Source organism: Rathayibacter sp. PhB1, assembly GCF_004362935.1.
In the GTDB taxonomy this organism is placed as follows: domain Bacteria; phylum Actinomycetota; class Actinomycetes; order Actinomycetales; family Microbacteriaceae; genus Rathayibacter; species Rathayibacter festucae.
Genome location: NZ_SNYD01000006.1, coordinates 57,230 through 114,393, shown reverse-complemented (window position 1 = coordinate 114,393; position 57,164 = coordinate 57,230). Strand labels below are relative to the sequence as shown.

Here is a 57,164-nt window from a genome sequence, read left to right as displayed (position 1 = left end):
GTGCTCAGCGGACGGCAGGAGGATCCTTCGCCGGTGGGCTCCGACGACCCGCGCCGCGCGACACGCCCGGGTTGCACGGCTCCAGCGGCACTGCTAGCTTCGGCGGGCGCGCCACCGGAGTGCGCACCCCCGACGCCAGGAAGGAGCAGCCCGTGACCGCGTCTCGATGGACCCGCGACGAGCTGCTCGTCGCCGATCGCCCCCGCGCCCTCGTCGGCGCGGTCGAGCTCGAACGCTCGAAGCGCGATCTCGCGAACCTCCAGCCCGGCGTCGTCCGGCACCCCTAGGCATCCGCCGCGGGCTCCCGGACGACGTCGTCTCGGGGCCCTCGTGCGTCGGCACTCCTCTGCAGGGGAGGGGCCTCGCGGTCGGCTCGCGGCATCCCGCCGCCCCGAGCGCGTCCCACCCCGATCCCGGCGACCGCCGGGCCTTCACGAGAGGAAGGACCATGCAGAGAATCACGGAGCGGCTCGTCTCCTGGGCGAGCATCCTGGACGACAACGCGCGGCAGCAGGCGCTCACCGCGTCCGAGATGCCGTTCATCCACCCCCACCTGGCGCTGATGCCCGACGCCCACCTCGGACTCGGCGCGACGGTCGGCTCGGTCATCCCGACCCTCGGCGCGCTCATCCCGGCGGCCGTGGGCGTCGACATCGGCTGCGGCATGATCGCCGTCCGCACGCAGTTCTCCCGGAGCGACCTCGCCGGCCGCGACCTGGGCGAGCTGCGGCGGCAGATCGAGCGGGCGGTGCCGCTGTCGGCGGGCGCGGCGAACCGCAAGGTCGTCGCGACCGCCGAGCCGCGGGTGGTCGAGCTGGAGGCGCTCGCCGTCGAGGCGGGCTTCGACCCGGCGCGCTCGGCGAAGCACTGGCGGCTGCAGGTCGGCTCGCTCGGCAGCGGCAACCACTTCATCGAGGTGAGCGTCGACGAGACGGACGCGGTCTGGCTGTTCCTGCACTCCGGCTCGCGGGGCGTGGGCAACCGGATCGCGACGGCGCACATCCGGGTCGCCCGCGAGTACTGCGAGCGGCACTGGATCTCGCTGCCGCACCCCGACCTCGCCTACCTGGTCGAGGGGACGGAGCAGTTCGACCGCTACGTCGCCGAGCTGCGCTGGGCGCAGCGGTTCGCGCTGCTCAACCGCGAGGAGATGATGGACCGGGTGATCCGCCGGCTCGCCGAGTGGAGCGGCGTCGCGGTCCAGGAGCGGGAGCGGATCAACTGCCACCACAACTTCACCGAGAAGGAGCGCCACTTCGGCCGCGACGTCTGGGTGAGCCGGAAGGGCGCGATCCAGGCCGACGCCGGACGGCCGGGGCTCATCCCCGGCTCGATGGGGACCGCCTCGTACGTGGTGGTCGGGCGCGGTGACGCGATGTCGTTGAACTCGTCGCCGCACGGCGCCGGTCGCGAGTACTCGCGGTCGGCGGCGCGGAAGGCCTTCAGCCGCGAGCAGCTGCGGGAGGCGATGGCCGGCATCGAGTACCGCGACACCGACGCCTTCCTCGACGAGATCCCGGCGGCCTACAAGCCGATCGACCGGGTGATGGCCGACGCGGCCGACCTCGTCGAGATCCGGCACACCCTCCGCCAGCTCGTCAACGTGAAGGGCGACTGACCCCCTCCGCGAGATGCCACTTGTGCACGCGACACGCCGTGGAAGGCGCGCACAAGTGGCATCTCGCTGCGGAGGAGGGCGGTGTCAGCGCAGGGTCTTGCGGGAGGTGATCTGGCCGGTGTCGAAGCCGAGGAGGTGCAGGCCGCCGTGGAAGCGGGCGTGCTCGACCTTGAGGCAGCGGTCCATCACCACGGTGAGGCCCTTCGACTCGCCGTACTCGGCGGCCTCCTGATTCCAGATGCCGAGCTGCACCCAGACCGTCGGCGCGCCGATGGCGACGACGTCGTCGATGACCGAGGGGATGTCGCTCGCCTTGCGGAAGACGTCGACGATGTCCGGCACGACGGGCAGGTCGGCGAGGCTCTTGTAGACCGGCTGCCCCAGGATCTCCTTCGCGTTGGGGTTCACGAAGTACAGCTCGTAGTCGCTCGACTGCTGCAGGTAGGTCGACACGAAGTAGGAGGAGCGCGCCGGGTTCGGCGAGGCGCCGACGATCGCGACGGTCTTCGCGCGGCGGAGGATGTCCAGTCGCTTCTTCGCGTCCGGCCCGACCCAGGTGCGCTGCGACTTCAGCAGCTTCGCCAGTGGCGAGTTCGTCGGCACGGAGCAGCTGAGCCCGTTGGACAGGTGCGCGACGACGGTGTCGTCGGCCTCGGTGGTCGCGGCGGTGTCGGCAGCGGTGGCGGTGTCGGTGGCGGTGTCGCTCATGGTCAGACCTCCACGGTCGGGGAGTCGATGGTCACCGAGACGTCGTCGGGGAGCTCGGTCGGTGCGTCCGGCGTGCCGTGCTCCTCGACCGCGCGGGTGAGCGCCTGGTCGAGGTCGTAGATGATGTCGTCCGCGTCCTCGATGCCGACCGAGAGCCGGACGAGGCCCGGCAGCACCCCGGCGTGCAGCAGCTGCTGCTCGGTGAGCTGCGCGTGCGTCGTCGAGGCGGGGTGGATCACCAGGGTCTTCGCGTCGCCGATGTTGGCGAGGTGGCTGGCGAGGTCGACCGACTCGATGAACGTCTGGCCGACGGCGCGGCCGCCCTTGACGACGAAGCTGAACACCGAGCCCGGGCCCTTGGGCAGGTACTTCTGCGCGCGCTCGTGGTGCGGGTGCGCGGGAAGGCCGGCCCAGTAGACCTCCTCGATCCGCGGGTCGGCGTCGAGCCACTCCGCGACGCGGCGGGCGTTGTCGACGTGCGCCTGGATCCGGTAGGGCAGCGTCTCGACGCCCTGCGCGAGCAGGAAGGCCGAGTGCGGGGCGAGGACCGGGCCGATGTCGCGCAGCTGCTCGGCGCGCAGGCGGGTGAGGAAGCCGTACTCGCCGAAGTTGCCGTCCCAGGAGAGACCGCCGTAGGACGCGACCGCGTCGTGCAGCAGCGGGAACTTCTCCTGCGAGTAGTGGAAGCGGCCCGACTCGACGACGACGCCGCCGAGCGTGGTGCCGTGCCCGCCGAGGAACTTGGTGGCCGAGTGGATGACGATGTCGGCGCCCCACTCGATCGGGCGGACGAGGTACGGCGTGGCGACGGTCGAGTCGATGATCAGCGGGATGCCGGCGGCGTGCGCGACGGCGGCCAGGCCCTCGATGTCGGCGATCTCGCCGGAGGGGTTCGCGATCGTCTCGGCGTAGAGCACCTTGGTCTTGTCGGTGATCGCGGCGGCGTAGTCCGCCGGGTCGCTCGACTGCACGAAGGTGGTCTCGACGCCGAAGCGCCGCAGCGTGACGTCGAGCTGGGTGATCGAGCCGCCGTAGAGGTTGGCGGAGGAGACGACGTGGTCGCCCGCGCCGACCAGCGCCGCGAAGGTGATGAACTGCGCCGACAGGCCGGAGGCGGTCGCGACGGCGCCGAGGCCGCCCTCGAGGCTCGCGACCCGCTCCTCGAACGAGGCGACGGTGGGGTTGGAGAGCCGGGAGTAGATGTTCCCGTACTTCTGCAGCGCGAACCGGGCCGCCGCATCGGAGGTGTCGTCGAAGACGAACGCGCTCGTCTGGTAGATCGGCAGCGCTCGCGCGCCCGTCACCGGGTCGGGGATGTTGCCGGCGTGGATTGCCCGCGTCTTGAAGCCGTACTCGCGATCTGCCATGCGATCGACGCTAGCGGGCGCCGCCGACACCGGGCCGCCGGAGCGACGCATCCCGTAACAGTCCCAGGCTCTGAGCACTCGAAGCGTCGCGCCTCGACGAGCGTCAGAGCGTCGCGTGCACCGCCGCCAGCGACATCACGGCGATCGCGAACCACGAGGCGAGCGCGACGACCAGCGCCCGCCAACCCGTGGTGAGCAGCGACCGCAGCCGCACCCCGCTCCCGAGCGCGAAGAGCGCCGCCGCCAGCAGCCAGGTCTGCGCCGTGTCCGCCGCGACCAGCACGCCCTCCGGCAGCGGCAGCAGCGTCCGCAGCAGCACCGCCGCGAGGAAGCCGACCACGAACAGCGGCACGATCGCGGGTCGCGGCCCGCCCTCGTCTCCGCCGCGCCGCGTCACGGCAGCGGCCACCGCCACCATCGGCGCGAGCATCACCACGCGGGTCAGCTTCACCACAACCGCGATCGCGAGGGCCGACGCCCCCGCGACCTGCGCCGTCGCCACCACCTGTCCGACGTCGTGCACCGACGCGCCGACCCAGTGCCCGAACTGCACGTCCGTGAGGCCGAGCGGATAGCGCAGTGCCGGCAGCACCGCGATCGCGAGGGTGCCGCAGAGGGTGACCAGCGCGACCGGCACCGCCTGCTCCTCCTCCTTCGCCCGGGTGGCTCCCGCCATCGCACCGATCGCCGAGGCCCCGCAGATCGAGAAGCCGGCGGCGAGCAGCAGCGGCTCGCGGCCGGGCAGGCGCAGGGCGCGCCCGAGGCCGTAGGTCAGCCCGAAGGTCGCGAGCACGATCGCGACGACGATCAGGATCGCGCCCCAGCCGAGCGCGGCGATGTCGACGAGCGAGAGCTTGAGCCCGAGCAGGACGATGCCGGTGCGCATCAGCGTGCGCGAGGAGAACTTGAGTCCCGGTGCCAGCCGGCCGCTCAGCAAGGGACGGGCGGCCGGCAGCTGGGCGACCAGGATCCCGAGCGCCACGGCGGCCGTCAGCATCGGCACGGCGGGGATCGCCAGGTGCACCGCGAAGGCCAGGACCGCGGCGGCCGCGCAGGCCGCGAGTCCGGGCCCGATCCGGGCGATCAGACCCATGAGGGCAGCCACATGTGCGCCTGCCAGAACGAGAAGGACGTCTGCTGCCCGGTCCAGAGCGGGTAGAAGTAGGCGGTCAGGGCCGCCGCGAGCACCACGAAGATCAGCACGATCACGATGCCGCGCGTGCGTCTGCCGCGCTCGTCACCGCGCTTCCCGATCACCACCCCGGCCGTCAGGGCCAGCGCCAGCATCATGTAGGGCTCGAAGACCACGCAGTAGAACTGGAAGACGGTGCGATCCAGGTACAGCATCCAGGGCAGGTACCCGGCGACGATGCCCATCAGCACGAAGCCGGCGCGCCACTCCCGGTAGCGGGCGAGCCGGTAGAGCAGGTAGACCAGCCCGAGCACGCCGGCGTACCAGATCAGCGGGTTCGCGACCGAGGTGATCGCCTCGTCGCAGCGCACCGCCGCGCAGCCGTCGACCCCGGTCGCCTGGTCGACGAAGTACATGCTCGTCGGCCGCAGCATCAGCAGCCAGGTCAGCGGGTTCGCCTCGTAGGGGTGCGTGGCGCGCAGATTGATCGAGTAGTCGTACATCTGCACGTGGTAGTGCCAGAGGCTCTGCGCCCAGTCCGGCACCCAGGCGAGCGCGCCGGTCCAGGCGTTGCCCGGGGCCTCCGTCGCCCACTGCCGCGCCCAGCCGCCCGAGGTGCGCAGCCAGCCGAGCCAGGTGCCGAGGTAGGCGATCAGCGCGATCGGCACGACCAGGAGGAAGGTGACCGGCCCCTGCTTGAGGATCGCGCCGCTGACCCAGAACGGCACGCCCGCGCGCCGGCGCAGCAGCGCGTCGACGACGACCGCGTAGACGCCGTAGGCGGCGAGGAAGTAGATGCCCGTCCACTTCACGCCCGCCGCGAGGCCGAAGATCAGACCGGCGGCCAGCAGCCAGGGCCGCCACCAGAGCACCGGTCCCCAGCTCGGCAGATCGCCCGCGGCGACCTTCACGGCCATCCGCTCCTCGGCCCAGCGCCGGTCGAGCAGGATCGCGGCGACACCGCAGAGGGCGACGAACATCAGGATGCCGTCGAGCAGCGACACCCGCGACATCACGATCGCGTGGCCGTCGATCGCGAGCAGCAGGCCGGCGAGCGAGGCGAGGAAGGTGGAGCGGAAGAGCAGCTTCCCGATCACGATCACGAGGGCGACCGCGAGGATGCCGACGATCGCGGTGGCGAGACGCCAGCCGACGCTGTCGTCCGCGCCGAGCAGGCCCATCCCGAGCCCGATGATCCACTTGCCCAGCGGCGGGTGCACCACGAAGGACGGCGCTCCGGTGAAGACGTCGACGGCGCCGGTGGCGAAGCCCGGGTCGGGGTTCTCGGGCCAGGCGCCCTCGAAGCCGAGGTTCCAGAGGGTCCAGGCGTCCTTGACGTAGAAGGTCTCGTCGAAGACCAGCGAGCGCGGGTGCCCGAGGTTCCAGAGGCGGAGCACGGCGGCGACAACGACGACGAGGATCGGCAGCCCGAGCTCCCAGAGCCGGCGGCGCGCGGTGGTCGCGACGAGGCGGTCGTGCACGTCGTCGAACCAGGAGCCGCGGGGCAGGTCCGGCGCGCTCTCGCGCACGCGCGCCGGCGGGGCGCTCTCGGCGGTGCTCGCGGCAGTGCCGCGGGCGGTGCTCTCGGCGGTGCTCCCGTCCGCGGGCCCGACCGGCACGGCGCGCGAGGCCCCCGCGGAGTCGAGGAGCAGGTCGTCGAAGTCGCGCTGCGGTCGGTCCGTCACCCGGCCATGCTAACGGCGTGCGGATCGGCCGCCGGGCCGGGTTCGGCCGTCGTCGCGCGCCGACTGGGAGGATGGTCGGATGATCATCCTGGCCGGCACGCCCATCGGCAATCTCGGCGACGCGACGCGGAGGCTCGTCGAGGCTCTCGAGAGCACCCGGCACATCGCCGCCGAGGACACCCGCGTCACCATCCAGCTGCTCCGCGCCCTCGGGATCGAGAACCGCCCGCAGCTCTACGCCCTGCACGACCACAACGAGCGCGAGCGCTCCGCCGAGCTGGTCGAGCTCGCCCGCGAGGAGGACCTCCTCGTCCTCAGCGACGCCGGCATGCCGACCGTCTCGGACCCGGGCTACCACCTCGTCGAGACCGCCGTCGCCGCCGGCGTCCGCGTGACCGCTCTGCCCGGCCCGTCGGCCGTGCTGATGGCGCTCGCCGTCTCCGGCCTGCCGACCGACCGCTTCAGCTTCGAGGGCTTCCTGCCGCGCAAGCACGGCGAGCGGGTCACGCTGTTCCGCTCGCTCGTCGACGAGCGCCGGACGATGGTCTTCTTCGAGTCGCCGCACCGCATCGGCGACTCCCTCGCCGATCTCGTCGAGGCGATGGGCCCCGAGCGGCGGGTCGTGGTCTGCCGCGAACTGACCAAGATGTTCGAGGAGGTTCGCCGCGGCACCGCGGCCGAGCTCGCCGAGTGGGCGGCCGACGGCCTCCGCGGCGAGATCTGCCTGGTCGTCGAGGGCGCCCCCGAACGCGAGGCGTCCCTCGAGGACGGGCTCGCCGACGTGCTCGAGCGGGTCGCGGCGGGCGCGCGGCTCAAGGAGGCGTCGGCCGAGGTCGCGGAGATCACCGGCCTGTCCAAGCGCGCGCTCTACGAGGCGGCCCTCGCCTCCCGCCGGGGCTGAGCGCCGAGCGCGAGCCGGCGTCGGCACCGCTCCGTCACACAGCGGGAGGCCCCGGCGGCGAACCATAGGATGGTCGCCATGTCCGACGGCGCCTCCTTCTATCTCACGACCCCGATCTTCTACGTGAACGACGTCCCCCACATCGGGCACGCGTACACCGAGGTCGCCGCCGACGTCCTCACCCGCTGGCACCGCCAGGCGGGCGACGACACCTGGCTGCTGACCGGGACCGACGAGCACGGCCAGAAGATCCTGCGCACCGCCACCGCGAACGGGACGACCCCGCAGGAGTGGGCCGACCGGCTCGTGCAGAACTCGTGGAAGCCGCTGCTGTCGACGATCGACATCGCCAACGACGACTTCATCCGGACCACGGAGCAGCGCCACGAGGTCAACGTGCAGAAGTTCCTGCAGAAGCTCTACGACGAGGACGCGATCTACACCGGCGAGTACGAGGGCTACTACTGCGTGGGCTGCGAGGAGTACAAGCAGCTCTCCGACCTCGACGAGGGCACCGGCGAGTACGAGGGCCAGTACGTCTGCAAGATCCACTCGAAGCCGGTCGAGCTGCTCAAGGAGAAGAACTACTTCTTCAAGATGAGCGAGTACACCGACCGCCTGCTCGCGCTCTACGAGGAGCGCCCCGACTTCGTGCAGCCCGAGTCGGCGCGCAACGAGGTCGTCAGCTTCGTGCGCCAGGGCCTCGCCGACCTCTCGATCTCGCGCTCGAGCTTCGACTGGGGCGTCAAGGTGCCCTGGGACGACTCGCACGTCGTCTACGTCTGGTTCGACGCGCTGCTCAACTACATCACCGCCGTGGGCTACGGCCAGGACGAGGCGGAGTTCGAGCGTCGCTGGCCGGCGACCCACATCGTCGGCAAGGACATCCTCCGGTTCCACGCGGTGATCTGGCCCGCGATGCTGATGGCCGCCGGGCTCGACGGGCCGAAGCAGGTCTTCGGCCACGGCTGGCTGCTGGTCGGCGGCGAGAAGATGTCGAAGTCGAAGCTGACCGGCATCGCACCGGAGCAGATCACGGACACCTTCGGCTCGGACGCGTTCCGCTACTACTTCATGAGGGCGATCACCTTCGGCCAGGACGGCTCCTTCTCCTGGGAGGACCTCGCGGCGCGGTACCAGGCGGAGCTCGCGAACGGCTTCGGCAACCTCGCCTCGCGGGTCATCGCGATGCTGCACCGCTACTACGACGGCGTCGTGCCCGAGCCCTCGGCGCTGACCGAGGCGGAGGAGCGCGTGCAGGCGACGGTCGCGGAGGCGGCGGCCGCGGCCGACCGCTCGATCGAGACCCTCGCGATCCACGATGCGATCACCGCCGTCTGGACGATCGTCGACGAGCTGAACGGCTACATCACCGAGCAGGAGCCGTGGGCCCTGGCCAAGAGGGACGAGCGCGAGCGCCTCGGCACCGTGCTCTACACGGCGTCGGAGGGGCTGCGCGCCCTGGCGGTGCTGCTCTCGCCGGTCGTGCCCCGCGCGACCACGGCGCTCTGGGAGGCGCTCGGCGTGCAGGACGCGCTCGGCGCCCTCACCGCCCAGCCGCTGCGCGCGGCGGGGGAGTGGGGGCAGCTGCCCGTCGGCACCACCGTCGGCACCCTCGCCCCGCTCTTCCCCCGCATCGAGGTCCCGGAGTCCTGATCCGTCCGCGCCGCTGATCGCGGAGCCCGCTCCGCGGGCGCGCACTTGCCGATCACGGAGCCCGCTTCGCGGGCGCCCTCCAAGATGATCGAGCCCGCTTTGCGGGCGCCGTCATGTTGATCGAGTAGCCCGCTGCGCGGGCGTATCGAGATCCACCGTCTGCAAGCGCGGGGTCTCGATACGCCGCCTGCGGCGGCTACTCGACCAGCATGGTGCTGCGGCTGCGGCTGCGGCCGCCGTCGCCTGCGGCCGCCGTCGCCTGCGGCTGCGTCGCCCCCTCATGCTGATCGAGTAGCCCGCGCCGCGGGCGTATCGAGATCCACCGTCTGCAGGCGCGGGTTCTCCGGATCCACCCTCCGGGGCCCCGCCGCCCCGCCCCGGTAGCCTGGACGCATGACCGACAGCCAGCACGTCCGCGCCCGCGAGAACACGTCCGGCCGCGACCTGACGTACCCGCCGCTGCCCGAGGCGCTCGTCGTCCCCGTCTACGACAACCACACGCACCTCGAGATCAGCGACGGCCTCGAGCCCCTCGACTACCGCGAGCAGCTCGACCGCGCCTCCACGGTCGGCGTCCGCGGCGTCGTGCAGGTCGGCACCGACGTCGAGACCAGCCGCTGGTCGGCCGAGCGCGCCGCCTCCGAGCCGCGCATGCTCGCCGCCGTCGCCATCCACCCCAACGAGGCGCCGGCGCTCGAGGAGCGCGGCGAGCTCGACGACGCCCTCGCCGTCATCGCCGAGCTGGCCACCCAGCCGCGCGTCCGTGCCGTGGGCGAGACCGGTCTCGACTTCTTCCGCACCGGCGAGAGCGGCCGCGCCGCCCAGCTCCGCTCGTTCGAGGAGCACATCCGCATCGCGAAGGAGACCGGCTCCGCGCTGCAGATCCACGACCGCGACGCGCACCGCGAGGTGATGGAGACCCTCCGCCGGGTCGGCGCCCCCGAGCGCACCGTCTTCCACTGCTTCTCCGGCGACGCCGACATGGCGCGGATGTGCGCTGAGGAGGGCTGGTACCTCTCCTTCGCCGGCACCGTCTCGTTCAAGAACGCCGAGTCGCTGCGCGAGGCGCTGGTCGCCACTCCGCGGCACCTGATCCTCGTCGAGACCGACGCGCCCTACCTCACTCCGGAGCCGTTCCGGGGCCGCCCGAACGCGCCCTACCTGATCCCGCACACCCTCCGCTCGATGGCCGCGACGCTGGAGACCGACGTCGGCCACCTGGCCGCCACGATCGCCTCGAACACCGAGCAGGTCTACGGCGAGTGGGGCGGCGAGGTCGGCTCGGAGCCGTCGGAGCCGGTCGGGCAGCTGGCATGACCGGCCGGCACGCGGCGGAGGCGGCGGCCGAGGAGGTCGCCGTCCCGAAGCTGCTCGGACCCGCCGAGATCCGCGATCTCGCCCAGCTGCTCGACGTCACGCCGACCAAGAAGCTCGGCCAGAACTTCGTGCACGACGCCAACACCGTCCGCCGCATCGTCAAGCTCGCCCGCGTGGAGCGGGGCGAGAGCGTCGTCGAGATCGGCCCGGGCCTCGGCTCGCTCACCCTCGGCCTGCTCGAGGCGGGCGCCGGGGTCGTCGCCGTCGAGATCGACGGCCGGCTCGCGGAGCAGCTGCCCCGCACCGTCCAGCTGATGGCGCCCGCCGCCGACCTCACCGTGATCCGCGCCGACGCGATGAAGGTGCTCGAGCTGCCGGGGGAGCCCGTCCGGCTCGTCGCGAACCTCCCGTACAACATCTCGGTGCCGGTGCTGCTGCACTTCCTCGAGCACTTCCCGAGCATCCGCTCCGGCGTGGTGATGGTGCAGTCCGAGGTCGGCCTCCGCCTCGCGGCCGGCCCGGGCTCCAAGATCTACGGCGGCCCGAGCGTCAAGGCGTCCTGGTTCGGCTCGTTCACGACCGGCGGCACCGTGTCCCGGCAGATCTTCTGGCCGGTGCCCAACGTCGACAGCGTCCTCGTCTCGTTCGAGCGCGGCGAGGAGCCGGGCGACGAGACCCTGCGCCGCGCCGTCTTCGCGGTGGTCGACGGGGCGTTCGCGCAGCGGCGGAAGATGCTCCGCCAGTCGCTCGCCGCGCTCTTCGGCGACAGCACGGCCGCGATCGCCGCGCTCGAATCGGCCGGCGTGCCGCAGACGGCCCGCGGCGAGGAGCTCGACGTCGCGGCGTTCACCGCCCTCGGCCGGGCGCTCGACCCGGCGCGGGTGCCGGTCCGCGGGGGTGCGGTGCCGACCGCGACGGGGCCCGAGGACGACGGCGAGAGCGCCGACGAGGATGCCGGCGAGGCCGTCGACGAGAGCGCTCCCGCCGCGGACGAGCGCGGCTCCGCCACCCTGTAGCGTGGTCGCATGGCCCATCGCGCGACGACGTCGAACCGGGTCCACGCGCGAGCGCCAGGCAAGATCAACGTCTACCTGAAGGTCGGTGCCGTCCGCGAGGACGGCTACCACGAGCTCGCGACGGCGTTCCAGTCGCTGTCGCTCTACGAGGACGTCCGCGCGAGCGACGCCCCCGACTTCTCGGTCGAGTTCTCCGGCTCGATCGACACCCGCGGCCTCGCCGTCGACGGGTCGAACCTCGCGATCAAGGCGGCGCGGGCCCTCGCCCGGGCGACCGGCTACCGCGGCGGCGTGCACCTCGAGATCGAGAAGAACGTGCCGATCGCGGGCGGGATGGGCGGCGGCTCGGCCGACGCCGCCGCGACGCTGCTGGCCTGCGACGCGCTCTGGGGCACCGCGTGCACCCGCGAGCAGCTGCTCGGGATCGCCGCCGGGCTCGGCGCCGACGTCCCGTTCTCCTTCACCGGCGGCACCGCGATCGGCGTCGGCCGCGGCGACGAGCTGAGCCCCGCGCTCGCCAAGGGCCGCTTCGAGTGGGTGCTCGTGCTCTCGGAGCAGGGGCTGTCGACCCCCGAGGTCTACCGCGAGCTGGACCGCCACCGCGAGCGGCACCTGCACGACTTCCGGCCGATCTCCGCGACGCCGAGCATCGAGCCGAACGTGCTGCAGGCTCTCCGGGCGGGCGATGCCGCGATGCTCGCCGATGCGATGCACAACGACCTGCAGGCGCCCGCCCTGCACCTGCAGCCCGGCCTCGCGCGGATCCTCGAGCGCGGCGAGGAGAGGGGCGCCCTCGGCGGCCTCGTCTCCGGCTCCGGCCCGACGGTCGCCTTCCTCCTGCCCGACGCCGACGCCGCGCTCGACCTGCAGCTCGAGCTGACGTCCGCCCGCCTGCGCGCCGTCCGCGTCTCCGGCCCGGTCCACGGCGCCCGCCTCCTCTCCACCTGAGGCGTGCCGTCGGGGCATGCTGGTCGAGTAGCCGCGCAGCGGCGTATCGAGACCCACCCTGCTGGACACGGTGGATCTCGATACGCCCTCTGCGAGGGCTACTCGATCAGCATGGGCCGGCGGGCTCGTCTCCACGCGGACGGCGGCCTCAACATGCTGGTCGAGTAGCCGCGCAGCGGCGTATCGAGACCCGCCCTGCTGGACACGGTGGATCTCGAGACGCCCTCTGCGAGGGCTACTCGATCGGCAGGGGTGGGCCGCCGCGCCGTCCGCAGAGAACGCTCGATCTCGTGGCCTAGAGTGCCGATCATGGCCCCCAGACGAGTAGCACTGTTCGCGATCCTCACCGGACTCGTCTCGGCCGCCGTCACCCTCGCCACCGCCGAGCTCGTCGCCGTCTTCACGGGCGCCGGCGGCAGCCCGCTCGTCGCGGTCGGCGGCTTCGTGATCGACATCGTCCCGCCGGGCGTCAAGGACACGGTCATCGCCCTGTTCGGCACCGGCGACAAGCTCGTGCTCCTCGTCTCGCTCGGCATCGCGGTCGCCCTGCTCGCGATCGCCGCCGGGCTGCTCGAGTACCGCAAGACACCGCTCGGCGTCCTGGTCCTCGCCGCCGTCGCGGGCCTCGGCGCGCTCGCGGCCGTCAGCCGGGAGGGCGCCTCCGGCATCGACGCCGCGCCGAGCGTGGTCGGCATGGTCGCCGGCGCGATGGTGCTGCGCGCCTCCTCCGCCCGCTTGCGCGCCTGGGACGAGGAGCCCGCCCAGGGCTCGACCGACCGCCGCTCCTTCCTCCGCCTGGTCGGCATCGCCGGTGCCGCGGCCGTCGTCGCGGGCGTGGGCGCGCGGGTCGTCACCGCCGCCGCCTCCGCCGTCACCGCGGTCCGCGAGGCCGTCGTGCTGCCGACCCCCGCCGCCACCGCCGCGCCGATCCCCGCGACCGGCGTCCTCGACAGCATCGAGGGCATCAGCTCCTACGTCACCTCCAACGACGACTTCTACCGGATCGACACCGCGCTCTCCGTGCCCAGCGTCGACCCGGCCGACTGGTCGCTGAGGATCACCGGGATGGTCGAGGAGGAGATCACCCTCACCTGGGACGAGCTCCTCGCCCTCCCGCTCGAGGAGCATCTCGTCACCCTGTCCTGCGTCTCGAACGAGGTCGGCGGGGACCTGATCGGCACCGCGCTCTGGCTCGGCTACCCGATCCGCGAGCTGCTCGCCCGCGCCCGCCCGACCGCCGGCGCCGACATGGTGCTCTCCCGCAGCATCGACGGCTTCACCGCGTCCAGCCCGCTCGAGGTGCTGACCGACGAGGGCCGCGCCAGCCTGCTCGCCGTCGGCATGAACGGCCAGCCGCTCCCGGTCGAGCACGGCTTCCCGGTGCGGATGGTCGTCCCGGGCCTCTACGGCTACGTCTCGGCGACCAAGTGGGTCACCGAGCTCAAGGTCACCACCTTCGAGGACGACGTCGCCTACTGGTCGACCCGCGGCTGGACCGAGCGGGGCCCGATCAAGGTCGAGTCCCGGATCGACGTCCCCCGCCAGGGCCAGGCCGTTCCGGCCGGCACGGTCGCGGTCGCGGGCGTCGCCTGGGCGCCGCACACCGGCATCTCGAAGGTCGAGGTCCAGATCGACGGCGGCGCCTGGCAGTCCGCGCGCCTGGCCGAGGCCGTCACCGCCGACACCTGGATCCAGTGGGTCTACGAGTGGGACGCGATCACCGGCGACCACGTCGTCCTGGTCCGCGCCACCGACTCCGAGGGCCTGGTGCAGACGCAGGACGAGGCGCCGCCCGCCCCCGACGGCGCGACCGGCTGGCACATGCGCACCGTGACGGTCGCCTGAGCGCACCGCGTCCGCCCGTGGGGATCCGCGGAGGCGGCCCCCGGTAAACTCGGCCCCTATGGCACATCTCCTGGGCGCTGAGTCGCTCCGCCTCGAGTACCCCACGCGGGTCATCTTCGACGACGTCTCCCTCGGCATTGAGGAGGGCGACCGGATCGGCATCGTCGGCCGGAACGGCGACGGCAAGTCCACCCTCCTCCGCCTGCTCGCCCAGCGCATCGAGCCGGACGGCGGCCGGGTCACCCACCGCCGCGGCGTCACGCTCGGCATGCTCGACCAGGCCGACACCGTCGACGAGGAGCTCACCGTCGCCCAGGCCGTGGTCGGCGGGCTCGAGGAGCACGAGTGGGCCGGGGACGCGCGGACTCGCGACGTCATCGCCGGGCTGCTGCGCGACGTCCCCTGGGACGGCGTCGTCGGCGCGCTCTCGGGCGGCCAGCGCCGCCGCGTCGCCCTGGCCAAGCTGCTCGTCGGCGACTGGGACGTCGTCTTCCTCGACGAGCCCACCAACCACCTCGACGTCGAGGGCATCGCCTGGCTCGCCGAGCACCTCAAGCGCCGCTGGGCCGCGACCTCGGGCGGCCTCGCGGTCGTCACCCACGACCGGTGGTTCCTCGACGAGATCTGCACCGCGACCTGGGAGGTGCACGACCGCCTGGTCGAGCCCTTCGAGGGCGGCTACGCGGCGTACATCCTGCAGCGCGTCGAGCGCGACCGGATGGCCTCGACCATGGAGTCGAAGCGGCAGAACCTGATGAAGAAGGAGCTGGCCTGGCTCCGCCGCGGCGCTCCGGCCCGCACCGCCAAGCCAAAGTTCCGCATCGACGCGGCGAACCAGCTGATCGAGAACGAGCCGCCCGTCCGCGACTCCGTCTCGCTGTCGCAGCTCGCCGTCTCGCGGCTCGGCAAGGACGTCGTCGACCTGCTCGACGTCACCGTCCGCTACGGCGAGCGGACCGTGCTCAACCGGATCGAGTGGCGGATCGCTCCGGGCGAGCGCACCGGCGTCCTCGGCGTGAACGGCGCCGGCAAGTCGACCCTGCTCGGCCTCGTGGCCGGCAGCGTGCAGCCGACCAGCGGCAAGGTCAAGCGCGGCACGACCGTCCGAGTCGCGATCCTCGACCAGCAGCTGCGCGAGCTGACCGAGGTGCAGCACCAGCCGGTGCGCGAGATCATCGCCGAGCAGCGCACCAGCTACTCGATCGGCGGCAAGGAGATGACGCCCGGGCAGCTGCTCGAGCGCCTCGGCTTCTCCAGCGCGCAGCTCTCGACGCCGGTGAAGGACCTCTCCGGTGGCCAGCGCCGTCGGCTGCAGCTGCTGCTGATCCTGCTCAGCGAGCCGAACGTGCTGATCCTCGACGAGCCCACCAACGACCTCGACACCGACATGCTCGCCGCGATCGAGGACCTCCTCGACTCCTGGCCCGGCACGCTGCTCGTCGTCTCGCACGACCGCTACCTGCTCGAGCGGGTCACCGACCAGCAGTACGCCGTGATGGACGGCGCGTTCCGCCACCTGCCCGGTGGTGTGGAGCAGTACCTCGACCTGCGCCGCGCGCTGGAGAAGGGCGCGCCCGCGGGCGGCTCGACCGGCGCGTCCGCTCCGGCCCCGTCCGGCCTCGGCGGCGCCGAGCGGCGCACCGCCGAGAAGGAGGTGTCGGCGATCGACCGGCGCCTGCACAAGCTCACGCAGCTCTCCGCCGCGGTGCACGAGAAGATGGCGACCCACGACCCGGACGACTACGACGGCATCCTGGGCCTGAACGCGAAGCTGCGCGAGCACCAGGACGAGGCGGCCGGGCTCGAGCTGCGCTGGCTGGAGCTGTCGGAGCTGCTCGAGGGCTGAGCGGCGCAGAACATCAGCTGAGAAGGGGGTGCCTCCGCTGTCGGGGGAGGGACCCCCGTCTCAGCTGATGTTCTGCAGTGGAGTCAGCCGAAGTCGAGCGAGAGCTTGCGGAGCAGCTGCGCGAGCCGCTCCTGCTGCGCGTGCGTGAGGGCTCCGAGCAGCTCCTGCTCGGCGTCGACGAGCCGGGTGATCGCCGCATCCACCCGGGACAGGCCCGACGGCGTCATCTGCACCAGCACGCCGCGGCCGTCGTTCGGATCGTCGAGGCGCTCGACGAGGTCGCGCTCGACCAGCCGGTCGATCCGATTCGTCATCGTGCCGCTGGTGACCATCGTCGCCTGGAGCAGCTGCTTCGGGCTCATCCGGTAGGGCGCCCCCGCGCGGCGGAGGGCGGAGAGGACGTCGAACTCCCAGGTCTCGAGCTCCGAGCGGCCGAAGGCGCTGCCGCGCGCCCGCTCCAGCTGCTTGGCGAGCCGGCGCATCCGGGAGAAGACCTGCAGGGGAGTGAAGTCGAGGTCGGGCCGCTCGCGCACCCAGGCGTCGACGATGCCGTCCACCTCGTCATTCGCGCTCACCCGTCCATTCTGGCGGGTGCGCGCCCCGGGAGTCGCCCGGAGCCGCCCGGCGGGGACGCCACGGCGACGGCGGGTGCGGGCGGATGGCAGGATGGACGGCGCGCGAGAGCGCGGTCCGCCATGGTGTAACGGCAGCACGGCAGCCTTTGGAGCTGTCCGGTCCAGGTTCGAATCCTGGTGGCGGAGCTCGAGCACCGAGCACCGGTGCCGGACGGAGGAGCACGCGCACCATGGTCGACAGCACGCTCGCGGTGGTGATCCTGGCCGCCGGTCAGGGCACCCGGATGAAGTCCCGCACCCCCAAGGTCCTGCACCGCCTCGCCGGGCGCCCGCTGCTGGGGCACGTCCTCGACACGGCCGCCTCGCTCGACGCCGGTCACGTCGTCACGGTCGTGCGGCACGAGCGCGAGCGGGTCGCCGCCGCGGTCCTGGACCACTCGCCGGCGGCCCTCGTCGTCGATCAGGACGAGGTGCCCGGCACCGGCCGCGCCGTGGAGCTCGGCCTCGCCGCGCTGCCGGACGACTTCGACGGGACCGTCGTGGTGCTCAGCGCCGACGTCCCGCTGCTGGACGCCCCGACGCTGCGCCGCCTGGTCGACGAGCACCTCGCCGCGGCGAACGCCTTGACGATGCTGTCCTGCGTGCTCGAGGACCCGACCGGCTTCGGCCGGATCGTGCGCGGCGTCGACGGCGGCTTCGCCTCGATCGTGGAGCAGAAGGACGCGAGCGACGTCGAGCTCGCGCTCACCGAGACCAACGCCGGCGTGTACGCCTTCGAGGCCGCCGCCCTGCGCGCGGTGATCGGCGCCATCGGCACCGACAACGCCCAGCAGGAGAAGTACCTCACCGACGCCGCCGCCGCGCTGAAGGCCGCCGGCCGCGCCATCGAGGCCGTCCCCGTGCAGGACCGCTGGCTCGTCGCCGGCATCAACGACCGCGCCCAGCTCGCCGACGCCGCGCTCGAGCTGAACGCCCGCATCGTCCGCCGCTGGCAGCTCGAGGGCGTCACGATCCAGGACCCGGCGACCACCTGGATCGACGTCGACGCGGTGCTCTCGCCCGACGTCGAGATCCTCCCCGGCACGCAGATCAAGGGGCCGACGGTCATCGCCTCCGGGGCGATCATCGGACCGGACACGACGCTCGACTCCTGCGAGGTCGGCGAGGACGCGGTGATCAAGCGGTCGGACGCGACGCTCGCCGTGATCGGCGCGCAGGCGCAGGTCGGCCCGTTCTCGTTCCTCCGCCCGGGCACCGTGCTCGGCGAGCGCGGCAAGATCGGCGCCTACGTCGAGACCAAGAACGCGACGATCGGCGCCGGCTCGAAGGTGCCGCACCTCTCCTACGTCGGCGACGCGACGATCGGCGAGGAGTCGAACATCGGCGCCGGCTCGATCTTCGCCAACTACGACGGGGTGAACAAGGCGTCCTCCGTCGTGGGGTCGCACGTGCGCGCCGGGTCGCACAACGTCTTCGTCGCCCCCGTTAGAATCGGTGACGGAGCGTACACGGGCGCCGGCACGGTCATCCGCAAGGACATCCCCGCCGGAGCCCTCGGCATCACCGTCGCTCCGCAGCGCAACATGGCCGGATGGGTGCAGACCCATCGTCTGGGAACCGCGTCGGCCACCGCCGCCGAGGCCGCCCAGGCGTCGGAGCCCGAGGGCACCGACCGCGCGACCGGAGGAAGCGGAGCACAGTGACGGGCATCACCGCCAGCAACAAGAAGAGCCTGGTCCTGGTCTCGGGGAGGGCGCATCCGGCACTGGCGGAAGCGGTCGCCGACGAGCTGGGCACCGAGCTGGTCACCACCGAGGGGCGCACCTTCGCGAACGGCGAGCTCTACGTCCGCTACGGCGAGTCGGTCCGCGGCGGGGACGTCTTCGTCCTGCAGTCGCACACCTCGCCGATCAACGAGTGGCTCATGGAGCAGCTGATCATGGTCGACGCGCTCAAGCGCGCCTCGGCCAAGCGGATCACCGTGGTCGCGCCGTTCTACCCCTACGCGCGCCAGGACAAGAAGGGCCGCGGTCGCGAGCCGATCTCGGCCCGCCTCGTCGCCGACCTGTTCAAGGCCGCCGGCGCCGACCGCATCATGTCGGTCGACCTGCACGCCGCGCAGATCCAGGGCTTCTTCGACGGTCCCGTCGACCACCTCTTCGCGATGCCGGTGCTGCTCGAGCACTTCCGCGAGAAGCTCGACCCCTCGACCCTCACCGTCGTCTCGCCGGACATGGGCCGTGTCCGCGTCGCCGACATCTGGAGCGACAAGCTCGGCGTCCCGCTCGCGATCATCCACAAGCGCCGCGACCCCAAGGTCGCCAACCAGGTCTCCGTGCATGAGATCGTCGGAGAGGTCAGCGGCCGCGTCTGCCTCCTCGTCGACGACCTGATCGACACCGGCCGCACCATCGCCAAGGCCGCCGAGGCGCTCAAGGCCGCCGGCGCGATCGGCGTCGTCGTCGCCGCGACCCACGCCGTCTTCTCCGACCCGGCCCGCGAGCTGCTCAGCTCCGAGTTCATCGACTCGGTCGTCGTCACCGACACCCTGCCGCTGCCCGAGGAGAAGAAGTGGGACCGCCTGACGATCCTGCCGATCGCCCCGCTGCTCGCCCGCGCGATCCACGAGGTCTTCGACGACGGCTCCGTCACCTCCATGTTCGACGGCGACGCGTAGGCCGCAACCGGAGACGTCCGCGCTCCGCGCGCCACATGCTGGTCGAGTAGCCGCGGAGCGGCGTATCGAGACCCGGCGTCGTCCGCGGGGTGGTCTGCAGACCCGCGTCTGACGGTGGTGGATCTCGATACGCCCGCTGTGCGGGCTACTCGATCAGCATGAGGCGGCGCCCTCTCCAGAGAGCGGCTCGACGCGGTCTGCATGCTGGTCGAGCAGCCGCGGAGCGGCGATTCATGCTGGTCGAGTAGCCGCGGAGCGGCGGCGTCATGCTGGTCGAGTAGCCGCGGAGCGGCGTATCGAGACCCGCCGTCCTCAGCAGGGCGGTCTGCAGACCTCGACGGCTGACGGTGGTGGATCTCGATACGCCCGCTGCGCGGGCTACTCGATCAGCATGGGCGTCCGCAGTCGGCGGCCTTCGGCTCGCTCGGGGGAGCGTCCGACGCCCTAGCATGAGTGAATGCGCATGCATGGTGATCAGACCCGGACGGGGGGTCTGCTGCGCGCCTCCGAGCTGTCGCGGGCGTCGATCGCCGTGGCCGCGCTCTTCCTGGTCTGGTCGCCCGCGGCCCTCGAGGCCGGCTGGTGGCTGCTGCTCGGCCTCGGGCTCGCGGCGGCGATGGCCGTCGTCGGCGCAGTCGCCGACTCCGGCCGCGAGGTGCACGACGGACCGACGGGGGAGTGGCTCGGGCTCGCCGGCCGCGCGCTCGCGGCGTCCGCGCTCGCACTGACCGCCGCCGACTCGATCGTCGGCGCGAGTGCGCGCCCGGTCGCCGTGCTCCTGACCGTCGGCACCACCCTCTTCGTGCTCCGCGGCGGTGCCGTCCCGCCCGGGCTCGCGCGCCTGCTCCTGGGCCTCGTGCTGCTCCTCCTGCTGGCCTCCGCCGTGATCGTCGCCCTCGCGGACCCCGTCGCGACCCCGTCCGAGACGGTGATCGGCGGTGCGGAGGGTGCCGGAACGGCGGCCGCCCTGCTGCTCGTCCTCTTCGCGCCCGCCTCGCCCGGCGAGACGCCGACGCTCGGCCGCTCGCTGCTCGGGATCGGCGTCATCACCCTCGTCGCGGCCCTGATCGGCGTCGGGCTGCTCCTGCTCGTCGGTCCGCAGGAGCTCGCCGACGTCCCGGCCTCGCTCTCCGCGGTCGCCGCTGGGACCCCCGCCGCCGCCCTCGTCGGCATCGCGGCCGTGCTCGCCGCCCTCCTCGCGCTCGTCGCCCTGACCCGGCTGGACGCCTCGGCGCTGGTCCGGCTCGCGGACGCGGGCGAGATCCCCGGCCCCTTCGCCCACCGCAACCGCCGCACGGGCGTGCCCGCGGCCGGTCAGCTCGCCGTCTGCCTCGTGTCGGTGCTCGCCGTGGTCGTCCTCGACGCCGACGCCCTGCTGGCGTTCGCGGTCGCGGCCTCGCTGATCGCGCTGATCCTGCGCCGGCTGGACCGCGGAGTCGCCGGTGCGCGCTGGCCCGCGATCGTCTCCGCGGCGGGCGCGCTCGTCCTCCTGCTCGCGCTGCCCTCGGCGACGGCCGCCGCGGTCGCCGTCCTGCTCGCGCTGCTGCTCATCGTCCGCGCGTTCCGGCGCTAGCGGCCCCTACCCGAGCGCGGCGGCCTCGACCGGCCGGCTCGGCAGCTGCAGCGCGAGGGGATCCGCCCGCACCCGCCCGAGTCCCGAGCGGACCGCGCCGAGCGCGACCGCCTGATCGCCGAGCGTCGACGGCAGGATCCGCGGTGCGGGAGCGTGCACCTCGCCGACCAGGCGCTCGGAGACCGCTGCGAGCAGCGGGCCGGCCGAGGCGGCCAGCGCCCCGCCCACGACGATCAGCGAGACGTCGAGCAGGTTGGCGACGGTCGCGGTGATGGCGGTGAGGCGGTCGATCAGCCGCGCGACGACGGCGGAGGCCAGGGGATCGCCCGCGTCGGCCGCGGCCAGCACCTCGGCGGCCCCGGGCTGCGCCACGGCGTCGAGGAGCGACGCCGGCCGGCCCGCGACGGCCAGCGCCTCGCGGGCCCAGGTCCGCGCGAGGGCCGCGATGCCCTCCGCCGAGCCGACGCCCTCGACCAGGTCGAGGTAGCGCATCTCGCCGGTGAGCCCGCGGGCGCCGCGCAGCAGCGAGCCGCCGAGCACGATCCCGCCGCCGAGCCGCTCGCCGGAGAGCAGCGCCAGGTAGTCGTCGCAGCCGATCGCCGCGCCGCGCCAGCCCTCGGCCAGCGCGGCGAGGTTCGCGTCGTTGTCGACCACCGGCGACCAGCCGCGGCCGGAGTAGTGGTCCACGAGCCCGGGGTTCATCGCACCCCAGAAGCCGTTGTCGCCCGCGGGGGAGTGGCCGAGCGCGTCGACGGGGGCCGGGACGCCGAGGGTCAGCGCGAGGACCTCGTCGTCGGTCACGTCGGCGAGGAGGAGGGCGCGGTCGAGGACCCGGTCGATGTCGGCGACGCGGCGCTCGTGCGGAAGATCCTCGACTCGCTCGTGATCGACGGGCTCGACGTGCCGCACGAGGGTCTCGCCGAGCAGGTCGGCGACGAAGACACCGACGCTGTGCTGTCCGGCGTCGACGCCCACGACGACGCCGGCGCGGCGGCGGAGGGCGTACCGGCGCGCAGGCCGGCCCTTCACGTAGTCGCCGGCGGCGCGCTGGTTCTCCAGCTCCTCCAGCCAGCCGAGCTCGATCAGGTCGTCGCAGACGGCGATGACGGTCGAGCGGGTGAGGCCGGTGCGCTCGATCAGAGCGGAGGCGGTCACCGCCTCGCCGGTCCAGGCGCGCTCGAGCACGTCGAGCGCGCTGCGCCGGCGCTGGAACGAGCCGGTGCTCACGGAGAGCCTGCTCTCGGACATCGCGTCACCCTTCCCCTTGACCTCGGCCGGATCGGCTGCAACAGTACATCGCGTACTAGATTTACTACCTAGATTTAGTCACCGAAGCAACTTATCCGCAACCTCGGGAGACGACGACGTGCCCCTCACCACCACCGCCCTCAGCCGGCGCACCCTGCTCACCGCGGCGGGTGCCGGCGCCGCCGCGCTCGGCCTCGCCGCCTGCGCCTCCCCCTCCGGATCGGGCGGGGTCACCGAGATCACCTTCTTCCAGTCCAAGCCCGAGGTGATCGGCTACTTCGACGAGGTCATCGAGCGCTTCCACGCCGCGCAGTCGCGGGTGCGGGTCGTGCACGACTTCTCCTCGAACCTCTCGGCCGGCTTCGTCCGCACCAATCCGCCGGACCTCGGCTGCCTGAACTACAACTTCGAGGTCGCGCGGTTCGTCGAGCGGGGCGCCCTGAGCGACCTGTCCGACATGGCCGAGGCGAAGCGGATCAACCCCGACCTGCAGCCGCTGATCGAGCAGACCGCGTCCTACCCGGGCCGCACCAGCGTGCTGCCCTACTCGCTGATGATGTCGGCGGTGCTCTACAACCGCGAGATCTTCGCCGCGCAGAACCTCGAGGTGCCGACCACCTGGACCGAGTTCCTCGCGGTCTGCGACGCGCTGACCGCGGCGGGCATCACTCCGATCTACGGGACGTACAAGGACCCGTGGACCGTCGCGCAGGGGCTGTTCGACTACTCCGTCGGCGGGACCGTCGACCTCGAGTCCTTCTTCTCGCAGCTGAAGGAGCAGGGCGCCGACGTCGGCCCCTCCTCGCCGGTCTCGTTCGAGAAGGACTTCGCCGCTCCCGTCGAGCAGATGGTGCAGCTCGCCGGCTACGCGCAGCCGAACGCCGCCAGCCGCGCCTACGGCGACGGCAACCTCGCCTTCTCGAACGGGGAGGCGGCGATGTACTTCCAGGGCCCGTGGGCGCTGAGCGAGATCGCGAAGACCGCCCCGGACCTCTCGATCGGCGCCTTCCCGCTGCCGATGACGGACGACCCGGACGAGCGCCGCGTGCGGGTGAACGTCGACCTCGCGCTGTGGATCCCGGAGGCCTCGACCAAGAAGGCGGCGGCGCGCGAGTTCCTCTCCTTCCTGATGCAGCCCGAGATCATCGACGCCTACAACGCCGACAACAACGCCTTCGGCGTCACCACCGACGCCCCCGCCGTCACCCAGCCCACCCTCGTCGAGCTCCAGGAGTTCTACGACCGGGCGGCGTTCAGCCTCGGCGCCTCGCAGCTCGTGCCGCAGAACATCCCGCTGCAGAACTACGTCCAGGGCGTCGCCCTCGGCTCCGACCCCGCCGCGACGCTCCGCACGATCGACGCCGACTGGGCGCGCATCGCGTTCCGCTCCTAGACCTCCCCGACCACCTCTCAGAGACGAGACACCATGGCCCTCTCCGCCCCCGCCCGCCCGGAGGAGCGCACCGTCGCGACTCCCCGCGCGGCCGTCGCCCCGCGCCGGAAGCCGCGCACCGACCGCACCTTCCTGCTGTACCTGCTCCCCGCGCTCGTGCTCTTCACGCTCGCGATCACCCTGCCCGCGCTGATGGGGATCTTCTTCAGCTTCACCGACTCGATCGGCTTCGGCGAGTGGAGCTTCATCGGCCTCACGAACTACGTCGCGCTGTTCTCCGACCCGGCGATCCTCGCCTCCTACGGCTTCACCGTGGGGCTCGCGCTGGTCACGGTGCTCGCGGTGAACGTGATCGCGTTCCTCCTGGCGATCGCGCTCACCTCGCAGATCCGCGGCAAGGTCGCGCTGCGGGCCGTGTTCGTGCTGCCGATGGTCGTCTCGGGCATCATCATCGCGTTCGTCTTCAACTTCCTCTTCTCCAACTCGCTGCCCGCCTTCGCGCAGTCGGTCGGAGCGACGCCGCTGGCGAGCAGCATCCTCGCGGATCCGAACCTGGCCTGGCTCGCGATCGTGATCGTGACGGCCTGGCAGGCCGTGCCCTCCGCGCTGCTGATCTACATCGCCGGCGTGCTCTCGATCCCCGGCGACGTCTATGAGGCCGCGTCGCTCGACGGCGCGTCCAGCTGGGGGCAGCTGCGCTCGATCACGCTGCCGCTCGTCGCGGGCTACGTCGTGATCAACCTCGTGATCGGCTTCAAGAACTTCCTCAACTCCTACGACATCATCGTCGGCCTGACGGACGGCGGCCCCGGGACCTCGACCCGCAGCGTCGCGATGACGATCTTCTCCGGCTTCACCAGCGGCGACTACGCCTACCAGATGGCCAACGCCACGATCTTCTTCCTCATCGCGCTCGTGATCGCGCTCGTACAGCTGCGCGTCTCGCGCGGAAAGGCGGCCTTCTGATGACCAGCCAGGTCCCCCTCGCCCCGTCCCTCCCCGGCACCCGCGCCGCCGTCGACGCCGACGCCCGTCGCGGCGGGAAGCGGCGGCGCTCGAGCCTCCTGCTCACCCTCGTCCTCGTGGTCTGCGCCCTCTCGGTGATCGGCCCGCTGTGGGTGACGCTGACCATGGCCTTCAAGACCGGCGCCCAGGCGGTGGACGGCAACGCCTTCTCGATCCCGCTGCCGTTCTCGGTCGACGGCTTCGTCCAGGCCTGGAACCTCACCGACTTCCCCCGCGGCTTCGCCGTCTCGGTCTTCGTCTCGGCGATCACGGTCGGCGGCACCATCGTCCTCTCGGCCCTCGCCGCGTTCGCGATCTCGCGGAACTGGAGCAGGCGCTTCTACCGCTGGTCGTTCTTCTACCTGCTCGCGGCGATGTTCCTGCCGTTCCCGGTGCTCGCGCTGTCGCAGGTCTCGCTCACCGGACTCGTCGGGCTCGACAACCCGCTCGGCGTGGCGATCCTGCACGTGATGTTCCAGCTGAGCTTCAGCGTGATGCTCTTCACCGCGTTCCTCCGCTCGCTGCCCGAGGAGCTCGAGGAGAGCGCCCGGCTCGACGGCGCGACCACCAACCAGGTCTTCTGGCGGCTCGTCTTCCCGCTGCTCGCCCCGATGAGCGCGACGGTCGGCATCTTCGCCTTCCTCGCCTCCTGGAACGACTTCATGATGCCGTCGCTGATCACCTCGGACCCGTCGCTCCAGACGCTCCCGGTGCTGCAGAAGATCTTCCAGACCCAGTTCAGCAACGACTACAACGTCGCCTTCGCCTCCTACCTGATGGCGATGGCCCCGGCGATCATCGTCTACCTGTTCACCCAGCGCTGGGTCATGTCCGGCGTGACGCAGGGCGCCATCAAATGACGCGCTGACGCGCTGCCGCCCCTTTTGCATGCTGGTCGAGTAGCCCCGGAGGGGCGTATCGAGACCCACGTTCACCGAGAGGCCGGCATGGGGGGCGGATCTCGATATGCCCGCTGCGCGGGCTACTCGATCAGCATGGTGAACCCGCTGCGCGGGCTACTCGATCAGCATGAACGCGCCGACTGCCCCATCAGCAAGAACCACACCACACACCACGACGAACGGAAGGACACCCGTGACGGACACGGTACTCAGCAGGAGCGGCACGACCGAGGACGCCCAGTGGTGGCGGCAGGCGGCCGTCTACCAGATCTACCCGCGCAGCTTCGCGGACGCGAACGGCGACGGGATCGGCGACCTCGCCGGCATCCTCGAGCGCATCCCGTACCTGCGGGAGCTCGGGATCGACGCCGTCTGGCTCAGCCCGTTCTACCCGTCGGCGCTGGCCGACGGCGGCTACGACGTGGCCGACTACCGCGACGTCGACCCGCGGATCGGCACTCTCGCCGAGTTCGACGAGCTGACCGCCCGCCTGCACGAGAGCGGCGTCCGCGTGATCGTCGACATCGTGCCCAACCACTCCTCCGACCTGCACCCGTGGTTCCAGGAGGCGCTCGCCGCCCCGAAGGGCTCGCCCGCCCGGGAGCGCTACGTCTTCCGCGACGGCCGCGGCGAGGGCGGCGCCCTGCCGCCGAGCGACTGGGAGTCCGTCTTCGGCGGCCCCGCCTGGGAGCCGGTCGGCGACGGCCAGTGGTATCTGCACCTCTTCGCGAAGGAGCAGCCCGACTGGAACTGGGCGAACCGCGAGGTCCGCGACGACTTCCTCGAGACCCTCCGCTTCTGGTCCGACCGCGGCGTCGACGGCTTCCGGATCGACGTGGCGCACTCTCTGGTCAAGGACCTCGCCGAGCCGCTCCCCGCGGCCGCCGAGATCGACGGCCAGCGGATCGACGGCAGCCACCCGTTCTGGGACCGCGACGAGGTGCACGAGGTCTACGCCGAGTGGCGCGCCCTCTTCGACTCCTACGACCCGCCGCGCACCGCCGTCGCGGAGGCCTGGGTCGACGCCTCCCGCCGCGCCCGCTACGCGAGCCCCGAGGGGCTCGGCCAGGCCTTCAACTTCGACCTGCTCGAGGCCGACCTCGACGCGGAGGAGTTCCGCCGGCTGATCACCGTCAACCTCGAGCTGGCCGCCGAGTCCGGCTCCTCGACCACCTGGGTGCTCTCCAACCACGACGTCGTCCGGCACGCGACCCGCTACGGGCTCCCGCAGAAGGGCGCGGCCGAGACCGCCCCCGCGAAGCAGTGGCTGCTCAGCGGGGGAGCGGAGCCGGTGCTCGACCGCGCCCTGGGCCTCCGCCGCGCCCGCGCCGCGACCCTCCTGCTGCTGGCCCTGCCGGGCTCGGCCTACCTGTACCAGGGCGAGGAGCTCGGCCTGCACGAGGTGGCCGGCATCCCGGACGCCGACCGCCAGGACCCGACGTTCTTCCGCAGCGGCGGCACCGACGTCGGCCGCGACGGCTGCCGCGTCCCGCTGCCCTGGGAGTCGACCGGCGACTCCTTCGGCTTCGGGCCCGGCGGCGCGCACCTGCCTCAGCCCGCCTGGTTCGCCGACTCCTCCGTCGAGGCGGAGGAGCTCGCCGAGGACTCGACGCTCGCGCTCTACCGCAGCGCCCTCGCGCTCCGGCACGATCTGCAGACCGACGAGAGCCTGGAGTGGCGGGACGCGCGGCCCGGCGTGCTGCACTTCGCGCGCCCGAACGGCTGGCACTCGGTGACCAACCTCGGCGAGGAGCCGGTCGAGCTCCCTGAGGGCGAGGTGCTGCTCGCGAGCGCCCCGCTCGAGGGGCGCCTGCTGCCGCCGGCCACGACGGTCTGGCTGCGCTGACCCGGCGATCAGGCGCTGAGTCGCTCCGCACGACGAAGGCGCCCCCGCCCGCGGGATCCGAGGATCCGACGGGCGGGGGCGCCTTCTGCGTGTGCACCCGCGGGCGGGTCCGCGGGTCAGTGCGTGGACGGGTCCTGCTCGACCTCGGTGCGGTCGCCCGACCACAGCGTGTGGAAGGTGCCCTCCTTGTCGACGCGCTGGTAGGTGTGCGCGCCGAAGAAGTCGCGCTGACCCTGCACGAGGGCGGCGGGCAGGCGCTCGGAGGCGAGCGAGTCGTAGTACGACAGCGCGGCGCCGAAGCCGGGGATCGGCACGCCCGAGAGCGCGGCGGTGGAGACGATGCGGCGCCAGGCGGCCTCGCCGTTGGCGACGGCCTCGGCGAAGTACGGGTCCTCGAGCAGCGTCGTGATCTCCGCGTTCTCGGCGTAGGCGTCGACGATGCGGTTGAGGAACTGGGCGCGGATGATGCAGCCCGCGCGCCAGATCTTCGCGACGGCGCCCTTGTCGATCTCCCAGCCGTACTTCTCGGCGCCGGCGATGATCGCGTCGAAGCCCTGCGAGTAGGCGACGACCTTGGAGGCGTAGAGGGCGGCGCGGACGTCGTCCTCGAAGCCGTCGTAGAGGGCGACGGGCGTCGGGCGCGAGGTGACGCGCTTCTGCACGGCGGCGCGCTGCGCGGGCTTGGAGGAGACGGCGCGGGCGAAGACGGCCTCGGCGATGCCGCCGACGGGCACGCCCAGGTCGAGCGCGTTCTGCACGGTCCAGACTCCGGTGCCCTTCGAGCCGGCCTGGTCGAGCACGATGTCGAGGAAGGGCTTGCCGGTGTCGGCGTCGACCTGGCGGAGCACCTCGGCGGTGATCTCGATCAGGTACGACTCGAGGTCGCCCTTGTTCCAGGCGTCGAAGACGTCGGCGATGGCCGCGGGCTCGTGACCGCCGACGGTGCGGAGCAGGTCGTAGGCCTCGGCGATGAGCTGCATGTCGGCATACTCGATGCCGTTGTGGATCATCTTGACGAAGTGGCCGGCGCCGTCGGTGCCGAGGTGGGTGACGCAGGGCTCGCCCTCGGCGACCGCCGCGATCGAGGCGAGGATCGGGCCGAGCGTCTTGTAGGACTCGACCGAGCCGCCGGGCATGATCGACGGGCCCTTGAGCGCGCCCTCCTCGCCGCCGGAGATGCCGGTGCCGACGAAGTGGATGCCGGTCTCGCGGACGGTCTTCTCGCGGCGGATGGTGTCGGTGAACAGCGCGTTGCCGCCGTCGACGATGATGTCGCCCGGCTCGAACGCGGCGGTCAGCTGCTCGATCACGGCGTCGGTGCCGCGGCCGGCCTGGACCATGATGATCGCGGTGCGCGGGGTCTTCAGCGAGGCGGCGAAGGCCTCGATGGTCTCCGAGGCGACGAAGCCGGCCTCGGGGTGCTCGGTGATCAGGGTCTCGGTGCGCCCGGAGGAGCGGTTGTAGACGGCGACGGTGTTGCCCTCGCGGCTGGCGAGGTTGCGGGCCAGGTTCGAGCCCATCACCGCCAGACCGACGACTCCGATGTTGGCTGTGGCGGTGGGCTGGTCAGACACGGTTCTCCTCGACGTACACGTTCAGGGTTGACGGATCCAGGCTAGCGCCGGGGTCGGACGCGCAGCCGGGAGAGGCCGTGCACGGAGGGGGAACTCAGCGCGCACGGCCGTTCAGGAGGTCAGGCGCCGTGGCCCTCGGGGACGACCTCGGCGGGGATGGGCGGGCCGGGCGGGGTGCCGTCGCCGAACGGGCGGCCGCCGAGCTCCTCGCGGTGCGAGGGGACGAGCCAGCCGGACAGGTCCGGGCCCTTCGGCACGACGCCGGTCGGATTGATGTCGCGCTGCACCTCGTAGTAGTGCGACTTGATGTGCTGGAAGTCGATCGTGTCGCCGAAGCCCGGGGTCGCGAACAGGTCGCGGGCGTAGCCCCAGAGGGCCGGCATCGCCGAGAGCAGGTTCCGGTTGGCCTTGAAGTGGCTGTAGTAGACGGCGTCGAAGCGGGCGAGCGTCGTGAAGAGGCGGACATCGGCCTCGGTGATCGTGTCGCCGACGAGGTAGCGCTGCGTGCTGAGGCGCTCCTCCAGCCAGTCGAGTCGCGCCCAGAGTGCGTCGTACGCCCGCTCGTAGGACTTCTGCGAGCCGGCGAAGCCGCACTTGTAGACGCCGTTGTTGACGTCCTGGAAGACCAGCTCCGCGACCTCGTCGATCTCGTCGCGGCGCTCCTCCGGGTACAGATCGGGCGCGCCCTCGCGGTGGAACTCCGTCCACTCGCGCGAGAAGTCCAGCGTCATCACCGGGTAGTCGTTGGTGACGACCTGGCCGGTGGGGATGTCGACGATCGCCGGCACGGTGATGCCGCGCGGGTAGTCGGGGAAGCGGGCGAGGAACGCGTCCTGCAGGCGCGGGATGCCGAGCACCGGGTCGACGCCGCCCGGGTCGAGGTCGAAGGTCCAGCTGCGCTTGTCGTGCGTCGGTCCGCAGATGCCCATCGACAGCGCGTCCTCGAGGCCGAGCAGGCGGCGGACGATCACGGCGCGGTTCGCCCACGGGCAGGCGCGCGAGACGACGAGCCGGTAGCGGCCCGCCTCGACCGGGTAGCCGTCGCGGCCGTCCGCGGTGATGCGGGTCGGGATGTAGTTGGTGTCGCGGTGGAAGCCGTTCTTCTCGACGTAGGAGCCGAAGTCGTCAGAAGTCATGCCCGCACGCTAGCCAGCCCGGCTGGGGGCGCGGTAGGGGCGCCCGCGGGTGGCGGCTCGGCCGCGCGGCCGGTAGGGTGGGCAGCTGAACTTCGGCGAGGGATGCCCCGTGCATCCGTGATCGACGCGGTGGAACCAGGTGGAGCTCCGGAAGGAGCGCCGCGGACCTTTCCTCACGCAGACACGCGTTCGAGTCGAAACCCCGTCCGCGGCCCCAGGCCGGGACCCGAGCAGGCGGCGCACGGCGCCGTCCAGGAGAACACCATGGCAGAACTCACCAACAAGGTCGTCGCCGAGGTCCGCACCTCGTTCGGCAAGGGAGCGGCCCGCAAGATCCGCGCCCAGAACAAGATCCCCGCGGTCCTCTACGGCCACGGCACCGAGCCCGTGCACGTCACGCTGCCCGGCCACCAGATCCTCCTGCTGACCCGCAAGGCGAACGCGATCCTCGAGCTCGACATCGAGGGCGTCGCCCAGACGTCGCTGGTCAAGGACATCCAGCGCGACCCGGTCCGCCAGATCATCGAGCACATCGACCTCGCGGTCATCCGGCTCGGCGAGAAGGTCTCGGTCGACATCCCTGTGCACGTCGAGGGCGAGGCCGCTCCCGGCACGCTCGTCTCCACCGAGGCGAATACGCTCTCGCTCGAGGTCGACGCCACGAAGATCCCGCAGAACGTCGTCGTCTCGGTCGAGGGACTCGAGGCCGGCACGCAGATCACCGCCGCCGACGTCACCCTCCCCGAGGGCGCGACGCTGCTCACCGACCCCGAGGCGCTCATCGTGAACGTCACCGAGGAGGTCGAGCAGGACCTGGGCGAGGAGGGCGAGCCCACCACGCCGGCCGAGCCCACCGAGGCCGCCGAGTAGCCGGAGCACCACCCGCACGGACGGGCCCGCCGCGATCGCGAGCGGGCCCGTTCCGCGTCCGGGGGGCTGCGCCCCGCGGAAGACGTCGCTGCTGAGCGCATCGAGAAGAGGGAACGAGATGGGCGAGACCTGGCTGGTCGTCGGACTGGGCAACCCGGGCGCGCAGTACGCGCGCAACCGGCACAACGTGGGGCAGATGGTGCTCGACGAGCTCGCGACCCGGATCGGCGGCTCCTTCCGCCGGCACAACCGCGCGAACGCCGTGGTCGCCGAGGGCTTCCTCCGCCCCGGCGGACCGAAGCTGATCCTCGGCAAGCCGAACAGCTTCATGAACCTCTCGGGCGGCCCGACCGCGCAGCTGCTCGACTTCAACTCCCTCGCGCCCGAGCGCCTGATCGTCGTGCACGACGAGCTCGACATCCCCTTCGACACCCTGCGCCTCAAGAACGGCGGCGGCCACGGCGGCCACAACGGCATCCGCGACATCCTCGCCGCGACCGACGGCGCCGACTTCCTCCGCGTGCGCGTCGGCATCGGCCGCCCGCCCGGCCGCCAGCCCGCCGCCGACTTCGTCCTCAAGGACTTCGCCGGCCCCGAGCGCGAGAACCTGCCGATCCTGATCGCCGACGCCGCCGACGCCGTCGAGCTGATCGCCGACGCCGGCCTCCAGGCCGCCCAGCTGAAGGTCCACACGACCCCGTAGCGCCGCCCTGCGCGAATCCCGATACGGGCCCGCTGGGCGGCTCATGCTGGTCGAGTAGCCCCGGAGGGGCGTATCGAGACCCACCACCACCAGCAGGTCGGGTCTGCAGACTCGCGTTCTGACGGTCGTGGATCTCGATGCGCCCGCTCCGCGGGCTACTCGATCAGCATGCAGTGGGCGCCCGGCGGCCGGCGATGTCCCCCGCCCCCCATGCTGGTCGAGTAGCCCCGCAGGGGCGTATCGAGACCCACCGTCCTCAGCACGGCGGAGGGGCCCGCGCTACCGTGGGGCAGCCGACGCGAAGGAGCAGCCGTGAGCGAGTCGTTCTTCCGCGAGGTCGAGCCGCGTGCCTACGACGAGGACGACCTCCTGCCGCCGTTCGAGCTGCCCGCCTGGACCGGCCCGCCGTGGCACCGCATCCCCGGGACGGTGCTGCTCGAGCACGAGCTCGGCCGCTCCGCGACGACCGTGGTCTCGCTCGATCTCGCCCGCTGCTACGACGAGGGCGTGCTGCTGCGCCTGAGCGTCCGGATCGCCGACCCCGGCCGCCGCGCTCGCCGGCGCGTCTTCGAGTACCTCGAGCGCGCGCACGGCCGCGGGCAGCTCGACGAGCGCTTCGCCCCCGACGGTCTGCGCTGGGGCGTCTCCTTCGCCGACGGCCGCACCGTCACCACCCAGGACGAATCCCCGTTCGCCTCCGTCGCGGACATCCTCGAGGCGCAGGTCGACGGCCCCGTCCTCGAGGGCGACGGCCGCCCCGACGTGAATCGCGACACCTGGTCCCGCGACTTCTGGCTCTGGCCCCTCCCGCCCCTCCCCACCCTCCGCGTCGCCGTCGAGTGGCCCGCCCGCGCCGTCCTCGAGACAGTCACCACCCTCCCCGCGTCCCCCTTCCACACCGCCGCCCACCGCACCCGCCCCCTCTTCCCCTCCACCTGACCGCCCCGCCGACCGGTCACACCCGGTTGTTCCAACTCCTTCCCAGCGACCATCCCCGACGGATCGACGAGCCCTCTCACGATCGCCGGATCGATCCGTCAAGATCGGTCGCCTCAGCTGCTCCCAGCCGACCACTCCTGACGGATCAAGATCCAGCACCCGGCAGACCAGCCGATCGCCCCGAAGGCGATTTCGAAATCGCGTGCCAAGCGATTTCGAAGAGCCGATCGCAGGACGCTCTGCGGAACGCACCCCGCGCCCGACCCGACCGCGCCGCGCCGGGCAGGGACCGGCGTGGACCGACGTCCGACACCGGCCGAGGCCGGTGTCGGAAGTCGGCAGTAAACTCCTCCGGTGCCTCTCAACCGGATCATCTCGGCGCTCTCGCGCGCCTCCACGTTCGACGACGCTCTCGCGTTCGCGATCCGCGACGCCGATTTCTCCGTGGCCGACGGCCTCCGCGTCCCCCTGCTGGCGGGCCTGCTGGAGCGCCGCGCCGAGGCCGACCGTCCGCAGGCCGCGCTCGTCGTCACCGCGACCGGCCGCGACTCCGAGAACATCCGCGCGTCGCTCAGCTGCGTGCTCCCGGACGCCGAGGTCGTCGAGTTCCCGGCCTGGGAGACGCTGCCGCACGAGCGCCTCAGCCCGAGCGCCGAGATCGTCGGCCGCCGCCTCGACGCCCTGCGCCGGATGAAGACCTGGTCCGGCGAGAAGCCGCTCGTCGTCGTCGCCTCGGTGCGCGCGGCGCTGCAGCCCGTCGCCGACAACCTCGCCGACATCGCGCCGATCCGCCTGGTCAAGGGCGGCCGCGGCTACGACCTCGGCCGGATCTCGTCCGAGCTGGTCGACCTCGCCTACTCGCGGGTCGACATGGTCACCCGGCGCGGCGAGTTCGCGGTCCGCGGCGGGATCCTCGACGTCTTCCCGGCCGTGGCCGAGCACCCGAGCCGCATCGACTTCTTCGGCGACGAGGTCGACTCCATCCGCGGCTTCTCCGTCGCCGACCAGCGCTCGCTGCCGGGGGAGGCCGACTCCGTCGTGCTGCCGCCGAGCCGCGAGCTGCTGCTCGTGCCGGCCGTCCGCCAGCGCGCCCGGGAGATGCTGCACGAGTTCCCGAGCCTCTCCGCGATGCTCGCGAAGATCGCCGAGGGCATCCCGGTGGAGGGGATGGAGTCGCTCGCCCCCGCGCTGCTGGAGCGCCTCGTCCCGATCTCGCACTACCTCCCGGCCGGCGCCGCGGTGGCCGTGCTCGCCCCCGAGCGGGTCGCCACCCGCGCGATCAGCCTCGCGGAGACGAACCGCGAGTTCCTCCAGGCCGCGTGGAGCGCCGCGACCGCCGGCGCCGAGGCTCCGATCGACCTCGCGTCCGGTGAGTTCATCTCGCTCGGCGCCCTCCGCGACGCCGTGAAGTTCAGCGCCCCCGGCGCCGAGACCCCCGACCACCCGTGGTGGACGATGAGCACCTTCCGCCAGGGTCCCGCCGCCGGCGAGGCCGAGGTGCTGCCGGAGGACCTCGGGATCGACGAGATCCTCGCCGTCCGCGTCGACGGCGAGCCCGTGCCCGGCTTCGGCGGCGCGGTCGAGGGCGCCCTCGCGCACGTGCGCGCCCGCCTGGCCGACGGCTGGAGCGTGGTGCTGACCGCCCCCGGCACCGGCACCGTCGAGCGCACCGACCAGGTGCTCGCCGAGCACGAGGTCGCCGCGCGCATCGTCCCCGATCTGCCCGCCGAGCTCGAGCCCGGCCTCGCCTACGTGCTCCAGGCCAACGTCGACCACGGCTTCGAGGTCGACGGCGCCAAGGTCGCTCTGCTCACCGACACCGAGTTCTACGGCCGCACCGTCGGCTACGACTCGCGCGCCGTGAAGAAGCTCGCCTCGCGCCGGAAGAACGTCGTCGACCCGCTGCAGCTCAGCCCCGGCGACTTCGTCGTGCACGCCACCCACGGCATCGGCCGCTTCGTCGAGCTCTCGCAGCGCGAGGTCTCCAGCGGCGGGCGCAACGCCGTGAAGACCCGGCGCGAGTACCTCGTCCTCGAGTACGCGCCCAGCAAGCGCGGCTTCCCGGGCGACAAGCTGCTGGTCCCGACCGACCAGCTCGATCTCCTCTCCCGCTACGTCGGCGGCGAGGCCCCCGCGCTGAGCAAGATGGGCGGCAGCGACTGGGCGCAGGCGAAGAGCAAGGCGCGCCGCGCGGTCCGCGACATCGCGGTCGAGCTGGTCAAGCTCTACTCCGCGCGGATGGCCTCGCGCGGGCACTCCTTCCCGCCGGACACCCCGTGGCAGCGCGAGCTGGAGGAGGCGTTCCCGTTCGCCGAGACGCCCGACCAGCTGACCGTGATCGACGAGGTCAAGGCCGACATGGAGCGGCCGATCCCGATGGACCGCCTGCTCTCCGGCGACGTCGGCTTCGGCAAGACCGAGGTCGCCGTGCGCGCCGCGTTCAAGGCGATCCAGGACGGCAAGCAGGTCGCGATGCTCGTGCCGACCACCCTGCTCGTGCGCCAGCACCTCGAGACCTTCCAGGAGCGCTTCGCCGGCTTCCCGGTGCACCTGCGCGCCCTCAGCCGCTTCCAGAGCGCGAAGGAGTCGAAGGAGACGATCGAGGGCCTCGCCGACGGCACCGTCGACATGGTCATCGCGACGCACCGCCTCCTCAGCGACAACATCGTCTTCAAGGACCTCGGCCTCCTCGTGATCGACGAGGAGCAGCGCTTCGGCGTCGAGCACAAGGAGAAGCTGAAGGCGCTGAAGAAGAACGTCGACATCCTCTCGATGAGCGCCACGCCCATCCCGCGCACGCTCGAGATGGCGGTCACCGGCATCCGCGAGATGTCGACGCTGGCGACGCCGCCGGAGGAGCGCCACCCGATCCTCACCTTCGTCGGCCCCTACTCGGAGAAGCAGGTCTCGGCCGCGATCCGGCGCGAGCTGCTGCGCGAGGGCCAGGTGTTCTTCGTGCACAACCGCGTCTCGACGATCAACCGCGTCGCCGCGCAGCTCGCCGAGCTGGTGCCGGAGGCGCGCATCGCCGTCGCGCACGGCAAGCTCAGCGAGTCGCAGCTCGAGCGGATCATCGTCGACTTCTGGGAGCGCAAGTTCGACGTGCTCGTCTCGACGACCATCGTCGAGACCGGCCTCGACATCCCGAACGCGAACACGCTGATCGTCGACCGCGCCGACAAGTACGGCCTCTCGCAGCTGCACCAGCTGCGCGGTCGCGTCGGCCGTGGCCGCGAGCGCGCCTACGCCTACCTCCTCTACGACGAGATGAAGCCGCTGTCGGAGACCGCGCACGACCGCCTGCAGACCCTCGCCGCGAACTCCGACCTCGGCGGCGGCATGCAGATCGCGCTGAAGGACCTCGAGATCCGCGGCGCGGGCAACCTGCTCGGCGGCGAGCAGTCCGGCCACATTCAGGGCGTCGGCTTCGACCTCTACCTGCGGATGATCGGCGAGGCCGTCGACGGCTTCCGCGGCGAGGTGGCGGAGGGCCAGACCGAGCTGCGGCTCGAGCTGCCGGTCGACGCGCGCATCCCGGAGGAGTACGTCGACAGCGAGCGCCTGCGCCTGGAGGCGTACCAGAAGCTGTCCGCGGCGACCTCGCCGACCGCGAAGGAGGGCAGCGTCGACCTCGTGGTCGAGGAGCTGACCGACCGCTACGGCGAGCTGCCCGAGGCGGTGGAGAACCTCGTCCTGGTCTCGCGGCTGCGGATGCGGGCGCAGCGCGCCGGTCTCAGCGACGTGGTCGCGATGGGCTCGAACGTCCGCGTCGCGCCGGCGCACCTCGCCGACTCGATCCAGGTGCGCCTGCGCCGGATGTACCCGACCGCGAAGTACTTGCAGCAGGCGAACGCCGTGGTCGTGCCGATGCCGGTGCACGACGGCGTCCCGCTCGGCGACCGCGCGCTGATCGACTGGGTCGCGAACCTGCTCGACGCGCTCTTCCCCGAGCCCGCCGCCGTCGCGAGCTGACCGTCGGCACCCTCTCGATCGGGCGGCGCCACCGTTCCGGACGCCGCCCGACGACACCGATCTCGACGACATCGACCCCCCGACGACACCGACCCCCGAACGAAGGACGATCATGACCGCCTCCGACGAGCACTCCGTCCCGCCGCGCATCCCCGCTCCCGACGAGCCGAGCATCCCCGAGCTCGAGGAGGACGAGACGATCGCCCCGCGCCCCGAGGAGGAGGCCGCCGACGTCGACCGCGCGACCCCCGACCTCGCCCCGCACCCCGAGGGCTAGCCCTCCCCGCGAGATGCCACTTGTGCACGCCTTTCACGGCGTGTCGCGTGCACAAGTGGCATCTCGCGGCGGGGATCAGTGCGCGAAGTGCGCGCGGACCTCGGCCTGCCAGCGGGTGCGGTCCTCGTCGGAGATGAAGGCGGCGTCGAAGGAGTTGAGCGCGAGGCGCTCCAGCTGGGCGTCGCCCATCCCGAGCTCCTCGACCAGAGCGCGGTAGTTCGCGTCGACGTAGCCGCCGAAGTAGGGCGGGTCGTCGCTCGAGACGGTGACGATCAGGCCCGCGTCCAGCATCGCCGGCAGCGGGTGGTCCTTCATCGTGTCGACGGCCCGCAGCGCCACGTTCGAGAGCGGACAGACCGTGATCGGCACGCCCTGCACGCGGAGCATCGCCACGACGGCCGGGTCCTCCATCGCGCGGATGCCGTGGTCGATCCGCTCCACCTTCAGCAGCTCGAGGGTCTCGGCGACCGTCTCCGGACCGCCCTCCTCGCCCGCGTGCGCGACGAGGTGCAGGCCCTCCGCCGCGGCCCGCGCGTAGACGTCGATGAAGAGCTCCGGCCCGAAGCCGACCTCGTTCGAGTCGAGCCCGACCCCGATGATGTGCTCGCGGTAGGGGAGGATCGCGGTCAGCATCTCGTCCGCCGCGTCGGCGCCGAGGTCGCGCAGGAAGCACATGATCAGGTCGGTCGAGATGCCGTGCGTCTCCTCGCTCCGCCCGAGCGCGCGGGTGAGCCCGGCCATCACGACGTCGAGCGGCACGCCGTTGCCGAGGTGCGTCTGCGGATCGAAGAAGATCTCGGCGCGGCGGACGTTCGCGAGCTTCGCGCGGTCGAGGTAGCCGGTGGCCAGCTCGAAGAAGTCGCGCTCCGTCTTCAGGACCGTGAGGTTCGAGTAGTGCAGCTCGAGGAACGAGGCGAGGTCCTGGAAGGCGTAGCGCGCCCGCAGGGCGTCCAGATCCTCGGTCGGCAGTGCGATGCCGTTGCGGCGCGCCATCTCGACGATGTGCTCGGGCTCGATCGTGCCCTCGATGTGGATGTGCAGCTCGGCGCTCGGCGGCGCTCCGCGATCGAGGGCGGTGCCGGTGGCGGGAGGCGTGAGGGTCACGGTGGCGTTCCTGTTCCGGGCCGCGGTCGCGCCCCGCGGTCACCGTAGTCGGCGCGTGTTACGCGCCGATGACCAACCGGTGCGCTTCGCCGATCCGAGCTGCGTTGTGCAGGCGATCCCTCCGCGTCGAGGCCCTCTCGTGCGGTGCAATGTCCTCCCCGGTCGTCGGAGCCTGCAGATCGGACCGGCGCTCGTCCCGCTGAGCCGATGCGAGGATGGCCGGGTGACCGCGCATCCCCGGCTCGACGAGCTCATCCGCACCGTCCACGTCCTCCGCGCCCCGGGCGGCTGCCCGTGGGACGCCGAGCAGACCCACGAGTCGCTCGTGCGCTACCTGATCGAGGAGTCGCACGAGCTGGTCGACGCGATCGAGGCCGGCGACCGGGCCGACCTGATCGAGGAGCTCGGCGACGTGCTCTACCAGGTGCTCTTCCACTCCGACCTGGCCGCCGACGGACCGGAGCCGTTCACGATCGAGGACGTCGCGGCGCACATGAACGCGAAGATGATCGGCCGCCACCCGCACGTCTTCGGCGACGCGACCGCGGAGACCGCCGATGACGTCATCGCCGTCTGGGACGAGCTGAAGAAGACCGAGAAGCCGCACCGGACGAGCGTCCTCGACGGGATCCCGCAGGGCATGCCGGCTCTCGCGCTGGCCGACAAGGTGATCGGCAAGGCGACGACGCTCGGCATCGTCGACGCGGGGGAGGGGCCGCTGCCGATCGAGTCGGAGGAGGACCTCGGCCCGCTGCTGCTGGCCATCGTCGCCTCGGCGCGGGCGCAGGGGCTCGACGCGGAGCGGGCGCTACGCACGGCGACGCGCGACCTGCAGGAGGAGATCCGCGCGGTGGAGCAGGAGCGCCGGGAGGGGTGACTGTCGCCTCGAGTGCTGATCACGGGGATCTCGATACGCCCGCTCCGCGGGCTACTCGATCAGCGTAGGTGGCGGGCTCTGCGCGGTGTGGCGAGATCCATGCTGGTCGAGTAGCCGCGGAGCGGCGTATCGAGACCCCACGTCTCCAGAACGGTGGATCTCGATACGCCCGCTGCGCGGGCTACTCGATCAGCACGAAGGCGCCGCTGCGCGATGGATCTCGATACGCCCGCTCCGCGGGCTACTCGATCAGCACGAAGGCGCCGCTGCGCGGTGGATCTCGATACGCCCGCTGCGCGAGCTACTCGATCAGCATGAAGGCGCGGGCTGCTCGATCAGCAGGGAGCGCGTGCGGCTCGACGCGCGTGCGCCCTTCCATGCTGGTCGAGTAGCCGCGGAGCGGCGTATCGAGACCCCACGTCTCCAGAGCGGTGGATCTCGATACGCCCACTGCGCGGGCTACTCGATCAGCATGGTCGGCCCGCTGCGCGGGCTACTCAATCAGCATGAGGCGCGGGCTGCTCGATCAGCCCGCAGGCCGACCGTCAGGCCACGCGGCGCCCGCGGGGCAGGCGCGCCGCCGGCGTCGCCGTCCGGCGGATCGCGCCGAGCAGCAGGCCGACCGCGAGCACCAGCTGCAGCGTCAGACCGACGAACCAGGACGGGACGGTCGCGTCGAAGACCTCCTCCGGAGTGCTCGGCCGCGTCGAGCCGGTGTAGCCGGAGCAGGAGAGCTCGACGACCGGCTCCGGCGCGATCTGCGCCTGCCGTACCAGCAGCGAGAGCCCGGTGAACAGGTCCTCCGGCGAGCCGTACTCGTCGAGCTGCGGCGGGACGGCGTCGGCCAACACCACGAACGGGTTCAGCGCGAGCAGCTCCCAGTAGTAGTCGGCCCGCGCCACCTGCGTCTCGTAGTCCGGTCCGCAGATCCCCTCGTCGTCGTCGACGAAGACGGTCTGCTGCTCCGTGGTCGTGACCGCCGTCAGCAGCCCGAACGCGATCAGCGACCCGACGCTCATCGCCGCGACCACCAGGTAGGTGGTGACGACCGACATCAGCGGCCGGTCGAGGATCCCGCTGAGACCCACTCCGATCGCCGCGACGACGCCCAGCTGCACCGCGAGCACGAGCACCGAGACCGACGCGGAGGCGAGCGACACCCCGCCGACCCCGACGGCGACGAGCAGGAACGGCACCGTGCTCGCGAGGAACGCCAGCGCCACCAGCCAGGCCGAGACGAACTTGCCGAGCACGAGCTGCGCCGTGGTCACGAGGGTGACCTGCGTCGTGGCGAGGGTCCCCGCGTCGCGGTCGCCGTTCACGGCCGTGCCGGAGAGCGCGGGCGTCACCAGGCTGCCCAGCAGCAGCACGAAGTAGACGAGGGTCGAGTAGAGGAAGCCGCCCACGACGGCGCCGCTGCCCGAGAAGACGCCGGTCGCGACGACCAGCAGTCCGGTGACCGCGCCGACCAGCAGGAAGAACAGCCCGAGCAGGACGAAGGACGAGGTCCCGCGCACCCGCTGCGCGAGCTCGAGGCGGAGGACGATGCCGACGCCCTGCAGGAACGGCAGCGGCCGGGCGGTGGTCTCGGTGCTCATCGGGCGTCCTCCTCGTTCTCGGTGCGCGGTTCCGCGGCACTCCCCGGCCGTGCGGCACTCCCCGGCTCCCCGGCCGAGCGGGTCAGATCCGAGAAGGTGTGCTCCAGCTCGCCCACCGCCGGCGCGAAGCGGCTGACCGCGATCCCGGCCGACACCAGCCGCGCGAGCAGCTCGGCCGCCGCCGCATCGTTGACGACCGGCACGAGGGCCGCATCGCGCTCCACTCGGACCGGCACGCCCGTCAGCCGCTCGACGACCTCGGCGAGCTCCGCCCCGCGCGGCCGCACCGCGTCGATCCGCCAGGCCCGCAGCGCCCGCGACGCGCGCGCGACCGCCTCCTGCGAGGCCGTCACCCCGCCGTCGAGGTAGACCGCCGCGGTCGCCATCTCGTCGAGCTCGGAGAGCACGTGACTCGAGACCAGCACCGTGCGCCCCTCGCCGGCGAGCCGCAGCACGAGGTCGCGCAGCGCGATCCGCGCCCCGGGATCGAGCCCCGAGGCCGGCTCGTCGAGCACCAGCACCGACGGGTCGTGCACGAGCGCGCGCGCCAGGCTCAGCCGCTGCTTCTGCCCGCGCGAGAGCACCCGGGTGGGCCTGTCGCCGAACTCGACCAGATCCACGAGCCCCAGCAGCTCGTCCGCCCGGGCCTCGGCGTCCGGGCGCGGCCGCCCGTACAGCTGCCCGGTCGTCCGGAGGGTCTCCCGGCAGGTCAGGCTCGCCCAGGAGCCGAGGACGTCGGGCATCCAGCCGAGCGCGGCCCGCACCGCGGCGGGCTCCTCGACCGGATCGTGCCCGGCGACGCGGAGCCGCCCCGCGTCGGGGCGCAGCAGCGTCGCGAGCAGCAGCATCAGCGTCGTCTTGCCCGCGCCGTTGGGCCCGATCAGCGCGGTGACCTCCCCGGGCCGGGCCTCGAAGCTGGCGTCGCGGACGGCGTGCACCGGCCCGAACGCCCGCGACACCCCCTCCGCGACGATGCCGGCATCAGCGTGCGTGTCCATCGAGTCCCCCTCGTCGGTCCGCGGCGATCCCCCTGACCGCGCGAGCGCCGCGAGCCTAGCCGACACCCCCGACCGGCCGGACGCCCGCGGCGCGGAGGGCCGGAGAACACCGGTCGACGGTCTGGGAGAATCGCCGCATGGCTTCTGCGATCACCCCGCCCCGCGGCATGCGCGACTTCCTCCCGGCCGACAAGGCGAAGCGCGAGCACGCGCTCGGAGTGATCCGCCGGGTCTACGCGGCGCACGGCTTCGACGAGATCGAGACCCCGGTGGTCGAGGACTTCGAGCGCCTGCACTCCGGCCTCGGCGGCGACAACGAGAAGCTCGCCTTCAGCGTGCTGCGCCGCGGGCTCTCGCACGACGACCTCGCGGCGGCGGCCGCGGCGGACGACGCCTCGGGCCTCGCCGACCTCGGCCTCCGCTTCGACCTCACCGTCCCGCTCGCCCGCTTCTACGCCAGCCACCGCGCCGAGCTGCCGACCGTCTTCCGCTCCGTCCAGATCGCGCCGGTCTGGCGCGCCGAGCGCCCGCAGAAGGGCCGCTACCGCCAGTTCGTCCAGTGCGACATCGACATCATCGGCGAGCCGGGGCAGCTCGCCGAGGTCGAGCTGATCACCGCGACGGCCGCCGCCCTCGACACCCTGGGCCTGCGCGACTGCACGATCCGGATCAACGACCGCCGGATCCTCACCGGCATCCTCGAGCACTGCGGCTTCGCTCCCGAGCGCTTCGGCCCCGCCCTGATCTCGATCGACAAGCTCGACAAGATCGGCGCGAGCGGAGTCGTCGCCGAGCTCGAGGCCGACGGACCGGACGCCGCGGCCGTGCTCGGCGGCTACCTCGCCCGCATCGAGGCGGCCGTCGCCGCCGGGGGAGTGGCGCTCGAGCAGTCCGCGATCCTCGGCGTGCTGCCCGAGGGCATCGACCCGGAGGCGGTGCTCGCGCTCGAGACGCTCGCCCGGTCGCTGCGCTCGCTGCCGACCGGCGTCTCGCTCCGCTTCGACCCCACGCTCGTGCGCGGGATGGGCTACTACACCGGCACCATCTTCGAGATCGCGCACCCCTCCTCCGGCTCGTCCGTCGGCGGCGGCGGACGCTACGACGGCATGATCGGGCGCTTCCTCGGCCAGGACGTGCCGGCTTGCGGCTTCTCCATCGGCTTCGAGCGGATCGTCGAGCTGATCGACGTGCCGCTGGACGAGCGGCCGGACGCGGTCATCCTCGTGCACGAGCGCGACGCGGCCCCGGAGGTGCTGCTCGCGCTCAAGCAGGAGCTGATCGCCGGCGGCTCCCGTGTGCGCCTCGAGCGCCGCGCGAAGAACCTCACGCCGCTGCTCGACCGGGCCGCCGCCGCCGGATTCACGCGGTTCGCACTCGTGCGCCGCGACGCCGCAGTGGCCGCGGATCTCGCCTTCAAGCCGCTCGGCTGAGCGGAGAGGGGCCTCAGGCGATCCGCCGGGAGGGGCGGGCGGAGCGGTCGGATCGTTGTCGGATCCGTGAGACCCTTAATACCCGCGAAATCTGCGGACACACCGGAGAAATCTCCCGAGGATAGCGTCGAGGCACCCCGATCGGCGCGGCTTGGCGCGCCCCGTGGGGCACCCGTCGCGAACCGCGCACCACAGCAGCTTCCACCGCCTTACCCGAGGAGTCCCCCTTGCCCCTGTCGCCCTTCCGCACCTCGCAGACCTTCGACCGCCGCAGCGTCCTGCGCATGGCCGGCGTCGCCGGTCTCGCCCTCGGCGGCGTCTCCGTCCTCGCCTCCTGCGCCTCCGACTCCTCCGGCGCCTCGGCCGAGGACGGCGGCGACCTCGGCACCCTGAAGGTCCAGCTCTCCTGGATCAAGAACGAGGAGTTCGCGGGCGAGTTCTTCGCCGACTCCAAGGGCTACTACACCGAGGCCGGCCTCGCCGGCGTCACGCTCACGGCGGGCCCCTCCACCGGCACCGCCGAGCTGCTCTCCGGCTCGGCCGACGTCGCGCTCAGCGACGCCGTCTCTGTCGGCACCGTCGTCGCCAACGAGCAGGCGCCGCTCAAGATCATCGGCGCGACCTACCAGAAGAACCCGTTCACGGTCCTCTCGATCGCGACCGCCGGCAACATCGCCACCCCCGCCGACCTCGCCGGCAAGAAGATCGGCGTCCAGGCGTCGAACACCTCGCTCTTCCAGGCGCTGCTGAAGGCGAACGGCCTCGCCGAGTCCGACGTCACCGTCGTCCCGGTCGAGTACGACCCCTCGGTCCTAATCAACGGCACCGTCGACGGCTTCATCGCCTACCTGACCAACGAGGCGATCACCGTCGCCGCCGAGGGCTACGAGGTCGTCAACCTGCCCTTCGCGGACAACGGCCTCCCCTTCGTGGCCGAGACCTTCACCGTCACCGACATGGCCATCGCCGACAAGCGCGAGGCGCTCAAGGCCTTCCTCGTCGCCGAGATCAAGGGCTGGACCGACGCGGTCAACGACCCGGAGGCCGGCGCGATGCTCGCCCTCGAGACCTACGGCAAGGACCTCGGCCTCGATGAGGAGTCCTCCAAGAAGGGCTCCACCATCCAGTCCGAGGAGCTCGTCGTCTCGGACGAGACCGTCGCGAACGGCCTCTTCACGATCTCGGACAGCCTGCAGGAGGAGACGCTCGCGTCGCTCTCGGGCGCCGGCATCGACGTCGACGCCGCCGACCTCTTCGACATGAGCCTCCTCGCCGAGGTCTACGAGGAGAACCCCGACCTCGTCAAGTACGCCGCCTGACCGCGGCAATCTAACCAGCACCACGGAGGGCACCACTCGTGACCGACACGACCGACGCCGGCACTCTGCGCGAGCAGGGTGCCGGCGGCACCGGCATCCAGATCCACGGCCTGTCGAAGACGTTCCGGATGGGCTCTCGCAGCGTCACCGCGCTGCAGGACACCGATCTGCACACCGACCAGGGCAGCTTCCTCGCGCTCCTCGGCCCCTCGGGCTGCGGCAAGTCCACCATCCTGCGGATCCTCGCGGGGCTGGAGGAGCCCACCTCGGGCTCCATCCGGGTGGACGGCCGCACGCCCAAGGAGCTGCGCCGCGACAACAAGCTCGGCATCGCCTTCCAGGACCACGCGCTCCTGCCCTGGCGCAGCGTGATGTCGAACATCCGCCTCCCGTTCGAGATCGCGGGCAAGTCGGTGGACCAGTCCTACATCGACGAGCTGATCGAACTGGTGGGCCTGCGCGGCTTCGAGAAGGCCAAGCCGGCGCAGCTCTCCGGCGGCATGCGCCAGCGCGTCTCGATCGCCCGCTGCCTGATCCTCAAGCCCGAGGTGCTGCTGCTGGACGAGCCGTTCGGTGCGCTCGACGACATGACGCGGCAGAAGCTCAACCTCGAGCTGCTGCGGATCTGGACCGAGAAGCCGGCCACGACCCTCCTCGTCACCCACGGCATCTCGGAGGCGATCTTCCTCTCCGACCAGGTCGCCGTCATGAGCCCGCGGCCCGGCCGGGTCAAGGAGATCATCGAGATCGATCTGCCCCGCCCGCGCACCCCCGAGATGCAGCGCACCCCGGAGTTCCACGCGTACGTCGACCAGGCGTCCGAGCTGCTGTTCGGCGACGGCGGCGCGGCCGCCGACGACCACTGAGGCGCCCCGTGGCCACCCTGCTCCCCGCTCCCGCCCCGACGACCGAGCGCCGCTCGCGCTCCCTCCCGCCCTGGGCCTCCGGGCTGATCGGCATCGTCGGCATCATCGCCGTCTGGTGGCTGATCGCCCTGATCACCGCCCCCACCGGCGGCACGACCTACGCCCCGGTCCCCACGCCGATCCAGGTCGCGCAGACGATCGCCGAGGACGGGCCCGCGTTCTACTGGGCCAACTTCTCGGTGACGATCGGCGAGGCCGCGGTCGGCTACTTCTGGGGCAACCTCATCGCCCTGGTGCTCTCCGCGCTCGTCCTGATCGTGCCGTGGCTGGAGGGGATCGTCTCCCAGCTCGCGGTCGTCACCTACTGCGTGCCGATCGTCGCGATCGGGACGCTCGTGCTCCTCATCCTCGGCGGCTCCGACGCGCCGGGGCGGCCGAGCGACACCGCGATCTTCCTCGCCGGGCTCTCGGTCTTCTTCACCACCGTCGTCGGCAGCCTGCTCGGCCTCAAGGCGGCCGACAAGGCCTCCCTCGACGTCGTCACCGTCTACGGCGGCACGAAGTTCACCCAGCTGCGGAAGGTCCGCGCCATCGCCGCGCTGCCGAACATCCTCTCCGCGCTGCAGATCGCCGTTCCCGCGGCGTTCCTGGGCGCGATCCTGGGGGAGTACTTCGGCAAGATCGAGACCGGGGTCGGGCCGATCCTGGTCGCGGCGCAGGTCTCGCTGAACTCGCCGCGCGTCTGGGCGCTCTTCCTCCTCTGCGCGGCCGTGGCGCTGATCGGCTACGGCCTCGTCGGCCTGATCGGGCGCCTCGTCGCCCCGTGGTCCTCCGGAAAGCGGGCATGACATGACCTCCACGATCCCCGACCGCACCGAGCAGTCGAGCCCGACGCAGATCATCGCGGTCGACGAGCTCCGCCGTCAGCTGCGCAGCGCCGCCCTCGGTGCCACGCTGAAGAGCCTGCGCAAGAGCCTCCTGATCGCGCTGTCGACCGTCGCGATCGTCCTCGCGATCTGGATCGGCGTGATCCTCTTCAGCGGCGTCTCGCCGTACGTGATCAAGGGGCCGTGGGACGTCTGGGCGCACCTGGTCACCGACGAGTCGGCGGCCGAGAACCGCGCCGAGCTGGGCGGGCTCTTCGCCGTCACCATGGTCGACTCGTTCATCGGCTTCGCGGCCGGCCTGATCGTCGCGATCCTGGTCGCGATCCTCTTCCGGTTGTCCAAGGGCGTCGAGCACGCACTGATGCCGTTCGCGCTGCTGCTGCGCTCGGTCCCGCTGATCGCGATGACGCCGCTGATCATCCTGGTCTTCGGCCAGGGGACGGTCGCCTCGGTCGCCGTGGTCGGCGGCATCGTCGTGCTCTTCCCGGCGCTGGTCACGATCGCCTTCGGCCTCAACAACGCCTCGCCGCAGATGCTCGACGTCGTCTCGGTCTACGGCGGCTCCACCCTCACGGCGATCCGCAAGGTCGCCATCCCCGGCGCGCTGCCCTCGCTCTTCGCGGCGATCCGCGTCTCCGTCCCCGGAGCGATCACCGGCGCGCTGCTGGCCGAGTGGCTCTCCACCGGCGACGGCATCGGCGGCGGCATCGCCGGCTGGACCGCGCAGGCCCGCTTCGACGACATCTGGTCGGCCGTCGTCCTCGTGACCGGCGTCTCGCTGATCCTCTACATGGTCGTCCAGGTCATCGAGACCTTCGTCCTGTCCCGGATGTCCCTCTCCCTCTCCTGACGCACGGCTGCTCCCCTCCGCGAGATGCCACTTGTGCACGCCCGACACGGCGTGTCGCGCGCACAAGTGGCATCTCGCGGAAGCGCGGAGGGACGGGTCAGACGGTGACGATCGCGTCGATGCGGCGCGGGGACAGCAGGTCGCGGCCGCCGAGGCCGTCGAGCTCCATCACGACGGCGATGCCCTCGAGGGACCAGCCGGCGCGCTCGATCAGGCGGCAGCTCGCGTCGAGGGTGCCGCCGGTGGCGAGCACGTCGTCGACGAGCAGCAGGCGCGCGCCCTTCGGCACAGCGTCCTCGTGCACCTCGAGCTGCGTGCTGCCGTACTCGAGCGTGGCCTGCTCGCTCAGCACGGTCCGCGGCAGCTTGCCGGGCTTGCGGATCGTCACGACTCCGAGGCCCGCGGAGTAGGCGGCGGCCGCGGCGAGGAGGAAGCCGCGCGCCTCGACTCCGGCGATCGCGTCGATCCGGCCGCGGTACGGCTCGATCAGCGCGTCCGTGACCGCGCGCAGCGCCTCGCCGTCGCCGAAGACCGGCGTGAGGTCGCGGAAGAGGATGCCGGGCTTCGGGAAGTCGGGGACGACCTCGGTGAGGCGCTCGACGAGGGCGGCGGCGGTGCTGGTCACGGGGTCCTCCGGTGGGGCGGGAGCGGATCGGCGGCCGTGCGGCGCGGCTGCCGTCAGGGCCCTGGGAGTCTACCGACGCCCCGCGGACGCCTCCCGTTCCGAGGCGGTCAGTAGACTCCTTCCCGACCGCTCCCGCCCTCCGGGAGCCCACCCGTCAAGAGGAGATAGTTGTGGCCCTTATCGAGGCAGTCGTCGCCCGAGAAATTCTGGACTCCCGTGGCAACCCCACGGTCGAGGTCGAGGTCCTGCTCGAGGACGGCGCGTCCTCGCGAGCGGCCGTCCCCTCCGGTGCCTCCACCGGCGCCTTCGAGGCCTACGAGCTGCGCGACGGCGATGCCGAGCGCTACCTCGGCAAGGGCGTGCAGAAGGCCGTCGACGCCGTCATCGACGAGATCGGCCCGGCCATCGAGGGCTTCGACGCCACCGACCAGCGCCTCGTCGACGCCGAGCTGATCGAGCTCGACGGCACCGAGAACAAGTCGCGCCTGGGCGCGAACGCGATCCTCGGCGTCAGCCTCGCGGTCGCCAAGGCCGCCGCGCAGTCGGCCGACCTCGACCTCTTCCGCTACGTCGGCGGCCCGAACGCGCACACCCTGCCCGTCCCGCTGATGAACATCATCAACGGCGGCGCGCACGCCGACACCGGCGTCGACATCCAGGAGTTCATGGCCGTCCCGCTGGGCGCCGAGTCCTTCTCCGAGGGCCTGCGCTGGGGCGTCGAGATCTACCACGCGCTCAAGGCCCAGCTGAAGAAGGCCGGCTTCGCCACGGGCCTCGGCGACGAGGGCGGCTTCGCCCCCGACCTGCCCACCAACCGCGAGGCGCTCGACTTCATCCTCAAGGCCGTCGAGGCCGCCGGCTTCACCCCCGGCAAGGACATCGGCCTCGCGCTCGACGTCGCCTCCTCCGAGTTCTACGAGGACGGCAAGTACACGTTCGAGGGCAAGAAGCTCTCGGCCGAGGAGCTCTCCGCCTACTACGCCGACCTCGTCGCCAACTACCCGCTGGTCTCCATCGAGGACCCGCTGGACGAGGACGACTGGGCCGGCTGGACCCACCTCACCGCCGAGATCGGCGACAAGGTGCAGCTCGTCGGCGACGACCTCTACGTCACCAACCCGGTGCGCCTGGCCCGCGGCATCGCCGAGAAGGCCGGCAACTCGATCCTGGTCAAGGTGAACCAGATCGGCACGCTCACCGAGACGCTCGACGCGGTGGCCCTCGCCCAGCGCAGCGGCATGACCGCGATCCTCTCGCACCGCTCCGGCGAGACCGAGGACACCACCATCGCCGACCTCGCGGTCGCGGTGGACGGCGGCCAGATCAAGACCGGCGCCCCGGCGCGCTCGGACCGCGTGGCGAAGTACAACCAGCTGCTGCGCATCGAGGAGATCCTGGGAGGCGCCGCGACGTACGCGGGTCGCTCCGCCTTCCCGCGCTTCACCGCGTAGTCTCTCCCCGCCGGAGCGGCCCCGGAGCCCAGCACCTCGGTGCGGGCACCGGGGCCGCTCCCGTTCCGCCCTCATCCGTTCCACCGCTCGAGGAGGCACCCGCCCATGGCCCGACCGCCCCGCCGGCCCTCCGCTCCCGGGAGCGCGCCCCGCCGCCCGGCCGCCGCCGAGACTCCGGACTCGACCGCTTCGGTGCCCGAGTCCTCGAAGACCGCAGCCTCGAAGCCCGCCGCATCGAAGCCGAGTGCCTCGAAGTCGTCCGCATCGAAGAAGCCGGCGTCGAAGCCCGCCGGCTCGTCGTCCGCCGCCTCGAAGCGCCCCGGCGCGAAGCCCGGCTCCTCCGCCCCGAAGTCCTCGCGCACCCCTCGCGCGAAGCAGCCCCCCGTCGCACCGTCCTCCGCCTGGGTCGCCGGCGTCCGCGGCTCCGGCTTCACGCTGCTCGTGATGGGCATCATGATCCTGGCCGTCGTCGTCCTGGCGCCCAGCGTGAAGAACTTCGTCGAGCAGCGCGCCGAGATCGCCGAGCTGCAGCGCTCCGTCGACGCGGCGAAGACCCAGTCGCAGAACCTCGACGAGCAGCGCGTGCGCTGGTCCGACCCCGCCTTCATTCGCGCCCAGGCCCGCGAGCGCCTGTACTTCGTGATGCCGGGCGAGGTCAGCTACCTCGTCCTCGACGACATCGCCGTCGCGCAGCAGGCCGCGCAGCCGGCGTCGAACTCGGTGCAGAAGACCCCGAGCGACTGGGCGGGCTCGCTGCTCTCCTCGATCGCGGTCTCCGGCCTCGGCGACCCGACGACGGCGGAGCTCACCCCCACTCCCTGACCCCGGCCCCTCGCCCGGCCCCCGCCTACACTGGAGAGTTCCCTCCGGTCCCCGCGCCCCCTGGAGTCCTCCGTGACCACGCCCCCGTTCGACCCGCCCACCGAGCACGACATCGCCGTCGTCTCCGCCCAGCTGGGCCGCCCCGCCCGCGACGTGGTCGGCATCAGCGCGCGCTGCATCTGCGGCAACCCGACGGTGGTCTCCACCAGCCCCCGGCTGAGCGACGGCACGCCGTTCCCCACCTTCTACTACCTGACCCACCCCGCCGCGACCGCCGCGATCTCGCAGCTCGAGGCGACCCAGGTCATGGTCGAGTACAACGCGCTCCTGGCCGAGGACGAGGCGCTGCGCGACGCGCACGCGGCGGCCCACCGCGCCTTCCTCGCCGACCGCGAGAGCATCGCCGTCGTCCCCGAGATCGCCGGCATCTCCTCCGGCGGCATGCCGACGCGCGTCAAGTGCCTGCACGCCCTGGCCGGCCACGCGCTCGCCGCGGGCCCCGGAGTGAACCCGATCGGCGACCTGGCGCTCGCGCGCGCCGACTGGTCGCCCGAGCGCTGCGAGTGCCGGCCGCTCGAGGTCTGACCGACTCCGCGGACCGGCGGGTCGACGCGATTCGACGCGCGGTTCGCTAGGCTGATTCCCAGTCGGGGTCAGTGCTGCCACCCGCATCGAGAGCGGGCACTTCGCGAGTAGCAGGGTGTTCGCATTGTCCATCCCTCTGGAGTGTTCACCGTGCCCAAAATCCTGATCGTCGGAGGCGGCTACGCCGGCTTCTACACCGCGTGGAAGCTGGAGAAGTACCTCCGCGCCAACGAGGCCGAGGTCACGATCGTCGACCCGCTGCCCTACATGGCGTACCTGCCCTTCCTCCCCGAGGTCGCCGCCGGCTCCATCGAGCCGCGCCACGCGATCGTCTCGCTGCGCCGCCACCTCAAGAAGACGGCGATCCTCGCCGCGAAGGTCACCAAGATCGACCACGCGTCCAAGACCGCGACGATCACCCCGACGGTCGGCGAGCCCTACGAGTTCGTCTACGACCAGATCGTCGTCACCGCGGGCTCGGTCTCGCGCACCTTCCCGATCCCGGGCGTCGCCGACAACGCGATCGGCCTCAAGACGATCGAGGAGGCGACCGCGATCCGCGACCGCATCCTCACCAACTTCGACAAGGCCGCGACCCTGCCGGCCGGCCCCGAGCGCTCGCGCCTGCTGACGGTCACGGTCGTCGGCGGCGGCTTCGCCGGCATCGAGGTCTTCGCCGAGCTGCGCTCGTTCGCGAGCGCGCTGCTCAAGCGCTACCCCGAGATCGACTTCGAGGAGACCAAGTTCCACCTCGTCGAGGCGATGGGGCGGATCATGCCCGAGGTCGCGCTCGAGACGAGCCACTGGGTCCTGAAGAACCTCGACCAGCGCGGCGCCACCGTGCACCTCGACACGCAGCTGAAGTCCGCCGAGGGCGGCGTCATCGAGCTGTCGACGGGCGAGACCTTCGAGTCCGACCTGATCATCTGGACCGCCGGCGTCATGGCGAACCCGTCGATCAAGAACTCCGACCTCCCGATCGAGGAGCGCGGCCGTCTGCGCGTGCGCGCCGACCTCCGCGTCGGCCACGACGACGTCATCGTCGAGGGCGCCTGGGGCGCCGGCGACGTGTCGGCCGTCCCCGACCTCACCGGCGGCGGCGTCGGCGGCTTCTGTGTGCCGAACGCCCAGCACGCCGTCCGCCAGGGCAAGCTCATGGCGACCAACATCATCGCGGTCCTCCGCGGCGAGGCGCCCAAGGACTACTTCCACAAGAACGCGGGAGCGGTCGCCGGTCTCGGCATCGGCATCGGCGTCTTCCAGTCCGGCAAGATCGCGATCAAGGGCTTCCCGGCCTGGGTCATGCACCGCGGCTACCACGGTCTCGCCATGCCCTCGTGGGAGCGCAAGTTCCGCGTGGTCTGGGGCTGGTGGAACAACCTCTGGCTCGGTCGCGACATCGCCTCGATCGAGGCACGCGAGTACCCGCGCGGCTCCTTCGAGACCTACGCGTCGCGCCCCCGTCCGGCCGCTCCGGCCGCCGAGTCGGCTCCGGCCGGCACCCCCGGCCCGGCCGACGCGCCGGTGACCGTGGGCGGCGAGCCCGCCAAGGCCTGACAGCACCGTCGGGTGGTGAGCGAGAGCGCACCACCCGGTGGTCGCCCCCATAGCCCAATCGGCAGAGGCAGACGACTTAAAATCGTCTCAGTCTGGGTTCGAGTCCCAGTGGGGGCACTCTCTCCGCGGCTGTTACGCCGCGCGCGCGTGCGCGGCCTTCTCGAGCGCCGCAGCCGGCAGCGCCCCTTCGAGGCTCGCTTCGTCGAGCAGGGCCGCCTCGAGGGCGGCGGTGATCTCGGCGGGGGCGCACTCGGCGCAGAGGACGACGAGCTCCTCGGAGCTCACCCCGTCGGAGTCCTCGCCGCCGGAGCGGTCCAGGACGACGGCATCGGTTCCGCAGCTTCCGCATTCGATCATGCGGGTACCGTACGTCCGACCTCCGACATCGCCGCGATGTGCGGAAGGTGAGTCGCGCGGGAGCGCAGGAGTTCCGATCCGGGCCATCCGGTCGTGTCCGTTCCTGTCAATCGCTACGCGGGCGCCCGCCCTCGCATAGAGTCGTGGCCGGGCGGTCCTCGCCCGGACGGAGCGCCTGCGCCACCGTCCCGGGGGCGGGCGGCCCGGTGGCGCCTCGTGGCGTCTCCTTCTTCTCGTGCCCTCGGGCACTGTCATGCATCACCCGGCGACGGGTGGTCGGGAGGCCTCCATGGGGAAGCTGCTCTACGGAGCCTCGGGTGTCGAGATCGAGTTCGACGACCGCACGCTCACGCACGTCCAGATCGTCATCGCCAACAAGCTGCGCCGCCGCGAGAGCTTCTTCTTCTCCTGGCGCGACGACCCCGCTGTCGGCGACGGCCGCTCCAGCATCTGGCTCGATCCGTCGGTCCCGCTCTACTTCAAGTACTTCGGCGGCCGGGTGCCGTCGATCAACCGCACCTGGATCGACCTGCTGACGGTCTCCGCGAACTCCTCCGGCGGCCTGCAGCTCGTGCAGGAGCCGGACGCCGCTCCCACCCCGCCGCCGAAGGGCGAGCAGGGCGCGTGAAGCGCGACGTCTCCGCCCGGCTGACCCTCGACGTCGCGCGCCCCGCGACGCTCGTCTTCTCGATCGCGGTCGCGGAGGCCTACGGGGCTCCGGAGCGGCTGTCCCTCGAGCTGGACGGGCGCGAGGTCGCCGCCCGCGAGGTGCTCGACCAGCACGGCACCCGCCTGCACGTCCTCGAGGCGGGCGTCGGCCGGCTCGTCGTCGACTACACCGCGAGCGTCGACGGCGTGCTGGAGCCGCTGCCCGGCGAGGAGGTCGACCGGCTGCGCTACCTGCGACCCAGCCGCTACGCCGAGTCGGACATCCTCTGGGCGACCGCGCGCGCCGAGTTCGCGGGCCTCGAGGGCGCCGCCCTGCTCGCCTCGGTCAGCTCCTGGGTCGGCACCCGGCTCGCCTACGTGACCGGCTCGAGCCTCCCCACCGACGGTGCGGAGCGGACGCTGCTCGCCCGCCGCGGGGTCTGCCGCGACTTCGCCCACCTCGTGGTGGCGCTGCTGCGCGCGCTCGACGTGCCGGCTCGGCTGGTCGCGGTCTATGCACCGGGGCTCGCGCCGATGGACTTCCACGCGGTCGCCGAGGCCTGGATCGAGGGCTCCTGGCGGGTGGTCGACGCGACCACCCTGGCGCCGCGGTCCAGCCTGGTGCGGATCGCCACCGGCCGCGACGCGGCGGACACGGCGTTCCTCAGCGTCTACGACGGCATCGCGACGCTGACCGACATGACCGTCGGCGCCGTGGTCGACGTGCTGCCGGACGACGACGTGCGCGAGCTCGCCGCGATCGGCTGAGCCCGGACCCTGGTCGCCGGGGCGGAGACCGCTCCGGCGCTACTCGCCGACGTCGACGAAGCGCCGCCAGGCCCAGATCGACGTGCAGACGACCGTGAAGGCGACGACGGCGAAGAGCGCCGGTCCGCCGCCGCCGTCGGTCGCCCAGGCGGCGATCGTCGGCGTGAGGAGCAGGAAGAGGACGGTGCTCGCCAGCAGCGTCAGCCCGAGCCAGAGCACGGGCGACCAGCGCAGGATGCTCTGCCCCGCGGGTCGGCCGACCGGGAAGAGCAGCACGACGCTCGAGCCGACCGAGATCAGCGTCGTCGCGCTGAGGATCTCGGTGGTGAGGACCGCGGCGAAGGAGCCGTCGGCGGGGACGGCCGCGGAGGCTCCCCAGGCGACGGCAGCGAGGCCGAGCAGGGAGACGACCCGCACGGTCGCGAGCTTGGCGCGTGCGACGGCCGAGGCGCCCTCGGGCAGGACGAGCCCGATCACCACTCCGAAGAGGAAGGCCGGGTCGAGGCCCGCGAAGCGCGACAGGAGTGCGGCGCCGGCCACCAGCAGCAGCGCGCGGGGCGAGGCGACGATGCGGATGCCCGGCAGGCCGAGGCGGTGCCCCACCAGCGCGGGAACACCCGCGGCGACGGCGTTCACGACGGCGACCGCGACGATGACCGCGATCAGCAGGCGGAGGTAGGCGGGCTGCCCGTCGACCCGGCCGGAGAGCAGCACGAGACCTGCGGCGCAGCCGATCATGCCGACGACCATCGTCCGGGCCGAGAGCGGGGCGGGCTCGGGCCGGTCGTCGTACTCCACGCTCGCGCGGTTGCGGCCGGTCAGGCGCCAGGTGCGCGGCTCGCGCGGCACCCGGCCGGCGACGGCCAGGCGGGCGGGGACGACGAGCAGGGCGAGGGAGGCGACCGCCAGGGCGAGGGAGCGCATCCAGTCGGCCATGGTGCCGAGGGGTGCGCTGGAGGAGAGCGCGGTGGTCATCCCGGTGGCGGCGCTCCAGCCGCCGGGGACCGAGCCGCCGTCCGGGGAGGGTGCGGCCGGCGGCGGGTCGCTGGGAGCGGCTCCGGGTGCCGGGGCGGCCGTGGCGCCGTCGGTCGGCAGGGGCTCGGGCGCGGGCGCCGTCTGCCCGGGTCGAGTCGGCGCGGCGGTCGCGGTGCTTCCCGGCGTCGTCGGCCGGGCCGTCGGCGAGCCGGGCGCGGTGGTCGGCGTGCTGCCGCCCGGGGTCGCCGCGCTCGTGCCGGGAGCGGTCGCCGAGGGGGCAGCGGAGGGCGTCGTCGTCGCCGCCGAGAAGCTGGCGTCGATCCACGGGCTGCGCGAGCTGTAGTTGCCGGCCGCGTCGCCGGCGATCGCCGACACGCGGTGCGCTCCGGCAGTCACTGTCCCGCCCGTGCAGGACCAGGCGCCGCCGGTGATCGGCGCGTCGCAGGTGTTGACGAGGTCGACGTAGACGTAGACCCGCGTGCCCTCGGTCGCGGTGCCGGAGTAGACGGCGCCGGTGAGCGGCAGCACGGCGCCCGGGCCGGGGGAGGCGAGGACCGGCGCGACCGGAGCCGCGGTGTCCACGACGAGCGAGACGGCCGCGCTGGCGGGCGAGACGGTGCTCCCGGCGAAGGAGGCGGACTGGGTCGCGGTCACGCGGTAGCTGCCGGGGGCGGGAGTGGGCGCGAGCTGGCAGAACCAGCGGCCCGCGCCGTCGGCGGTGGCGAGGCAGGAGGCGCCGCCGTCGGAGGTGACCGCGACGCTCGCTCCCGGGTAGGCGCTGCCGCTCACCGATCCGGCGGACGTCGCCGAGCCGTCGACCGACTCGATGACGGGAGCGCTCAGCACGGCGATCTCGGTGCGGGCCGAGGTGGTGCCGCCGGCGGCGAGGAGCTCGACGGCGGTCAGGCGGATCCGGCCGTCGTCGAGGTCGAGCGCGCAGCTCCAGGTGTCGTCGGCGCCGACGGTGGTGATGCAGAGCGGCTCGCTGCTGCCGGTCAGGCCGATCTGGATCTGATCGCCGGCCGTGCCGGTGCCGGTCGCGGTGACCGCGCCGCTCGGCAGCACGGTGCCGGACGCAGGGGAGGTGATCGTGAGGGGCGCGGCGGCCTGCGCGCTCGGCGCGGTCATACCGGCGGCGGCGCCCAGCGCGACGAGCAGCACGAGCAGGAGGGCGGCCGGACGGCGGCGCGACGAACGGGGGGAGCGGCGAAGGCGACTCGTCGGCACGGCCGACGGACCCCTCGTCGCGGAACCCCCCGGAACAGACGCGGCGACACTCGGAATCACGGTGCGTCCATTGCACGGGGGCGCACGGGTGGTGTCAAGCGCGGCGCGCACCCGTTGCCGGATGTACACCGAAGGGCGGAGCGGGCCTCCTCCGAGCGGGGGAGCGGCTGGTCGGAGCGGGAGAGCGCTTCCGCGACAATATACCCATCGACGAGTCGGAGGAAAGATGAGCGAGGACGCAGCGCGCGGACGCGATCGGCAGCAGGTGCGCGCCGAGACCGCGCGCTTCGACGACGCGCGGGAGCTCGGGCGGCTGCTGCCGCCGGGACTGCGGATCGGGCTCGCGCAGAGCGCCTTCCAGACGGAGGGCTCGCTCGAGGCCGGCGGTCGCGGCCGCTCCGTCTGGGACGACTTCGCCCTGCGGCGCGGCACGATCGCCGAGGAGGCGACGCCCGAGTTCGCCACCGACTTCGTGCTGCGCTGGCGCGAGGACCTCGCCCTGCTGGTCGACCTCGGCGTCGACGAGCTGCGGCTCTCGATCTCCTGGACCCGGCTGCAGCCGGACGGGCGCGGACCGATCGACCGCGGCGGCCTCGGCTTCTACGACCGCCTGCTCGACGAGCTGGCGGGGGTCGGGCTGCGGATCGCGCTCACCCTGCAGCACCGCGACACCCCCTCCGCGCTCAGCGGGGGCTGGATGAATCGCGACACGGCCTTCCGCTTCGGCGACGTCGCCTTCGAGATCGGCTCTCGGCTCGGCGACCGGGTCGCGGACTGGATCACGCTGGATCAGCCGTCGACCGTCTTCCTCGAGGGCTACGCGCTGAAGAACCAGGCCCCGGGAGCGGGGCGGCTGTTCAGTGCGCTGCCCGCTCTGCACCACCAGCTGCTCGGGCACGCCGTCGCGGTCGAGGCGCTCCGCTCCGCCGACCTCGCCGGGCGCATCGGGCTCGTCGACGCGCAGGCCGTGGTCGAGCCGGCGAGCGAATCGGAGCGGGACGGCGCGTGGGCGGCGCTCGCCGACGTCCTGCAGAACCGGCTGGTGGCGGATGCCGTGCTCACCGGCGTCTATCCGTCGGGGCCGGAGGAGCTGCCGCCGTTCCTCGCGCCGCTCGCGGGCGTCGACCCGGTGGACCTCGCCCGCATCAGTGCCCCGCTCGACTTCTACGGGGTCGCGCCGCTGGCCCCGCAGCGGATCGCCGCCGGCCGCGATCCGGCGCTGCCGAGCGGGCCGGGTGCTCCGCCGGCTCTGCCGTTCCACGCCCGGCCGTGGCCGGAGCTCGACCGGACCGGTGACGGCTCGCCGTTCGCGCCGTGGGCGCCGGTGGCGGTGCTGCGGAGCCTCGTCGAGCGCTACGGCGACGCGCTGCCGCCGCTGGTGCTGACGGAGCTCGGCGCGAGCTACCCGGATCTGCCGGACCGGCAGGGCGCGATCGTCGACACGGAGCGGATCCGCTGGCTGGGGGCGCACCTGGGCGCGCTTGCGGAAGC

48 protein-coding genes and 2 tRNA genes (1 of these 50 cut by a window edge) are annotated in these 57,164 nt (G+C 72.4%); 36 read left to right on the top strand and 14 right to left on the bottom strand.

The genetic code is table 11. The annotated features are described in order from the left end of the window. Window positions 1–152: 152 nt before the first annotated feature. Together EDF17_RS20500 and EDF17_RS16115 are read left to right on the top strand one after the other, a co-directional pair. Window positions 153–287: a hypothetical protein gene (locus EDF17_RS20500; RefSeq protein WP_260321745.1), complete on the top strand. Its 135-nt coding sequence runs from the start codon at window positions 153–155 to the stop codon at window positions 285–287. 161 nt (window positions 288–448) lie between these two features. Beyond that, window positions 449–1,618: an RtcB family protein gene (locus EDF17_RS16115; RefSeq protein ID WP_123447643.1), complete on the top strand. Its 1,170-nt coding sequence runs from the start codon at window positions 449–451 to the stop codon at window positions 1,616–1,618. An 84-nt stretch (window positions 1,619–1,702) separates the two neighbouring features. Here EDF17_RS16115 and EDF17_RS16110 read toward each other — a convergent pair whose 3' ends face one another. The 4 genes from EDF17_RS16110 to EDF17_RS16095 form a co-directional block, all read right to left on the bottom strand. Continuing rightward, window positions 1,703–2,326: a CoA-binding protein gene (locus EDF17_RS16110; protein ID WP_123447642.1), complete on the bottom strand. Its 624-nt coding sequence runs from the start codon at window positions 2,324–2,326 to the stop codon at window positions 1,703–1,705. A gap of 2 nt (window positions 2,327–2,328) precedes the next feature. After that, a complete protein-coding gene (locus tag EDF17_RS16105; protein WP_123447641.1) occupies window positions 2,329–3,693 on the bottom strand; it encodes an O-acetylhomoserine aminocarboxypropyltransferase/cysteine synthase family protein in 1,365 nt (454 codons plus the stop codon). Between the two features lie 103 nt (window positions 3,694–3,796). Next, window positions 3,797–4,786: a putative sulfate exporter family transporter gene (locus EDF17_RS16100; RefSeq protein WP_123447640.1), complete on the bottom strand. Its 990-nt coding sequence runs from the start codon at window positions 4,784–4,786 to the stop codon at window positions 3,797–3,799. Continuing rightward, window positions 4,777–6,510 (bottom strand): phospholipid carrier-dependent glycosyltransferase, encoded by a 1,734-nt coding sequence (locus EDF17_RS16095; protein WP_243732932.1) that lies wholly within the window; start codon window positions 6,508–6,510, stop codon window positions 4,777–4,779. The genes EDF17_RS16100 and EDF17_RS16095 overlap by 10 nt, the downstream gene beginning before the upstream one ends. A 79-nt stretch (window positions 6,511–6,589) precedes the next feature. Between EDF17_RS16095 and rsmI the strand changes: the two genes are divergently transcribed. From rsmI to EDF17_RS16060, 7 genes are all read left to right on the top strand, one after another. Further along, complete coding sequence (rsmI, locus tag EDF17_RS16090; RefSeq protein ID WP_123447639.1) at window positions 6,590–7,411, top strand: 16S rRNA (cytidine(1402)-2'-O)-methyltransferase; 822 nt, start codon at window positions 6,590–6,592, stop codon at window positions 7,409–7,411. A gap of 78 nt (window positions 7,412–7,489) precedes the next feature. Continuing rightward, entirely contained in the window at window positions 7,490–9,067 is a 1,578-nt protein-coding gene (metG, locus tag EDF17_RS16085; protein WP_123447638.1) for a methionine--tRNA ligase, read from the top strand. Window positions 9,068–9,460: 393 nt separating this feature from the next. Beyond that, entirely contained in the window at window positions 9,461–10,384 is a 924-nt protein-coding gene (locus tag EDF17_RS16080; RefSeq protein WP_123447637.1) for a TatD family hydrolase, read from the top strand. Further along, window positions 10,381–11,400, top strand: a complete 1,020-nt coding sequence (gene rsmA / locus EDF17_RS16075; protein WP_123447636.1) for a 16S rRNA (adenine(1518)-N(6)/adenine(1519)-N(6))-dimethyltransferase RsmA — start codon at window positions 10,381–10,383, stop codon at window positions 11,398–11,400. The genes EDF17_RS16080 and rsmA overlap by 4 nt, the downstream gene beginning before the upstream one ends. A gap of 9 nt (window positions 11,401–11,409) precedes the next feature. Further along, the gene (locus EDF17_RS16070; protein ID WP_123447635.1) at window positions 11,410–12,348 is read left to right on the top strand and encodes a 4-(cytidine 5'-diphospho)-2-C-methyl-D-erythritol kinase; all 939 of its coding nucleotides are present in this window, start codon (window positions 11,410–11,412) and stop codon (window positions 12,346–12,348) included. A gap of 309 nt (window positions 12,349–12,657) precedes the next feature. Continuing rightward, window positions 12,658–14,193 (top strand): molybdopterin-dependent oxidoreductase, encoded by a 1,536-nt coding sequence (locus EDF17_RS16065; RefSeq protein ID WP_123447736.1) that lies wholly within the window; start codon window positions 12,658–12,660, stop codon window positions 14,191–14,193. 58 nt (window positions 14,194–14,251) lie between these two features. Next, the gene (locus EDF17_RS16060) at window positions 14,252–16,039 is read left to right on the top strand and encodes an ABC-F family ATP-binding cassette domain-containing protein (RefSeq protein WP_123447634.1); all 1,788 of its coding nucleotides are present in this window, start codon (window positions 14,252–14,254) and stop codon (window positions 16,037–16,039) included. 83 nt (window positions 16,040–16,122) lie between these two features. Here the strand turns inward: EDF17_RS16060 and EDF17_RS16055 are convergent, their stop codons facing one another. After that, window positions 16,123–16,614: a MarR family transcriptional regulator gene (locus tag EDF17_RS16055; RefSeq protein WP_123447633.1), complete on the bottom strand. Its 492-nt coding sequence runs from the start codon at window positions 16,612–16,614 to the stop codon at window positions 16,123–16,125. A gap of 114 nt (window positions 16,615–16,728) precedes the next feature. Here EDF17_RS16055 and EDF17_RS16050 point away from each other — a divergent pair. From EDF17_RS16050 to EDF17_RS16035, 4 genes are all read left to right on the top strand, one after another. After that, window positions 16,729–16,800 (top strand) — tRNA-Gln (locus EDF17_RS16050). Between the two features lie 44 nt (window positions 16,801–16,844). Further along, window positions 16,845–18,317 carry a bifunctional UDP-N-acetylglucosamine diphosphorylase/glucosamine-1-phosphate N-acetyltransferase GlmU gene (gene glmU, locus EDF17_RS16045; protein ID WP_123447632.1) on the top strand — a complete coding sequence of 491 codons (1,473 nt, stop codon included), beginning with the start codon at window positions 16,845–16,847 and terminating at the stop codon, window positions 18,315–18,317. Beyond that, on the top strand, window positions 18,314–19,291 hold the full coding sequence (locus tag EDF17_RS16040) for a ribose-phosphate diphosphokinase (protein WP_123447631.1): 978 nt from the start codon (window positions 18,314–18,316) through the stop codon (window positions 19,289–19,291). Before glmU ends, EDF17_RS16040 begins: the two co-directional genes overlap by 4 nt. A 457-nt stretch (window positions 19,292–19,748) precedes the next feature. Next, window positions 19,749–20,864 (top strand): hypothetical protein, encoded by a 1,116-nt coding sequence (locus tag EDF17_RS16035; protein WP_123447630.1) that lies wholly within the window; start codon window positions 19,749–19,751, stop codon window positions 20,862–20,864. 6 nt (window positions 20,865–20,870) lie between these two features. Here the strand turns inward: EDF17_RS16035 and EDF17_RS16030 are convergent, their stop codons facing one another. Next, a complete protein-coding gene (locus EDF17_RS16030; RefSeq protein ID WP_123447629.1) occupies window positions 20,871–22,112 on the bottom strand; it encodes an ROK family protein in 1,242 nt (413 codons plus the stop codon). 118 nt (window positions 22,113–22,230) lie between these two features. Here EDF17_RS16030 and EDF17_RS16025 point away from each other — a divergent pair, with 118 nt between their 5' ends. The 4 genes from EDF17_RS16025 (at window position 22,231) to EDF17_RS16010 (ending at window position 27,258) form a co-directional block, all read left to right on the top strand. After that, a complete protein-coding gene (locus EDF17_RS16025) occupies window positions 22,231–23,505 on the top strand; it encodes an extracellular solute-binding protein (protein ID WP_243732931.1) in 1,275 nt (424 codons plus the stop codon). 33 nt (window positions 23,506–23,538) lie between these two features. Then, a complete protein-coding gene (locus EDF17_RS16020) occupies window positions 23,539–24,471 on the top strand; it encodes a sugar ABC transporter permease (RefSeq protein WP_123447627.1) in 933 nt (310 codons plus the stop codon). Next, on the top strand, window positions 24,471–25,370 hold the full coding sequence (locus EDF17_RS16015) for a carbohydrate ABC transporter permease (RefSeq protein WP_123447626.1): 900 nt from the start codon (window positions 24,471–24,473) through the stop codon (window positions 25,368–25,370). The genes EDF17_RS16020 and EDF17_RS16015 overlap by 1 nt, the downstream gene beginning before the upstream one ends. Window positions 25,371–25,539: 169 nt before the next feature. Further along, window positions 25,540–27,258 carry a glycoside hydrolase family 13 protein gene (locus tag EDF17_RS16010; protein WP_123447625.1) on the top strand — a complete coding sequence of 573 codons (1,719 nt, stop codon included), beginning with the start codon at window positions 25,540–25,542 and terminating at the stop codon, window positions 27,256–27,258. A 116-nt stretch (window positions 27,259–27,374) separates the two neighbouring features. On the opposite strand, the gene gndA is transcribed toward EDF17_RS16010, so the two are convergent. Both gndA and EDF17_RS16000 read right to left on the bottom strand, forming a co-directional pair. Further along, the gene (gene gndA / locus EDF17_RS16005) at window positions 27,375–28,832 is read right to left on the bottom strand and encodes an NADP-dependent phosphogluconate dehydrogenase (protein WP_133672116.1); all 1,458 of its coding nucleotides are present in this window, start codon (window positions 28,830–28,832) and stop codon (window positions 27,375–27,377) included. Window positions 28,833–28,951: 119 nt separating this feature from the next. Then, entirely contained in the window at window positions 28,952–29,968 is a 1,017-nt protein-coding gene (locus tag EDF17_RS16000) for a glutathione S-transferase C-terminal domain-containing protein (protein ID WP_123447623.1), read from the bottom strand. Between the two features lie 264 nt (window positions 29,969–30,232). On the opposite strand from EDF17_RS16000, the gene EDF17_RS15995 reads away from it, so the two are divergent. From EDF17_RS15995 to EDF17_RS19965, 5 genes are all read left to right on the top strand, one after another. Next, window positions 30,233–30,838 carry a 50S ribosomal protein L25/general stress protein Ctc gene (locus EDF17_RS15995; RefSeq protein WP_123447622.1) on the top strand — a complete coding sequence of 202 codons (606 nt, stop codon included), beginning with the start codon at window positions 30,233–30,235 and terminating at the stop codon, window positions 30,836–30,838. A gap of 118 nt (window positions 30,839–30,956) precedes the next feature. Next, window positions 30,957–31,541, top strand: coding sequence for an aminoacyl-tRNA hydrolase (pth, locus tag EDF17_RS15990; RefSeq protein WP_123447621.1), 585 nt, complete (start codon window positions 30,957–30,959; stop codon window positions 31,539–31,541). 312 nt (window positions 31,542–31,853) lie between these two features. Then, window positions 31,854–32,480: a hypothetical protein gene (locus EDF17_RS15985; protein WP_123447620.1), complete on the top strand. Its 627-nt coding sequence runs from the start codon at window positions 31,854–31,856 to the stop codon at window positions 32,478–32,480. Window positions 32,481–32,834: 354 nt separating this feature from the next. Next, complete coding sequence (gene mfd / locus EDF17_RS15980) at window positions 32,835–36,452, top strand: transcription-repair coupling factor (protein WP_123447619.1); 3,618 nt, start codon at window positions 32,835–32,837, stop codon at window positions 36,450–36,452. Between the two features lie 112 nt (window positions 36,453–36,564). Further along, on the top strand, window positions 36,565–36,729 hold the full coding sequence (locus EDF17_RS19965; protein ID WP_166649715.1) for a hypothetical protein: 165 nt from the start codon (window positions 36,565–36,567) through the stop codon (window positions 36,727–36,729). 75 nt (window positions 36,730–36,804) lie between these two features. Here the strand turns inward: EDF17_RS19965 and EDF17_RS15975 are convergent, their stop codons facing one another. Next, window positions 36,805–37,833: an adenosine deaminase gene (locus EDF17_RS15975; RefSeq protein WP_123447618.1), complete on the bottom strand. Its 1,029-nt coding sequence runs from the start codon at window positions 37,831–37,833 to the stop codon at window positions 36,805–36,807. Window positions 37,834–38,056: 223 nt separating this feature from the next. On the opposite strand from EDF17_RS15975, the gene EDF17_RS15970 reads away from it, so the two are divergent. Continuing rightward, on the top strand, window positions 38,057–38,710 hold the full coding sequence (locus EDF17_RS15970) for a MazG family protein (RefSeq protein WP_243732930.1): 654 nt from the start codon (window positions 38,057–38,059) through the stop codon (window positions 38,708–38,710). Window positions 38,711–39,255: 545 nt separating this feature from the next. Here EDF17_RS15970 and EDF17_RS15965 read toward each other — a convergent pair. Beyond that, window positions 39,256–40,308 carry an ABC transporter permease gene (locus tag EDF17_RS15965; RefSeq protein WP_123447617.1) on the bottom strand — a complete coding sequence of 351 codons (1,053 nt, stop codon included), beginning with the start codon at window positions 40,306–40,308 and terminating at the stop codon, window positions 39,256–39,258. Beyond that, window positions 40,305–41,306, bottom strand: a complete 1,002-nt coding sequence (locus tag EDF17_RS15960) for an ABC transporter ATP-binding protein (protein WP_123447616.1) — start codon at window positions 41,304–41,306, stop codon at window positions 40,305–40,307. The genes EDF17_RS15965 and EDF17_RS15960 overlap by 4 nt, the downstream gene beginning before the upstream one ends. Window positions 41,307–41,443: 137 nt before the next feature. Here EDF17_RS15960 and hisS point away from each other — a divergent pair, with 137 nt between their 5' ends. From hisS to EDF17_RS15935, 5 genes are all read left to right on the top strand, one after another. Next, window positions 41,444–42,736: a histidine--tRNA ligase gene (gene hisS / locus EDF17_RS15955; protein ID WP_123447615.1), complete on the top strand. Its 1,293-nt coding sequence runs from the start codon at window positions 41,444–41,446 to the stop codon at window positions 42,734–42,736. Window positions 42,737–42,963: 227 nt separating this feature from the next. Beyond that, the gene (locus EDF17_RS15950; protein WP_243732929.1) at window positions 42,964–44,055 is read left to right on the top strand and encodes an ABC transporter substrate-binding protein; all 1,092 of its coding nucleotides are present in this window, start codon (window positions 42,964–42,966) and stop codon (window positions 44,053–44,055) included. Between the two features lie 128 nt (window positions 44,056–44,183). Beyond that, complete coding sequence (locus EDF17_RS15945; protein ID WP_123447733.1) at window positions 44,184–44,921, top strand: ABC transporter ATP-binding protein; 738 nt, start codon at window positions 44,184–44,186, stop codon at window positions 44,919–44,921. Window positions 44,922–44,929: 8 nt separating this feature from the next. Further along, window positions 44,930–45,769, top strand: coding sequence for an ABC transporter permease subunit (locus tag EDF17_RS15940; RefSeq protein ID WP_243587465.1), 840 nt, complete (start codon window positions 44,930–44,932; stop codon window positions 45,767–45,769). Between the two features lies 1 nt (window position 45,770). Then, window positions 45,771–46,658: an ABC transporter permease subunit gene (locus EDF17_RS15935; RefSeq protein ID WP_208110631.1), complete on the top strand. Its 888-nt coding sequence runs from the start codon at window positions 45,771–45,773 to the stop codon at window positions 46,656–46,658. Between the two features lie 97 nt (window positions 46,659–46,755). Here EDF17_RS15935 and EDF17_RS15930 read toward each other — a convergent pair whose 3' ends face one another. After that, a complete protein-coding gene (locus EDF17_RS15930; protein WP_123447614.1) occupies window positions 46,756–47,283 on the bottom strand; it encodes an adenine phosphoribosyltransferase in 528 nt (175 codons plus the stop codon). A gap of 170 nt (window positions 47,284–47,453) precedes the next feature. On the opposite strand from EDF17_RS15930, the gene eno reads away from it, so the two are divergent. The 5 genes from eno (at window position 47,454) to EDF17_RS15905 (ending at window position 51,815) form a co-directional block, all read left to right on the top strand. Further along, complete coding sequence (eno, locus tag EDF17_RS15925; protein ID WP_123447613.1) at window positions 47,454–48,734, top strand: phosphopyruvate hydratase; 1,281 nt, start codon at window positions 47,454–47,456, stop codon at window positions 48,732–48,734. A gap of 105 nt (window positions 48,735–48,839) precedes the next feature. Further along, on the top strand, window positions 48,840–49,556 hold the full coding sequence (locus tag EDF17_RS15920; protein ID WP_133672114.1) for a septum formation initiator family protein: 717 nt from the start codon (window positions 48,840–48,842) through the stop codon (window positions 49,554–49,556). A gap of 72 nt (window positions 49,557–49,628) precedes the next feature. Continuing rightward, the gene (locus tag EDF17_RS15915; RefSeq protein WP_123447610.1) at window positions 49,629–50,141 is read left to right on the top strand and encodes a DUF501 domain-containing protein; all 513 of its coding nucleotides are present in this window, start codon (window positions 49,629–49,631) and stop codon (window positions 50,139–50,141) included. Between the two features lie 150 nt (window positions 50,142–50,291). Next, window positions 50,292–51,698: an NAD(P)/FAD-dependent oxidoreductase gene (locus EDF17_RS15910; RefSeq protein ID WP_123447730.1), complete on the top strand. Its 1,407-nt coding sequence runs from the start codon at window positions 50,292–50,294 to the stop codon at window positions 51,696–51,698. 43 nt (window positions 51,699–51,741) lie between these two features. Further along, window positions 51,742–51,815 (top strand) — tRNA-Leu (locus EDF17_RS15905). Between the two features lie 15 nt (window positions 51,816–51,830). Here the strand turns inward: EDF17_RS15905 and EDF17_RS15900 are convergent. Further along, on the bottom strand, window positions 51,831–52,055 hold the full coding sequence (locus EDF17_RS15900; RefSeq protein ID WP_123447609.1) for a hypothetical protein: 225 nt from the start codon (window positions 52,053–52,055) through the stop codon (window positions 51,831–51,833). Between the two features lie 289 nt (window positions 52,056–52,344). Here EDF17_RS15900 and EDF17_RS15895 point away from each other — a divergent pair, with 289 nt between their 5' ends. Together EDF17_RS15895 and EDF17_RS15890 are read left to right on the top strand one after the other, a co-directional pair. Continuing rightward, the gene (locus EDF17_RS15895) at window positions 52,345–52,683 is read left to right on the top strand and encodes an ATP-dependent DNA ligase (protein WP_068211888.1); all 339 of its coding nucleotides are present in this window, start codon (window positions 52,345–52,347) and stop codon (window positions 52,681–52,683) included. Beyond that, the gene (locus EDF17_RS15890; RefSeq protein ID WP_123447608.1) at window positions 52,680–53,471 is read left to right on the top strand and encodes a transglutaminase family protein; all 792 of its coding nucleotides are present in this window, start codon (window positions 52,680–52,682) and stop codon (window positions 53,469–53,471) included. The genes EDF17_RS15895 and EDF17_RS15890 overlap by 4 nt, the downstream gene beginning before the upstream one ends. Window positions 53,472–53,510: 39 nt before the next feature. On the opposite strand, the gene EDF17_RS15885 is transcribed toward EDF17_RS15890, so the two are convergent. Then, window positions 53,511–55,673, bottom strand: a complete 2,163-nt coding sequence (locus EDF17_RS15885) for a hypothetical protein (protein ID WP_123447607.1) — start codon at window positions 55,671–55,673, stop codon at window positions 53,511–53,513. 226 nt (window positions 55,674–55,899) lie between these two features. Here EDF17_RS15885 and EDF17_RS15880 point away from each other — a divergent pair, with 226 nt between their 5' ends. Beyond that, on the top strand, window positions 55,900–57,164 hold the 5' portion of the coding sequence (locus tag EDF17_RS15880) for a family 1 glycosylhydrolase (protein WP_166649714.1). The gene runs 178 nt beyond the window's last position; only the first 1,265 of its 1,443 coding nucleotides appear in the window; its start codon is at window positions 55,900–55,902; its stop codon lies off the right edge, out of view.

Coding starts and splice junctions, on each gene's coding strand:
- EDF17_RS15960 (WP_123447616.1), bottom strand. CDS start 41,306: ATGGACACGCACGCTGATGCCGGCATCGTCGCGGAGGGGGTGTCGCGG.
- EDF17_RS16000 (WP_123447623.1), bottom strand. CDS start 29,968: ATGACTTCTGACGACTTCGGCTCCTACGTCGAGAAGAACGGCTTCCAC.
- EDF17_RS16070 (WP_123447635.1), top strand. CDS start 11,410: ATGGCCCATCGCGCGACGACGTCGAACCGGGTCCACGCGCGAGCGCCA.
- EDF17_RS16030 (WP_123447629.1), bottom strand. CDS start 22,112: ATGTCCGAGAGCAGGCTCTCCGTGAGCACCGGCTCGTTCCAGCGCCGG.
- EDF17_RS16105 (WP_123447641.1), bottom strand. CDS start 3,693: ATGGCAGATCGCGAGTACGGCTTCAAGACGCGGGCAATCCACGCCGGC.
- EDF17_RS15895 (WP_068211888.1), top strand. CDS start 52,345: ATGGGGAAGCTGCTCTACGGAGCCTCGGGTGTCGAGATCGAGTTCGAC.
- EDF17_RS16110 (WP_123447642.1), bottom strand. CDS start 2,326: ATGAGCGACACCGCCACCGACACCGCCACCGCTGCCGACACCGCCGCG.
- EDF17_RS15900 (WP_123447609.1), bottom strand. CDS start 52,055: ATGATCGAATGCGGAAGCTGCGGAACCGATGCCGTCGTCCTGGACCGC.
- metG (WP_123447638.1), top strand. CDS start 7,490: ATGTCCGACGGCGCCTCCTTCTATCTCACGACCCCGATCTTCTACGTG.
- EDF17_RS19965 (WP_166649715.1), top strand. CDS start 36,565: ATGACCGCCTCCGACGAGCACTCCGTCCCGCCGCGCATCCCCGCTCCC.
- EDF17_RS16060 (WP_123447634.1), top strand. CDS start 14,252: ATGGCACATCTCCTGGGCGCTGAGTCGCTCCGCCTCGAGTACCCCACG.
- EDF17_RS16080 (WP_123447637.1), top strand. CDS start 9,461: ATGACCGACAGCCAGCACGTCCGCGCCCGCGAGAACACGTCCGGCCGC.
- EDF17_RS16015 (WP_123447626.1), top strand. CDS start 24,471: ATGACCAGCCAGGTCCCCCTCGCCCCGTCCCTCCCCGGCACCCGCGCC.
- EDF17_RS16035 (WP_123447630.1), top strand. CDS start 19,749: ATGCGCATGCATGGTGATCAGACCCGGACGGGGGGTCTGCTGCGCGCC.
- EDF17_RS15945 (WP_123447733.1), top strand. CDS start 44,184: ATGGGCTCTCGCAGCGTCACCGCGCTGCAGGACACCGATCTGCACACC.
- rsmI (WP_123447639.1), top strand. CDS start 6,590: ATGATCATCCTGGCCGGCACGCCCATCGGCAATCTCGGCGACGCGACG.
- EDF17_RS16115 (WP_123447643.1), top strand. CDS start 449: ATGCAGAGAATCACGGAGCGGCTCGTCTCCTGGGCGAGCATCCTGGAC.
- EDF17_RS16100 (WP_123447640.1), bottom strand. CDS start 4,786: ATGGGTCTGATCGCCCGGATCGGGCCCGGACTCGCGGCCTGCGCGGCC.
- glmU (WP_123447632.1), top strand. CDS start 16,845: ATGGTCGACAGCACGCTCGCGGTGGTGATCCTGGCCGCCGGTCAGGGC.
- rsmA (WP_123447636.1), top strand. CDS start 10,381: ATGACCGGCCGGCACGCGGCGGAGGCGGCGGCCGAGGAGGTCGCCGTC.
- EDF17_RS16065 (WP_123447736.1), top strand. CDS start 12,658: ATGGCCCCCAGACGAGTAGCACTGTTCGCGATCCTCACCGGACTCGTC.
- EDF17_RS15935 (WP_208110631.1), top strand. CDS start 45,771: ATGACCTCCACGATCCCCGACCGCACCGAGCAGTCGAGCCCGACGCAG.
- EDF17_RS16020 (WP_123447627.1), top strand. CDS start 23,539: ATGGCCCTCTCCGCCCCCGCCCGCCCGGAGGAGCGCACCGTCGCGACT.
- hisS (WP_123447615.1), top strand. CDS start 41,444: ATGGCTTCTGCGATCACCCCGCCCCGCGGCATGCGCGACTTCCTCCCG.
- EDF17_RS15920 (WP_133672114.1), top strand. CDS start 48,840: ATGGCCCGACCGCCCCGCCGGCCCTCCGCTCCCGGGAGCGCGCCCCGC.
- pth (WP_123447621.1), top strand. CDS start 30,957: ATGGGCGAGACCTGGCTGGTCGTCGGACTGGGCAACCCGGGCGCGCAG.
- EDF17_RS15965 (WP_123447617.1), bottom strand. CDS start 40,308: ATGAGCACCGAGACCACCGCCCGGCCGCTGCCGTTCCTGCAGGGCGTC.
- EDF17_RS15995 (WP_123447622.1), top strand. CDS start 30,233: ATGGCAGAACTCACCAACAAGGTCGTCGCCGAGGTCCGCACCTCGTTC.
- EDF17_RS16010 (WP_123447625.1), top strand. CDS start 25,540: ATGAACGCGCCGACTGCCCCATCAGCAAGAACCACACCACACACCACG.